45 protein-coding genes, 1 tRNA gene and 1 pseudogene (2 of these 47 only partly in view) are annotated in these 57,671 nt (G+C 70.4%); 30 read left to right on the forward strand and 17 right to left on the reverse strand.

Annotated elements, in window-relative coordinates:
* Positions 1 to 311, reverse strand: the 5' end (the start) of a protein-coding gene (locus ABZV42_RS03220) for a discoidin domain-containing protein (protein WP_356050743.1). 3,964 nt of this gene lie to the left of the window's left edge; 311 of the gene's 4,275 nt are visible here — the first part of the coding sequence; the start codon lies at positions 309 to 311; its stop codon lies off the left edge, out of view.
* A gap of 487 nt (positions 312 to 798) precedes the next feature.
* On the opposite strand from ABZV42_RS03220, the gene ABZV42_RS03225 reads away from it, so the two are divergent.
* The 6 genes from ABZV42_RS03225 to ABZV42_RS03250 all read left to right on the forward strand — a co-directional run bounded on the left by ABZV42_RS03225 (position 799) and on the right by ABZV42_RS03250 (position 6,528).
* The gene (locus tag ABZV42_RS03225) at positions 799 to 1,425 is read left to right on the forward strand and encodes an HD domain-containing protein (RefSeq protein ID WP_356050744.1); all 627 of its coding nucleotides are present in this window, start codon (positions 799 to 801) and stop codon (positions 1,423 to 1,425) included.
* A 464-nt stretch (positions 1,426 to 1,889) separates the two neighbouring features.
* Positions 1,890 to 2,438, forward strand: a complete 549-nt coding sequence (locus ABZV42_RS03230) for a hypothetical protein (RefSeq protein ID WP_356050745.1) — start codon at positions 1,890 to 1,892, stop codon at positions 2,436 to 2,438.
* A 121-nt stretch (positions 2,439 to 2,559) separates the two neighbouring features.
* Positions 2,560 to 3,177, forward strand: coding sequence for a VOC family protein (locus ABZV42_RS03235; RefSeq protein ID WP_356050746.1), 618 nt, complete (start codon positions 2,560 to 2,562; stop codon positions 3,175 to 3,177).
* Between the two features lie 69 nt (positions 3,178 to 3,246).
* Positions 3,247 to 4,911 carry an FAD-dependent oxidoreductase gene (locus ABZV42_RS03240; protein ID WP_356050747.1) on the forward strand — a complete coding sequence of 555 codons (1,665 nt, stop codon included), beginning with the start codon at positions 3,247 to 3,249 and terminating at the stop codon, positions 4,909 to 4,911.
* Between the two features lie 431 nt (positions 4,912 to 5,342).
* Entirely contained in the window at positions 5,343 to 5,765 is a 423-nt protein-coding gene (locus tag ABZV42_RS03245) for a hypothetical protein (protein WP_355982530.1), read from the forward strand.
* A 163-nt stretch (positions 5,766 to 5,928) separates the two neighbouring features.
* Complete coding sequence (locus tag ABZV42_RS03250; protein WP_356050748.1) at positions 5,929 to 6,528, forward strand: GPP34 family phosphoprotein; 600 nt, start codon at positions 5,929 to 5,931, stop codon at positions 6,526 to 6,528.
* Positions 6,529 to 6,566: 38 nt separating this feature from the next.
* Here ABZV42_RS03250 and ABZV42_RS03255 read toward each other — a convergent pair whose 3' ends face one another.
* The 8 genes from ABZV42_RS03255 to ABZV42_RS03290 form a co-directional block, all read right to left on the reverse strand.
* Positions 6,567 to 7,619, reverse strand: a complete 1,053-nt coding sequence (locus tag ABZV42_RS03255) for a GNAT family N-acetyltransferase (RefSeq protein ID WP_356050749.1) — start codon at positions 7,617 to 7,619, stop codon at positions 6,567 to 6,569.
* On the reverse strand, positions 7,616 to 9,475 hold the full coding sequence (locus tag ABZV42_RS03260; protein ID WP_356050750.1) for a DUF4910 domain-containing protein: 1,860 nt from the start codon (positions 9,473 to 9,475) through the stop codon (positions 7,616 to 7,618). The genes ABZV42_RS03255 and ABZV42_RS03260 overlap by 4 nt, the downstream gene beginning before the upstream one ends.
* A complete protein-coding gene (locus ABZV42_RS03265; RefSeq protein ID WP_356050751.1) occupies positions 9,465 to 11,348 on the reverse strand; it encodes an aminotransferase class I/II-fold pyridoxal phosphate-dependent enzyme in 1,884 nt (627 codons plus the stop codon). Before ABZV42_RS03265 ends, ABZV42_RS03260 begins: the two co-directional genes overlap by 11 nt.
* Entirely contained in the window at positions 11,345 to 12,565 is a 1,221-nt protein-coding gene (locus ABZV42_RS03270) for a hypothetical protein (RefSeq protein ID WP_356050752.1), read from the reverse strand. The genes ABZV42_RS03265 and ABZV42_RS03270 overlap by 4 nt, the downstream gene beginning before the upstream one ends.
* Positions 12,566 to 12,598: 33 nt before the next feature.
* The gene (locus ABZV42_RS03275) at positions 12,599 to 13,594 is read right to left on the reverse strand and encodes an alkaline phosphatase family protein (protein ID WP_355982518.1); all 996 of its coding nucleotides are present in this window, start codon (positions 13,592 to 13,594) and stop codon (positions 12,599 to 12,601) included.
* Positions 13,595 to 13,728: 134 nt separating this feature from the next.
* Positions 13,729 to 13,902, reverse strand: coding sequence for a hypothetical protein (locus ABZV42_RS03280; RefSeq protein ID WP_355982516.1), 174 nt, complete (start codon positions 13,900 to 13,902; stop codon positions 13,729 to 13,731).
* A gap of 227 nt (positions 13,903 to 14,129) precedes the next feature.
* A complete protein-coding gene (locus ABZV42_RS03285; RefSeq protein ID WP_355982514.1) occupies positions 14,130 to 14,942 on the reverse strand; it encodes a metallophosphoesterase family protein in 813 nt (270 codons plus the stop codon).
* A gap of 51 nt (positions 14,943 to 14,993) precedes the next feature.
* Positions 14,994 to 15,971, reverse strand: a complete 978-nt coding sequence (locus tag ABZV42_RS03290) for a nucleoside-diphosphate kinase (protein ID WP_356050753.1) — start codon at positions 15,969 to 15,971, stop codon at positions 14,994 to 14,996.
* Positions 15,972 to 16,404: 433 nt separating this feature from the next.
* On the opposite strand from ABZV42_RS03290, the gene ABZV42_RS03295 reads away from it, so the two are divergent.
* The 5 genes from ABZV42_RS03295 to ABZV42_RS03315 all read left to right on the forward strand — a co-directional run bounded on the left by ABZV42_RS03295 (position 16,405) and on the right by ABZV42_RS03315 (position 21,955).
* Entirely contained in the window at positions 16,405 to 17,598 is a 1,194-nt protein-coding gene (locus ABZV42_RS03295) for a nucleotidyltransferase family protein (protein ID WP_356050754.1), read from the forward strand.
* Between the two features lie 58 nt (positions 17,599 to 17,656).
* Positions 17,657 to 18,673, forward strand: a complete 1,017-nt coding sequence (locus ABZV42_RS03300; protein WP_356050755.1) for an ABC transporter ATP-binding protein — start codon at positions 17,657 to 17,659, stop codon at positions 18,671 to 18,673.
* Positions 18,670 to 19,437, forward strand: coding sequence for an ABC transporter permease (locus ABZV42_RS03305; protein WP_356050756.1), 768 nt, complete (start codon positions 18,670 to 18,672; stop codon positions 19,435 to 19,437). Before ABZV42_RS03300 ends, ABZV42_RS03305 begins: the two co-directional genes overlap by 4 nt.
* A complete protein-coding gene (locus ABZV42_RS03310; protein WP_356050757.1) occupies positions 19,434 to 20,252 on the forward strand; it encodes an ABC transporter permease in 819 nt (272 codons plus the stop codon). Before ABZV42_RS03305 ends, ABZV42_RS03310 begins: the two co-directional genes overlap by 4 nt.
* Positions 20,253 to 20,458: 206 nt before the next feature.
* Entirely contained in the window at positions 20,459 to 21,955 is a 1,497-nt protein-coding gene (locus ABZV42_RS03315; protein WP_356050758.1) for an MFS transporter, read from the forward strand.
* Between the two features lie 223 nt (positions 21,956 to 22,178).
* On the opposite strand, the gene ABZV42_RS03320 is transcribed toward ABZV42_RS03315, so the two are convergent.
* From ABZV42_RS03320 to ABZV42_RS03330, 3 genes are all read right to left on the reverse strand, one after another.
* Positions 22,179 to 22,254, reverse strand: a tRNA-Gln gene (locus ABZV42_RS03320).
* Positions 22,255 to 22,321: 67 nt separating this feature from the next.
* The gene (locus ABZV42_RS03325) at positions 22,322 to 23,695 is read right to left on the reverse strand and encodes a hypothetical protein (RefSeq protein WP_356050759.1); all 1,374 of its coding nucleotides are present in this window, start codon (positions 23,693 to 23,695) and stop codon (positions 22,322 to 22,324) included.
* 53 nt (positions 23,696 to 23,748) lie between these two features.
* Positions 23,749 to 26,328: an ABC transporter substrate-binding protein gene (locus ABZV42_RS03330; protein ID WP_356050760.1), complete on the reverse strand. Its 2,580-nt coding sequence runs from the start codon at positions 26,326 to 26,328 to the stop codon at positions 23,749 to 23,751.
* Positions 26,329 to 26,868: 540 nt separating this feature from the next.
* Here ABZV42_RS03330 and ABZV42_RS03335 point away from each other — a divergent pair.
* The 7 genes from ABZV42_RS03335 (at position 26,869) to ABZV42_RS03365 (ending at position 40,924) form a co-directional block, all read left to right on the forward strand.
* Positions 26,869 to 27,855, forward strand: coding sequence for a hypothetical protein (locus tag ABZV42_RS03335; protein ID WP_355982496.1), 987 nt, complete (start codon positions 26,869 to 26,871; stop codon positions 27,853 to 27,855).
* Positions 27,856 to 27,904: 49 nt separating this feature from the next.
* A complete protein-coding gene (locus tag ABZV42_RS03340; protein WP_355982494.1) occupies positions 27,905 to 29,752 on the forward strand; it encodes an HSP90 family protein in 1,848 nt (615 codons plus the stop codon).
* A 2-nt stretch (positions 29,753 to 29,754) separates the two neighbouring features.
* Positions 29,755 to 32,679 (forward strand): hypothetical protein, encoded by a 2,925-nt coding sequence (locus ABZV42_RS03345; protein WP_356050761.1) that lies wholly within the window; start codon positions 29,755 to 29,757, stop codon positions 32,677 to 32,679.
* A gap of 678 nt (positions 32,680 to 33,357) precedes the next feature.
* Positions 33,358 to 38,319, forward strand: coding sequence for an RICIN domain-containing protein (locus ABZV42_RS03350; protein WP_356050762.1), 4,962 nt, complete (start codon positions 33,358 to 33,360; stop codon positions 38,317 to 38,319).
* Between the two features lie 13 nt (positions 38,320 to 38,332).
* The gene (locus ABZV42_RS03355) at positions 38,333 to 39,028 is read left to right on the forward strand and encodes a hypothetical protein (RefSeq protein WP_356050763.1); all 696 of its coding nucleotides are present in this window, start codon (positions 38,333 to 38,335) and stop codon (positions 39,026 to 39,028) included.
* Between the two features lie 676 nt (positions 39,029 to 39,704).
* On the forward strand, positions 39,705 to 40,388 hold the full coding sequence (locus ABZV42_RS03360) for an integrase (protein ID WP_356050764.1): 684 nt from the start codon (positions 39,705 to 39,707) through the stop codon (positions 40,386 to 40,388).
* The gene (locus tag ABZV42_RS03365) at positions 40,385 to 40,924 is read left to right on the forward strand and encodes a hypothetical protein (RefSeq protein ID WP_356050765.1); all 540 of its coding nucleotides are present in this window, start codon (positions 40,385 to 40,387) and stop codon (positions 40,922 to 40,924) included. Before ABZV42_RS03360 ends, ABZV42_RS03365 begins: the two co-directional genes overlap by 4 nt.
* A 208-nt stretch (positions 40,925 to 41,132) precedes the next feature.
* Here the strand turns inward: ABZV42_RS03365 and ABZV42_RS03370 are convergent, their stop codons facing one another.
* Together ABZV42_RS03370 and ABZV42_RS03375 are read right to left on the reverse strand one after the other, a co-directional pair.
* Positions 41,133 to 42,092: a 5'-nucleotidase gene (locus tag ABZV42_RS03370; RefSeq protein WP_356050767.1), complete on the reverse strand. Its 960-nt coding sequence runs from the start codon at positions 42,090 to 42,092 to the stop codon at positions 41,133 to 41,135.
* 217 nt (positions 42,093 to 42,309) lie between these two features.
* Entirely contained in the window at positions 42,310 to 42,861 is a 552-nt protein-coding gene (locus tag ABZV42_RS03375; RefSeq protein WP_356050908.1) for an AAA family ATPase, read from the reverse strand.
* A gap of 183 nt (positions 42,862 to 43,044) precedes the next feature.
* Here ABZV42_RS03375 and ABZV42_RS03380 point away from each other — a divergent pair, with 183 nt between their 5' ends.
* Entirely contained in the window at positions 43,045 to 43,593 is a 549-nt protein-coding gene (locus ABZV42_RS03380) for an FABP family protein (protein ID WP_356050768.1), read from the forward strand.
* Positions 43,594 to 43,986: 393 nt separating this feature from the next.
* Positions 43,987 to 44,883, forward strand: coding sequence for an NAD-dependent protein deacetylase (locus ABZV42_RS03385; protein ID WP_356050769.1), 897 nt, complete (start codon positions 43,987 to 43,989; stop codon positions 44,881 to 44,883).
* 57 nt (positions 44,884 to 44,940) lie between these two features.
* Here the strand turns inward: ABZV42_RS03385 and ABZV42_RS03390 are convergent, their stop codons facing one another.
* Positions 44,941 to 45,297, reverse strand: coding sequence for a hypothetical protein (locus tag ABZV42_RS03390; RefSeq protein WP_356050770.1), 357 nt, complete (start codon positions 45,295 to 45,297; stop codon positions 44,941 to 44,943).
* Between the two features lie 208 nt (positions 45,298 to 45,505).
* Between ABZV42_RS03390 and ABZV42_RS03395 the strand changes: the two genes are divergently transcribed.
* From ABZV42_RS03395 to ABZV42_RS03425, 7 genes are all read left to right on the forward strand, one after another.
* Positions 45,506 to 45,760: a LapA family protein gene (locus ABZV42_RS03395; protein WP_355979430.1), complete on the forward strand. Its 255-nt coding sequence runs from the start codon at positions 45,506 to 45,508 to the stop codon at positions 45,758 to 45,760.
* 123 nt (positions 45,761 to 45,883) lie between these two features.
* The gene (locus tag ABZV42_RS03400; protein ID WP_356050771.1) at positions 45,884 to 47,917 is read left to right on the forward strand and encodes an ABC transporter ATP-binding protein; all 2,034 of its coding nucleotides are present in this window, start codon (positions 45,884 to 45,886) and stop codon (positions 47,915 to 47,917) included.
* A 286-nt stretch (positions 47,918 to 48,203) separates the two neighbouring features.
* On the forward strand, positions 48,204 to 49,490 hold the full coding sequence (locus ABZV42_RS03405) for an MFS transporter (protein ID WP_356050772.1): 1,287 nt from the start codon (positions 48,204 to 48,206) through the stop codon (positions 49,488 to 49,490).
* Positions 49,491 to 49,884: 394 nt separating this feature from the next.
* Positions 49,885 to 50,379 carry a sortase gene (locus tag ABZV42_RS03410; RefSeq protein ID WP_356050773.1) on the forward strand — a complete coding sequence of 165 codons (495 nt, stop codon included), beginning with the start codon at positions 49,885 to 49,887 and terminating at the stop codon, positions 50,377 to 50,379.
* Positions 50,380 to 50,510: 131 nt separating this feature from the next.
* Entirely contained in the window at positions 50,511 to 51,149 is a 639-nt protein-coding gene (locus ABZV42_RS03415) for a class F sortase (protein ID WP_356050774.1), read from the forward strand.
* A 239-nt stretch (positions 51,150 to 51,388) separates the two neighbouring features.
* Entirely contained in the window at positions 51,389 to 51,616 is a 228-nt protein-coding gene (locus tag ABZV42_RS03420) for a hypothetical protein (RefSeq protein ID WP_356050775.1), read from the forward strand.
* 236 nt (positions 51,617 to 51,852) lie between these two features.
* Positions 51,853 to 52,416, forward strand: coding sequence for a hemerythrin domain-containing protein (locus ABZV42_RS03425; RefSeq protein WP_356050776.1), 564 nt, complete (start codon positions 51,853 to 51,855; stop codon positions 52,414 to 52,416).
* Between the two features lie 84 nt (positions 52,417 to 52,500).
* On the opposite strand, the gene ABZV42_RS03430 is transcribed toward ABZV42_RS03425, so the two are convergent.
* Positions 52,501 to 54,795 (reverse strand): SpoIIE family protein phosphatase, encoded by a 2,295-nt coding sequence (locus ABZV42_RS03430; RefSeq protein WP_356050777.1) that lies wholly within the window; start codon positions 54,793 to 54,795, stop codon positions 52,501 to 52,503.
* 500 nt (positions 54,796 to 55,295) lie between these two features.
* On the opposite strand from ABZV42_RS03430, the gene ABZV42_RS03435 reads away from it, so the two are divergent.
* Genes ABZV42_RS03435 through ABZV42_RS03445 form a run of 3 tightly spaced genes read left to right on the forward strand, consistent with a single transcriptional unit; the run spans position 55,296 to position 57,185 of the window.
* A complete protein-coding gene (locus tag ABZV42_RS03435; RefSeq protein WP_356050778.1) occupies positions 55,296 to 55,973 on the forward strand; it encodes a HemK2/MTQ2 family protein methyltransferase in 678 nt (225 codons plus the stop codon).
* Entirely contained in the window at positions 55,957 to 56,169 is a 213-nt protein-coding gene (locus ABZV42_RS03440; protein ID WP_356050779.1) for a CDGSH iron-sulfur domain-containing protein, read from the forward strand. The genes ABZV42_RS03435 and ABZV42_RS03440 overlap by 17 nt, the downstream gene beginning before the upstream one ends.
* Positions 56,166 to 57,185, forward strand: coding sequence for an iron-containing redox enzyme family protein (locus tag ABZV42_RS03445; protein WP_356050909.1), 1,020 nt, complete (start codon positions 56,166 to 56,168; stop codon positions 57,183 to 57,185). Before ABZV42_RS03440 ends, ABZV42_RS03445 begins: the two co-directional genes overlap by 4 nt.
* A 69-nt stretch (positions 57,186 to 57,254) precedes the next feature.
* Here ABZV42_RS03445 and ABZV42_RS03450 read toward each other — a convergent pair.
* A pseudogene (locus tag ABZV42_RS03450) lies at positions 57,255 to 57,671 on the reverse strand (SpoIIE family protein phosphatase) (its annotated part continues 843 nt past the right edge of the window); the annotation flags it as partial.

A 57,671-nucleotide genomic window follows, 5' to 3' on the forward strand; every position in this document is an offset into this window, starting at 1 on the left:
CTGCGGGTCTGCCAGCGCTCGGGCAGCCGCAGCACGACCTGGCGGACCCGCTCGGTCCGCCCGAGGTCGGTCTGCACCCACTGGGCCGACTTCTTGCCGGCCTGCCAGTAGGTGTCGGTGTCGCCGTCGGTGACATTGGCGGCCGCGTGTGCGGCGCGGGCGCTGCCGGCCTTGGTGGCCGCGTCCGCGGCGGCGTTGGGTCCGCCTGCCGCGTGGGCACCGACGGCGGGCAGGCCCAGAACCATGACGATGGAGGCGAGCGCGGCGGTCGCTGCGCGGTGTCTCCAGGATCTCGGCTGGTATGGAGTCATGCGGGATTCACTCCCTGCGGAGGTTCGCGCGCCGGAGGGGCGGCGGGGTCGGCTCGTTCCTGGGCAGAGCGGTGGCGCGTTATGACGAACGGCAAGAGGCTGCACGCGCGTACGACGTCCCAACAGAGGACATGTGCGCAGCTTCTTGCATTGTTTCATCGCAATATTGCAGGGCAGTGCGAGCACGTCTACCGCCAGGACGCCACAAGTTTCACCATCAACACCCGCGCCTCAACGGTCGGGACCGACCGAGCACCCCCACCGGGCCGACATTTGGAGCAATCCATGAGGCTCGTCGCGTCAGGCGAAGCAGCACTGCAAGCGAACGCAAGCAACGCAAGTTCTTGCGTGATGGTGCGGAGCTACGAAAGCCGATCGCGCAATGGACCACCGCTCATTCCCTCGCGGACCTGGCCCATCGAGGAGCAGCCGTCCCGACAGCGGAATGGAAGCGGCCGGGCCAGGAGGGGAAGGCATACTCGGCCGCATGACTGATCACAGCCCCCACGGAGACCTGGCCGTACCGGTCGCCCCCGACACGGCCGCGTGCACCGCCGCCCTCGAAGTCGCCACCGCGTACTGCTCCCCCGCGCTGCTCAACCACTCGGTGCGGTCCTATGTGTGGGCCTCGGCGTATGCCGCGCAGCAAGGCATCGAGCACGACGCCGAGCTGCTGTACGTGTCCGCGCTGCTCCACGACATCGGCCTGGTCGCGGAGTTCGACAGTCACACGGTCGCCTTCGACGTGGCCGGCGGGCACGTGGCCTGGGTGTTCGCGGCGGGTGCCGGGTGGCCGGCGAAGCGTCGGCGGCGCCTGTCGGAGGTCATCGTCCGGCACATGTGGGACACGGTGGACGTGCGGGAGGATCCCGAGGGCCATCTGCTGGAGCGGGCCACCGGCGTGGACATCTCGGGGCGGCATCTGGACGATTTCGCCGCCGGGTTCCAGGCGGACGTGCTGGCCCGGTACCCGCGCGCGGGACTCTCGGACGAGTTCCTGGCCTGCTTCCACGACCAGGCCGCCCGCAAGCCGCAGAGCTCACCGGCCGTGTCGGTCCGGGGCGGCCTCGCCGAGCGCGTCCGGGCGAACCCGCTGGACCACCCGGCCGGTTGACCCGGTGGGCCCTGTCCGACTCCGGTGAGATCGCCCGCTGCCCGGCCTCCCTCCGATGGACGTATGCAAGGGCCTGATAGCAGGGCAACAGGCCCGGGGCGATCACGCGCGTCGAGCCCCGTCCTGGATGGGGCCGCCCGTGGTCCGTGCCAGGCGTCGCCGCTGAACCCATGGAAGCCGGAGCTGTCCGCCGGGGCGGAGGGCAGCACCCGGGTCGGTCCGCCTGGGCCACGACCGTGCAGTGGGCCCGCTTGCCCAACGCGTTTCGCAGTACCGCCGGGCCGCCCCGACCGATGCCCGCCCCTCGCAGTTCCCTCACCGCCCGCGCACGAGGACGTTCTCCTCGTGCGCGGGCGTCCTGGCCACCGGATACTCGATGGGGGCTCAATGCCTCCCAGCCGCAGTACAGGCGCTGAAGAACATCGACCTTCCTTCCTGGCCCCGAGCGATGAGGAGATTGCGTCATGCGCTCCCAATGGATTCCGCTGACTCCCCTCGAGGCGGTGACGGCCGGCCTGCTGGCCGGAGCGGTGGGAACGGTGTGCCTGGATGCCGTCCACTACCTGAAGTACCGTCGCGCAGGCGGGACGGACAGCCCGCTCGCCTGGGAATTCGCACCGGTCGAGAGCTGGGAGAAGACCCCTGATCCCGGGCAGGTGGCGAAGCGGGTGATCGAGGGCTTCACCCAGCGCCGGCTTCCTGATGATTCCGCCTGGCTCACGAGCACCATCGCTCACTGGGCCTACGGATCAGCGGCCGGCGCGGTCTACGGCGTCCTGGCCGGATCGCTGCCCAGACCCTCCCCCGTGTACGGCGTGCCTTTCGGTGCCGCGGTGTTCGCCGGTGACTACGTCGCCTTGCCGATCGCGGGGCTCTACAAGCCGATCTGGGAGTACGACGCCGAGACCGTGGCCTGGGACTTCGGCGCGCACGTCGCCTACGGCACCGGCACCGCGATCGCCTTCTGGCTGCTCAGCCGACTCGGCATCGGCGCCGTCGGCCAGAGACCTTGAGCCGGCTACCGGGCCCGGCGTGGGCCGGGTCATCGTCCACCGGATTCCCGGGCGCGGCCCGCGTCCGGCCGTGCGAGTCTCGTCATGTCGGCATCTTGTTACGAGCAGAGGAATGTCAGTCATGGACATGAAACTCGAAATCGTGGTGGTGCCGGTGTCCGACGTCGACCGGGCCAAGAGCTTTTACACGCGATTGGGCTGGAGGCTGGACGCGGACATCGCCCCGGACGCGAACTTCCGGGTGGTGCAGGTGACGCCGCCGGGCTCGCCGGCGTCGGTCATCTTCGGCACCTCGGTCACGTCCCAGACGCCGGGCTCGGCCGAGGGCCTGCAACTGATCGTGGACGACATCAACGCCGCATACGAGGAGCTGAAACGGCTCGGCGCCGAGCCGAGCGAGGTGTTCCACGACGCCGGCGGTGTCTTCCACCACGCCGGAACGGACGCCCGGGTGCCCGGGCCGGATCCGCAGCGCACGAGCTACGGCTCGTTCCTGTCCTTCAGCGACCCGGACGGCAACGGCTGGCTCCTCCAGGAGATCACCACCCGCCTCCCGGGACGCCTCGACCCAGCGACCACGACGTTCGCCTCCGCGGAGGACCTAGCGAGCGCACTGCGCCGCGCCGCGGCCGCACACGGCGTCCATGAGGCCCGCATCGGTGCGGAGGACCCGAACTGGCCCGACTGGTACGCGGAGTACATGGTGCGTGAGCGGGCCGGGACCGAACTGCCGACGTGACACCATTCCGCCGAAGCATCACTCTCCTGAAGGCCACGTTGTTCCCGCCCAGGCGGAAGAAGGCGCCCCATGGACAAGCCTGCGCGGGGGGAAAATGTGGAGCGGGCCCCGGTATCGCGGCTGTCCGGGGACCAGCTCGAGAAGCTGGCGGCTCTCGGATCGGAGTATCCGGCACCCGTCGGCGAGGTTCTCTTCTCGGCAGGTGACCCGTCCTACGACTTCTTTGTCGTTGTGGAGGGGACCGCGGAGATCATCGATCGGCTCGGTCAGCCGGAAGAGCGGCTCGTCGCGACATACGGCCACGCGGAGTTCCTGGGTGAGATAGGCATGCTGACGGGCGAGCGCGCACGCTTCGCCGGCGTCATGAAGAGCCCGGGCCGACTGCTGAGAGTGCCGCTGGACCAGATCCGGACGATCGTCGCGCAGGACAGTGATCTGAGCGAACTCATCCTTCGGACGTTCCTCGTACGACGGGCGAACCTTTTGAAAAGGGGCGCGGGTATCACACTCGTCGGTTCCCGCTACGACGAACGATGCCGAGTCCTGTTGCATTCGTTCTCACTCAGCAGGACGGCCGTGGAGTGGCTGGACCTGGAGGATCGGCCGGAGGCCGAGGTGCTTTTGCGTAGGCTCGGCGTACCCGTGACCGACCTTCCCGTCATCGTCATCCCCGGCCGGCCATTGATGCGCAATCCTCAACCGGCCGACATTGCCGCGGAATTCGGGGAATCGCCGCTCGCGGTCGACGATCAAGAGATGTGCGACCTGCTCGTCGTCGGTGGCGGCCCAGGCGGTCTGGCGGCGGCGGTGTACGGCGCATCCGAGGGACTGACGACCTCCCTCATCGACGCGGACGCCTTTGGCGGCCAGGCCGCCACATCATCGAGAATTGAGAACTACCTGGGATTCCCGGCTGGTCTGCCCGGTGCCGAACTGGCGGCCCGAGGGACGATCCAGGCGGCGAAGTTCGGAGTGCGGCTTCACCGGAACGCCCGCGCGGCAGCCTTCACCAGCGAGAACGGTGTCCACACCGTTGCCTGCGACGACGGCCGGGTATTCAGCGCTCGCGACGTCATCATCGCCACCGGTGCCAACCACCGGCGCCTGACCGTGCCCGGCATCGAAGCCTGGGAGAGCAACGGCGTCTACTACACCGCCACGGTTGTCGAGGCGGCATACTCGCGCGGGCGACCTGTCGCAGTGATCGGCGGCGCGAATTCGGCAGGTCAGGCGGCACTGTTCCTGGCCCGGACGTCCGATCCGGTGTACCTCGTGGTCCGCGGGGACGACCTTGATCATTCGATGTCCCGCTACTTGATCGACGCGATCGCCGCCGACCCGAAGGTCCATGTGCGGGTTCACACGGAGGTGGTCGGCATTTCCGCCGACTCCGAGGTGACAGGGCTTGATGTGGTGGACCGGGCGAACCGGCGCCGCTCCGCCCTGACGGTCAGCGCCGTCTTCGTGTTCATCGGTGTTACGCCGTGCACGGACTGGCTCGACGAGCGGCCGGCGATGGATCCGGACGGCTTCCTGCTGACCGGGCAGGACGTCGCCCTCCGGGCGGGCCATCGCATGCCGCTGCCCTTGGAAACCAGCGTGCCCGGGGTGTTCTGCGTCGGTGACGCGCGAAGTGGAAGCGTGAAACGAGTCGCCACCGCGGTCGGGGAGGGTTCCGCAGCGGTGCGGCTCATCTTCGATCGACGCAGAATCGACGGGGCCGAAGTCCTGTGACAGCCGACGTGGGGCCGGATCGGCCCCTGTCCGGCACCGATGCCCGTTTCCGCCTTCCGCCTTCCGCCTTCCGCCTTCCGCCTTCCGGCAGGATTCGCGGCCCGTCGTGGTCATCAGTTCCCTTGCGGCGACGCGCAACTGTATTCACTCCGCGACACCACGTCCGGTTCCGGACACGGTACGCGACCACGCCTCCGGTCCCGGACACGGTCACACGCGTACGGGACCAGGACTCTGCTGTGCGCGGAGCTGGGCGCAGGTGCATTCTGAAAGGTGAGCGTCCCGGTCAGTGAGCCTGCTCAGCGGGCCCATATGAGGCCTCAGCAGGGCCGGGTCCGCGAACCAGCGTCGACGGAGCGGCCGAGGCACCCGCGAGGTGCGCACCGGTGGCCGCCGGCGGACAAGGGTCGTCTCGAACCAGGGAGCAGGTCATGCCATCCCTACACTTCCATGTGAACTCCTCGATGAGCCCGGAGGAGGTGATGGGCGTGCTGACGAACTTCAGTCCCTCCCGCGTCGAGGAGTGGCCCTCCATCGATGCCGAGCACTTCCAGGTCCACGAGCGGGGCGACACCTGGGCGGAGGTGACCGAGGGGAACGACAAGTCGTGGGAGCGTGCACGCTACGAATGGGACCCCTCGGCGAACAGGGTCACGGTCACCACTCGGGACTCGGTGCCCTTCGGCTCGGGGGGCTGGCAGTTCCAGATGACTCCCACGGATGACGGCACCCGCGTCGACGTCAGACTGGAACGGCACCCCGACTCGTTCGCGACAAAGATGAAGTCCTCGATCATTCCCTTCGCCGGTCCGGTGTTCCGCAAGTCCTTCAAGGAGCCCCTGCACACCGTGTAGTCGCGAGGAGGTCACGGACGACCGTCGGCTCCCGCCGCCCCGCGAGGCGGCTTCGGCCGAGCGGCCGGGACGATACTGATCGTGACAGTCACCCCGCCACTGTCCCGCCCCGGATGCGGTCGATGGGACGCACCGTTGTCGATGTCTCCGAGGGGAGCCGTTCATGACCACGGCGAAAGATCTCTTCATCGTCGCCCTGGACCTGAAGCATCCCGTGGGGCAGGGTGACCTGTCCCTCGCGCTCGCGGGAGCCGAGCTGATCGACCTCATCGGTGCGGGGGCGGTCTCCGTGGACGGCGACAGCATCGTGCCAGGTGGACCGCCGCCGCTGGACGATCGGTTCCTGGGCGAGGCTGCGGCAGGTCTCACGCGGCAGGCACCGTACGAGCGGATCGAGGACTGGCTGTGGCGACGGGGCCGAGACCTCTCGGCCTCGTACCAGGCCGCCCTGGAGGAGAACGGTGAGCTGAGGCCGCGGCGGACCAGCCGGTTGTCCTTCGGCTCGGAAAGCCTGGAACCGGTCGATACGCCCGCGCGCCGCCGTGCGGCCGACCGCTGGGAAGAGAAGGAACCCGCACTGACCGCCCTCGTCGCGGTCCTGGGCATCGACGACGAACGATCCGACGATGAGACCGGCCTCGATGACGAGGCCGTGACGATTGTGGTGGCCGCCGTCCACGACGCGGTGATGGAACTGGAGGCGGTACGCCAGCGCCGGACCATCGAGAACGCGGCCTTCGCCAACCTATGGCGCGGACCGTGAGCCGGGTCGGCATCACCACCGACCGCCATGGCCACCGGTCAGGCCCCGGACGGGGTGACGCAGGCGTACAGACGTAGGGGCTTCATGCCGTGGCGGGTCTTCATGGGCTCGTTGCTGCGTCCGCCCTCCACCCAGCGCTTGCGCCATTCGATGGCCGTGCGGATTTCCGTGGCCCACAGCAGGTAGTTGGGGCTGAAGCCGTCCACGGTGGCGTGGCTGGTGCCGCCTGCCCACATGTGCAGGCGCTCGTCGTCCAGGAGGACGACCGCGGCGGCCAGCGTCCGTTCGTCCCGGTCCACGCGGACAACTCGGGCGCTGTCTCCCAGAGCCATGACGAAGTCGGTGAAGGCGCTCTCCGGATACATGCCGTCGCTGTCGTACTTGGCCGCCGTACGGCGGGTGAGGTCGCCGACCGTGCGCAGGAAGTCGGGGCAGGGTGCTTCGACGGCGGTCGTGACACCCGCGTCCGCCGCGCGTCGCAGGTATTGGCGGATCGTACGCCGGGTGCGGGCGCCGAGGGTCGCGAGATAGGAGTCGTACGAGTCGAAGGCGTCTCCCGTCGCGCCGTGCAGGGGGAGTTGGAAGCGGGTGACGATCGGTGCCACCCGCCACCCCTTGTCCCGGCCGACGTCGAGGACCGGGTCGCCCTCGGGGACGCTGACCAGTCCCGCAGTCCGGGCGCCGTCGGCGGCCGCCTGCTCGCGGAGGGCGTCCAGTACGGCTCCGAGGACGCGGACCCGTTGTGCGGAGCCGGTCGCCCGCACGGGTACGCGGGTGTCGTAGCAGTACCAGTTGTGCCCGAGGAGGGCCGGGCCCTGGGCCTCCTCGACACCGACGGCCCTCAGGAAGCCGTACGGGTCGCCCTCCTTCTGGAGGTAGCACGGCAGTACAGCGGCGATGCGTCCCCCTTCGGCGACCGTCATGTAGCGGACCGCGAGAAACGGGCTCAACGGGCTCGCGTGATAGGCGCGCAGGTACGCGGGGCTGTAGTGGACCGGCGCGGTGGACTCCGTGGCGACCTGCTCCCACTGGACGATGTCGACATCGTCGATGCGGTCGGTGACATCGACCGTGATGCGCGCCGTGCTCAACTCGGCTCCCCTTCCCCTTCCTTCACCCAGCCCGCTCCCGCCATGGCGGCCAGGACGCGCTCCCCGAAGCCCGCCTCCCACCGGATTCCCGCGTCGAGCTGGGCGGTTCGGACCACGCCCGCCGTATCGGACACTCCGTCGATACTCTGCGCCAGGGCCATGGCGGAGGCGTAGAACCGGCCACGGTCGTCCGTGAGCCGGCGCTGGAACCACCGCCGGTCGGACTCGTCCACGGCTCCCATCAGGGCGCGGAGATTGAACGGGCCCGGCCATGACCTGCGCAGGCTCGGCCCCCCGGGTGAGGCCGCGGGTACGTCGTCCCAGGCCTTCGCCAGGGTGCGGTACAGATCGGTGAGGAGGTCTGCCTGCCTGTCGAGGACGCCGGGGCCGGCGCCCAGCGGCCGCAGGGTGTCCAGTGCCTCGCGTCCGAACTGCCGGCGGCGGGCCAGCAAGTGCGGGGCGAACGGGTCGTCGCCGGGCGGCAGGCAGGCGGTCATCCGGCGCGCCGTCCAGCGGGTGAGGAGGTGGGCGAGCCGGTCGGCCTCGGGGGCACCGGCGGTCGCGACGACGGCCGCGGCGGAGGCGGCGATCGTGGCGGATCTGCGCAGTTCCTGCGGGTCCACCTTGTCCAGCGTGTCGGCGCCTGAATGATTGAACCGGTCGGGCCAGTGGCCCAGTTGGACGGCGGGACAGCCGATCGCCCGGTCGGCCAGGACCGCGTGATCGGACGCGCCGACGAACGGGGTCGAACGCCAGGCCCATACGTCGCAGCCGACGGCTCCGCTGTAGGAGCGGGCGGCGGCCGGCAGGGCACGCACACAGGACTCGACCAGGGCGTTGGCGAAGTGCGGGAGGTACTCCGGGCTGCGTTCGACGATCAGCGGGCCTCCGCAGCGCCGCTGGTCCTGGCCCACCATGTCGAGATCGATCGCCATCATGGGCAGCGGTCCCCCGCCCTCCTCCACCAGCCGGTGGACGTAGGCGGCCAGTCCCACGAACTCGGGCGCCCACAGGAACCGGACGGGGCGGAGCAGTTCGCGGGCCGCCAGGACCCGCCCGGCGGCGAGGGCGGCCGCGACTCCGGAGGCGTTGTCGTTGGCGCCGGGCGCGGGGTGGCAGAGATGCGCAGTGATCAGGCAGGCATCGGGCGACGACCCCGGCGACGCGATGGCGGGTCCCCCCGGCGTTCGGGCCACGACCACCGGCATCCGGGCGGGAGCGGTGTCGACATCGACGACCACACGGACCCGTTCGCCCCGGCGGTGGGCACGGTGCAGTGCGTCCATCTGACCGGAGACCACACTGAACGCGAACAGCGAGCTGTGGCTGGGGAGTTCGACACGGGCAGCCGCCCCGTCGTTCCGCTCGGAGCCGGTCGTCACGCAGAAGCCGCTCGCCCGTTCCTCCCGCATGCGGTCGAACAGCTTCCCGTCGAGTCCAGCCGCCGACGGAACCAGGACCACCGCGCCCGGCGGCCATCCGTCGTCGCGCGCCCGCACGAGGGGTGCCTCGCCGTTCGCGGCGGCCGAGTGAGCGGCGAGGGTGTACGGCTGGGCGGGATAGTCGACCAGCGCCGTGCGGCCGGGAACCGACAGGTGCGCGAAACGCGGGGTCCACGAGGCAGGTGCGGTGAAGGTCCACCACGAAGTGCGGCCGTCCGCGGGGAAGTTCAGGATCTCCACACCGGCCAGCCCGGCGCGTTCGGCCTCGCCCGCCACGAAGTCGGCCGCGGCCGCGATGCCCGCCGACCCCTGGTAGCGGTCCCACTCGGTGAGCCGGGCGACCCAGCGCATGGCCTCGTCGGCGTCGATGTCGTGCTGGATGCCGGCGACGAGGCCGGTGAGACTACCCGGCATCGGCGAACGCCTCACGGAAGGCGTTCAGACGGACTTCGGAGAGAGGTACGGCGACCTTGCACAGCGGGCCATGGCCCCGGCCGGGGCTGTCGGGCCCCACTCCCGGCCCCCCGCCGAAGGCCCCGACCACGGCCCCCGAGGCGCCGATCTCCTTGACCCGCACCCCGCGCTTCTCCCACATCGCGCTCGCGGCCCGCTCCCCCTCCACTGTCACCCACGGCAGACAGTCGGCGCCCTCGGTGACCTTGAGGCCGGTCCGCCGCAGCGTCCAGGCCACGACCGGCTTCACCTCGGCGATCCTGGCCCGCAGTGCGGCGAAGATGTCGCCCTGCTCGAGCAGGCGGAGGGCGACGGCGAGGCCCGCGCCTCCGACGCCGAGTGGCGGCGCGATCTCCCGCAGTCGGCGCGTCAACTCGGTTGCCGCGAAGGCAAATCCGGCCCGGAGGCCGCCGCAGCAGTACCCCTTCGACATGCTGCGCAGCACGATCAGGTTGGGGTGCTCGGCCACCGCGGGCACGCAGCTCGCGCCCGGCCCGGCGTAGACGGCGTAGGCCTCGTCGAGGACGACGGTCGTGCCGCATGCTCGGGCGGCTTCGGTGATCTCCTCCAGCCGCTTCCTTCCGAAGAGGTCTCCGGTGATCGTGGGCCGGTCCAGGACGAGGACCGAGGGGGTGTGCCGGTCGAGATCGGCGGCGAGGTCCTCGAACCGGGTGGTGATCGTCTCGGCGCCGAGGCGGGCGGCCCAGCGGGGCAGGTCCGGGTGGCCGCCGGTCACATGCAGCACCGGTCCGGGCACGGCCAGGGCCGCGCACGCGTGCAGCAGACCGGTGGCACCTGCCCCGGCGGTCACCATGTCGGGCGCGAGTTCCAGTCCGAAGTGCGCGGACAGCACGGGTGCGGCCAGGTCCGCGGCGTAGGGGTCGGACAGGGAGTAGGCGCGCGCGAGTTCGGCCAGGCCGCCGTCGTCGTACGCGCTCCTGAAGGCAACATCGACCGACGGCCGTACGAAGTCGATCTCGTCCGGAGACCAGCGCAGATCCAGGGCGGGGGAACGGGTCTCCCCCGCACGGTCCCACGCGGTGATCGCCGCAGTCCCGCTCCCCCGGTTCCGGGCGAGGAACTGGACGTAGCGCGTCGTCGGCGCGGGCTCGCGGCCGACGGCGAAGTCCGCGTCGACCCGCTCGACGGCGAAGCCGGCGCGTGTCAGCAGGCCGCTCACCTCGGCCGGCTGATACATCCGGACGTCGTCGTGGATGACCACGGGCTCCGCATCGCCTCGTCGCACCTCGATCTCGCCGGTGCTGCGGCCGGAGGCCATCCGGTAAGTACGGCGGAAGTCGGCGCGCAGTCCCTCGGTCTCGAACGTCGCTTCCGGTACGTAGTCGCCGGCGATGGCCAGCACATTGGAGTGGTCGAGGACCAGCAGTCCGCCCGGGACGAGCACACGGCGGGCCTCCTGGAGCAGCCGCAGTTGCTGGTCGTCGCTCCCCCAGCCGAACGACTGGACACAGACCACGGCATCGAACTCACCGACAGGCCAGAGCAGTTCGCGCAGCAGGTCGAGGTGCAGCCAGTCGACCCGGACGCCCGCCGCGACGGCTTCGACCTGGGCGCGCTCCAGTGCCCACGCGCCGGCGTCGACCCCGGTGACGCTGAACCCCCGGGCGGCCAGCGAGACGGCGTGACGGCCGGTGCCGCAGCCCAGGTCGAGGACGCGGCGGCCGGGGGCCGAGGCGTCGAGGACGGCGGCGAGGTAGCCGGCCTCCGCCGCGGTGCGTTCGGCCGTGTACTCGTGGTCGGCGACGGCCCAGAAGTCCTCCCCGAAGAAGGTGAGATACCAGGGAGGACCGTCCGGGCCGCAGGCATCGCTCACAGGGCGTCCGCCCGCAACGCCTCCTGCCGGTGCAGGAATCCGCACACGTCGCACAGGCCCGCGGGGTTGGCCACACCCTCCTGGAGCACATAGCGTCCGCCGCAGACGCGGCACAGGTCGTCGACCAGGGGCAGCAGCGTGCGCTGGACGTTCTCGAAGGCGTTGAAGAGGTAGTAGTCGATGCCCGGCCACAGGTCGTAGAGGTGGTCGGCGACGGCGTAGGCGAGGGAGCGTTCGCCGGAGCCGGTGGTGAACCGGCCAGGTGCGCCTTGCCGGTTGAGGCCGGGTGCGACGAGCTCCAGGTAGAGCGTGAGTTCCTTCTTGGTGATGCGGTAGAGCGGGAACACGTAGCGCAGGGCGCCGAGTTCGCGTACCGGGATGCCGCCCATCCGGTAGCCGGTGGTGAACCAGGTGACCATGCTGGCCACCAGGTCGTCGGCGTTGAAGCCGAAGGCGACGACCGGGGCACCCCTGCGCTCGGCCTCCTGCTCCAGCATGCGGCGCAGTACCTGGTGGCCGATGACCATGTTCATGTTCCGGTGCTCACCGGCGACGACCTTGTTCATGACGTCGACGAACGGCTCGCGCAGCTTGAACAGTTCGGCCACCTCGTCGGCGGTGACGATCACGTGGTCCACGCCGAGTCCGGCGCAGGCGTCCAGGGCGGTACGGAAGGTGGCTGGCTCGTCCCAGTCGGGCAGTCCGGTGATGGTCACGGCCGTCATGTCGACCTCGGGCCATCGGCCGCGGGTGCGTTCGAGGAGCTTGAGATAGGCGACGCTGTCACGGCCGCCGGAGAGCCCGATGACCACCCGGTCCCCGGCCCGCATGGTGGCGCCGGCGGCGATGCTCTGGACGAACGTCTCCTCCACGTACGTCACGAAGGTCTCGGCGGTGAACTGCTCGGTCCGCCGCTCCAGGGTGCCGCCGTGGTCGAAGAGAACGGACTTGGTGTACACGGGGTCCGGCGCGGCGTAGACGTGCTCCTTGGGGCGGCGCAGCACGTCGAGGTCGTAGTGGCGCACCTGGCGCACCTCGATGACGTCGTCGGTTCCGACGACGGCCGTCGCCTCGGGGATCACCTCCCCGTCACGATGGGCGAGCACGGCGTTCGCCGGGATTCCGTGGAGGCGCAGCACGTCCAGGAGAGGTTGTCCCGGTGTCGCGTGCAGGGTCTCCGAACCACCGGTCTTGTTGCGGAACACGACCGTGCTCACGGGTTCTCCTATCGTGTCGTGAGGTTCCGGGGATCAGGACAGGGCGGGGTCGGGCGTGGCGTTCCAGGCGGCCAGGGGTACGAGCGTCTCGCCGTCGGAGACGGATCCGTGCTCCCAGGCGGCGGTGGGGTCGGGCACGGGGAAGCGCGGGGAGGTGGCCAGCGCGACCACCTCCCCGATGCGTTCGCGGACGACGGGTGTCGCGGGCAGCAGGCCCCGTGCATGCAGTTCGTCCGGGGTGAGGACGAGAGCGTGGTCTCCGAGCGTGTCGCCCAGGAGGGCGGCCACGCTCTCCTCGCGGCCGGGCAGCGGGTGGAGCCAGCGGACGCGGCCGGCGCCGCCGCCGGGCATGCGGCAGTGGGCGGGCGAGTCGAGGCGCGCCCACGCTTCGGCGAGGGCCTCGTCCGGGGTCGCTTCGACCTGGCCGTGGTCGGCGTGGGCGAGGACGTTCCAGCCGGCGTCGGCCCATCGGGCAGCCGCCGTGTCGAGCAGCAGCAGCGCCTCGCGCAGCCGGGCGTCGTACCCGGAGCGGTGGATGTGATCGTCGAGGTTGACGTACGCCCACACCAGGGGCGGAGTGTCGTGGTCGCGCCCGAGTACGGCGCCGATCTCGCGCACGGTCCGCTCGGCCACGCTCACCGGATCGGTGCTGAGGGTCGCGGTGGCGGCCGGTGACGGCACGATCCGGGCGCCGTGCAGCAGCGCCTCCACCCAGGCGCCGGTCAGCCGTTCCAGTTCCGCGCCGATCACGAGGGCGGGGCGGCCCGACTCGACCGCGCGGTCGAAGAGGGTCGGTCCCGTGTGCAGCAGTGCGTTCCCTGGCGTTCGGAGCGGGCCGAAGGCGTACGTCTCCCCGGTGACGAGGTGGGTGACGTGGTCCGCTCCGGGGGCCCGGTGGACCATGCCGACGGCGCCGTGGACGCCGGCATCCGTGCCGGTGACCGCGGTGAGCCAGGCTGTCGTGGACGTGCTCGGGAAGGTGGAGCGCAGTGGCCGGATGTGCGCGTGGGAAAACGCGGACTCGGCCACTTCGAGCGACAGGCCGTCGACCGCCAGGACGCAGAGTCCCCGGGAGGCGGCGCGCAGGTTTCCCGCGACGACCTCGGTGACCTGGCGCAGGTCGGCGGACGCTGTCGACTGTCCGCCGACGCGCGACGCCGTGCTCAGAAGTTCGGCACGCAGTCGGTGCAGGTGGTGCGGAACTTGACGATGTGCGCGGCCTGCCGGTCCGTGATCATGCGCTCGACCAGGCGGGGCAGCAGCATCACGGGCGCCGGGGTCGACGTCCGCGCGACCTCGGTGGGGGTTTTCGCGGTGGGAAGTGGAGCTGTTCGCATGGATTCCTCCTGCCGGGAACGGTGCCAGAGAAACGTGCCAAACAACTTGCCAATTTGCATGCACAGGTCAGCACATGGCGAGCTCGTGTGTCAACGCCGAGCCGTAAATTTGCCGTCAACTCGGCTTTTGTTTCCTGCATTTGACGGAGTGGAGAATTCCGGGACGGCACGATCACCGCCTTCCGCCGCAATCATGTCGCGCGGAAAAGCGATCATGGCCGGGTGGATCAATTGACGAAAATCAGCTTCTCCGCCTCCGCGACGATCTTTTCCGGATCGGGGGCGTTCGACAGGGTGTCCGCGTAGCGGTCCGCGTCCGGGTCGGCGGCCCGGTGGGCACGCGCGACGGCCTCCTCGACGTCGTAGCGGGTGGTCCTGAGCCGGACGTCGGGGCCGAGCAACGCCCAGTACGCGGTGCCCGGTTCAGCTGTGTGGTACGGCAGGCCGACGCTGCCCGGGTTCACACTGCGCAGGCCTGCCACGGCGCGGTCGAACTGGAGATGCGAGTGTCCGGTGACCAGGACCCGCGCGTCGATGGCCGCGGACAGCTCGGCGAAGCGCTCCGCCGGGGTACCGGGCGTGACCAGTTCGTGATCACTGCGCGGCGAGCCGTGACAGAAGTGCACCGGTCCGAGTCCCTCGATCGCGACGACGACCCCGAAGGCCAGGCGGTCGAGGAAGGCGATGGCCTCGGGCGAGTGCCGTGCGGCGATCCATGACTGACGCGGGGTGTCGGCGACCCGTGCGGCGGTCCCGATCTGGGCGGCGTAGCGGTCGGCGTTGCCGCGTACGCACAAGGCGCGCTCGCCCAGCGCGACGATCCGTTCGTAGGTCTCCTGCGGCTGCGGTCCCCAGGTCAGATCGCCGCAGAGGACGACGAAGTCGGCCGCGGCGACGTCCGGTTCGGCGAGCACCGCGTCGAAGGCGGGGATGTTGGCGTGCACATCGGAGAGCACCGCGACCCGGGCCACGGGCCCGTACCGGCGTGGCGGTCCCTCCCAGTTCGCGGGTCCGTGCAGTTCGACGTCGACTTCGGCCATCGGTGCCATTCCTCCTGGTGGTCGGGGTCTACTCGATCGAGCGGGGCGCGTTCAGCGATCCGCCGCCGCGCCGGCCGGCGGTCCGGCGGAGCGGACCGTGCGGGGGTGGGTGAGGCGTTTGCCGGGCGGCGGGCCGATCAGCGGCCGGCCTTCGGAGGGCAGGCCCTCGACCGCCTCGGCGGCGATCACTATGCGGTCCCACAGCGGGAGCCCGTCCTTGCCCGCGGCCAGTTCCTCCACCCGCGCCAGCAGCAATTGGGGGTCGCGTGGAACCCCGGAAGGCACGGGCACGGCGGAAGTGCCCTCGGGCGCGGGCCGGATGAGGGGGTGGGCCGGATGTGAGGCGTACAACTCGCGCGCCAAGGCGTACGGTTCGGCCGTACCGCGGGGTGACACAGCGGCGGCCAGCAGGGACAGCGCCTCCTCCCTCCGTCCGGGGAGCAGTACGCCCACTTCGCGGATCAAGTCGGCTGGATCGTCGGGCGCGTGCAGGAAGTTGAGGCACATCAGCTCGCATCCGAGCGCCCTGCGCAGTGAACCACCCTCCACCGAACGGTTCTTGGAGGACCCCTTCAGCTCGGCGAGCCGCTCCGCAGCGCTCGTCCCGGTCCGCTCAGGCCCCCGGGTGTCACGAAGCGCGACGAAGAGGCAGGGCGGTCCGGACTCGAGGATCATGTCCACGGCCCGGATGACCGCCAGTGGCGCCGCGTTGATCTGGTAGCGCCACAGCTCCCGGCACACCCGGGCGTCGACCCGCAGGGTCAGGGCGCCGACGGGTTCGAAGCCGTGGGCCGCCAGAAAGGCGAGCGCGGGTTCCACACGCCGGCCGACGACGGCGTCCGGCTTGAACATCACGAAAGTCGACCGCAGGAGAGCCAGGTCGGCCCCGTCCGTCCCCCAGCCGTCCTCGGCCCCGTCCCTCCCCGAGCCGTCTTCGGCCCCGTCCCTCCCCGAGCCGTCTTCGGCGCGGTCCGTCCCCCAGCCGCCCTCGGCCCGGTCCGACCCCCAGCCATCCAGCAAAGCCGCCATTTCCCGGAAATAGACGTCGTCGGGATAAGTTCGACGCCTCACCGGATCATGCGTCAGGGGAGGCGTCAACCACTCGTGGACCGTCATGCTCCTCCGGCATTCCGCTCGTCCGCCGGAATCGATCACACACCGGCGCGGCACACCAACTCGGCTGTATGCGAAGCAAGTTGCATCATTGTCATGCACCATTCGAGGGCAATACCCTGAGGCTACTTTCCATGACCGACCACATCAAGGAGGGTCCCATGAGTGTCGCCTTCAAGCAGGTCAAGGTCCGCCCGAAGCCGGGCAAGTAGACGTCCACCGGATGCGATCGGGATCCGGACCGGGCCTCTTCGCCCTCCAGTGGTCCTGATCGCCATCCGCTCTGGCCACCGCGGAGTCCCCGGCCCGGGGACTCCGTCCACTTTCGTGCACCGGGGCGGAGCCCGCGTTGACAGACGCACCGACCGGGACGACGAAGGACGTGGCGGTGTCGGCCGCGACGGTCCTCGCCCTTCTCGACGCCGGGCCCTCGGCGTCGCACGAGGCCCTGTTGCGAACAGCCCGCGACGGCCGCCACAAACTCGCCGCGACCCTGCTGAGCCTGTGGGCCGAGGACGGCGAGCCCCTCACCGGCGCGGAGAGCGCCGAACTGCGCCTGCACCGCGAACGCGTCGAGCACTATCACCTGATCTGGTCACGATTACGGACGGTCGCACCCAGCGCGGCGCTGCTCAAGGGCATGACCATCGCCGGCCTCTACCCGCCGGGGGTGCTCCGCGCCGCCGGTGATCTCGACGTCGTCTGTCCCGAACACGAGGACCTGTGGAGCTGCGCCCGCCGGCTGACCGAGGACGGCTGGAAACCGGCCGCGTTCACCGTGAGCCCCGCGAGGCCGGGCGACGCCGTGCCCCTGCACCTGGGAGCCGAGTTCCGCAGCCCGGCACCCGAGCCGTCCCCCGACCCGTACGCCGTCGGCCTGTTCACCGCTGAGATCGTGACCGAGGTCCGCGCCCCGGCATGGCAGCTGACCCGGCCCTCCCGCTCCCCTCTGGCCGCCTGCGCGGTCGCCCTGGTGGCTGAACGCTGGGAGCGCCCGTTCCGCAGCCGCGACCTGCTCGACCTGGCGCTGCTCCTCCAGCACCTCGACGGCACGGGCGTGGGGCAGTTGCGTACCGACCTCTCCAGGACCGGTCTGTGGCCGGAGTGGCGGGAGGCCGTGCGTGCCATGGCCCGGCTGGGATGGCGGCCCGCCGTGACACTGCCGCGCACCCGGACGGCCGCGGCACGCGCCCGGCTGGTGCGGGCGGCGCGCACGACGGCACGCTGGAGCAGCCCGGTCCGGGCGACCGCGCTGATCGCCCAGTCGGGTGTCGAGGGCGAGGGCGGACGTCTCGCGGAACTCGCCTCGGACCTGGCCCACCGCGCCATCGGCGCCCGGCGGCTGCTCGGCGCCGGGCTGCCGCTGTTCGGCGTACCCCTGGACGACGAGCCGGCCGACCGGCTGCGCCTGGACGACGTGGGCCGCCACCTCGTCGCGCGGACCCCACTCGGCTCGTTCCTGCTGGTGTCGGGCGCCGCCCGGCGGGAGTGGCTCGACGAGGCGGGCGGTGGTGGCAGGGCCGCCGTGGAGTCCGGCACGTGAACCTCCCGCGCCACCCGGCGGACAAGCCCCCGAGGACCCCCACGGCGACAGGAGCGTGATGACGGACAGCGGAAACGGCAGCGGTGGCGGTGATGGTGGCGGTACCCGTCCGCGCGACGGCGAACCGGCCGTCGAGACGAGCGGGTTGCGAAGGGAGTACCGCACACGGCGCGGCCCCGCGGTCGTAGCGCTCGACGACGTCTCGGTCACCGTGGAGCGGGGCGAGGTGCACGGGCTCCTCGGCCCGAACGGCGCGGGCAAGAGCACCCTGATGAAGATCCTCTCCACGGTGCTGCTGCCGACCTCGGGCACCGGCCGGGTGCTCGGCCACGACCTGACCACCGAACACCGGCTGATCCGGCCCCTGCTGGGCATCGTCTTCGGCGGCGAGCGCGGCCTCTACCCTCGCCTGACGGCACGTCAGAATCTGCGGTACTGGGCCGCCTTGTACGGTCTGACGAGCCGCGACGGCGCCGCCCGCACCGACGTGCTGCTCGACGAACTCGGGCTCGCCGAACGCGCCGACGACCGGGTGGAGACCTTCTCCGTGGGCATGCGCCAGCGCCTCCACCTCGCCCGCGGCATCATCGGCGACCCCCGCGTCCTGCTGCTCGACGAACCGACCAGCGGCCTGGACCCGCTGGCAGCACGGCAGTTGCGCGAGCTGATACGGCGGCTCGCCGGCGAGGGGCGCACCGTGCTGCTCGCCACGCACGACCTGGCCGAGGCCGAAGTGCTCTGCGACCGCGTCACCATGATCAACCACGGGCGGGTGGTCGCCGCGGAGGCTCCGAAGACGCTCGCCCGGCTCGTCCCGCACCAGGAACGCGTCCGGATCCGCGCCGAGAAACCCCTGCTCACCCTCGTACGGGCACTCCCGGGCATCCTCGGTGTGGAACCCGCCGACGACGGCACGACGGTCGTCACGGTGGACGGCAAGGAGACCGTGGGCCGCGTACTCGCCTTCGTCGTCGAGCGGGGCGTGACCGAGGTCCGCACCGAACTCCCCGGCCTCGAAGAGGTCTACCTGCGACTCGTGCACCGCAACGAGACGCGCAGTGTGGTGAACCGGTGAGCCTGCTCGCGGCCGCCGGCCGGTTCCAGGGACGCCTGGTCCTCACCCACCGCGACTACCTCATCGACCTGGTGCGCACACCGCTGCTCGCGTCGGTCTTCCTGCTCCTGATCCGGCACAACGACCGTCCCGACCTCCTCGCCAACGGTCTCCTCGCCCCTGTGCTGATGGGGGTGTGGAGCATGGCGATGCTGATCTCCGGGGAGGTCGTGGACAACGACCGCTGGCTCGGCACGCTGGAGCTTCAGATCGCCGCGCCGGCCGACTTCGCCGGAGTGGTCCTCAGCCGGGTCTGGGTGACCACGGCGATCAGCCTCCTGACCGTGCTGGAGGTCGCCGCCGTCGCGTTCCTCGGCTTCGGCACCGTTCCCCACGTACCGCACCCCGGCGTCTTCGCCCTGGCGCTCCTGGCCACAGCCCTCGCCACCGCGGGCACGGCGACCCTGATGGCCGCGCTGTTCGTCGCGACCCGGACGGCCCGTACCTTCCAGAACTCCCTCAGCTACCCCGTCCTGCTGCTCGGCGGAGTCTTCACCCCCCTCGACCGGCTGCCCGAGTGGACCCATCCCGTCGGCCGTCTGATCTACCTCTCCTGGAGCTCCGACCTGCTGCGCGACGCGCTCGCACCGGCGCCGGTCACCTCCGTCGCGTGGCGCACCGGCGCCATCCTCGGTCTCGGCCTCGTCACCGGGGCCGGCGGACGACTCCTGCTCGGCAGGGTCGTACGGCTCGTCCGCGAGAACGGGACGGTGGGACTGCGATGAGCCGCACCGCGTACGACATCCGGACGGGCCGCCGCACCCGGGTGCTGGGCTGGGCCGCACGCGCCGGCGCCGCCGACTACGGCACCGTGTTCACCTGGAAGACCTGGCTGCTCGGCTGGTTCGTCCGCATGCTCGCCCAGGTGCTCTTCTTCGCCACCATCGGCAACCTGCTCGGGCCGGGGCAGGCCCGCTATCTCCTGGTCGGCAACGCGGTGGCGCTCGTCGCGCTGCACGGCGTGTTCGCGACCGCGTCCACCACTTGGGAACTCCAGAACGGCACCCTTGCCCTGCTGGTCGCCTCTCCCAGCAGCCCCGCCCTCGTCCTCGTCGGACGGAGCCTCTTCTGGCTGCCGGACGGGGTCGCCTGCGGGCTGGGTGCCGTCCTCATCCTCGCCCCGGTGGCCGGACTGAGTCTGACGGTGACCTCGGTGGCCCTGCTCGCCGCTCTGCTGATTCTGGTCGCGGTGACGAGCTACTGCCTCGGCCTGTTCCTCGGATCCCTGGTGCTGACCGCCGTGGACCTGCGCAACGTCGTGTCCAACGCGGCGTTCACGGTGATGCTGATCGTCTGCGGACCGGAGGTGCCCTCGCACGCCGTCGGCCCCGTCCTCGCCGGGTTCGGCCAAGTACTCCCCCTCACCCACGGACTGCTCGCGATCCGCGAGGTGCTGGCGGGCGGGGCGAGCGCGCACACGGCCGCATTGGCCGGCTGGGAGACGCTGATCGGCGTCTGCTGGCTGACGGCGGCGCTCACCGCGCTGGCTCTACGGGCCCGCAGAAGCAGGCGGGACGGGGCGGCACTGTTCCTGGGCTGATGCGGCGGGCGGCCCGGGTTGGTGGGGCAATATCCGGGCTGCTGTGCCGGGCGGCCTGAGTCGATGGGAAGCTGCGCCCGGGCTGAAACGCCGGGCGGCGGGTGGCACGTACGACACGAAAGGCGTCCTGCCGGTCCCGCCGGTTACGACGCGCGCGGAACGTCCCCTTCCATGCGTTGGGCGGGGTGGCTGCTTAGCGTGACCCCATGACCACTGTCCAAGCCCTGCCCACCCCCGACCAGCGGCGGTGGAAGGCGCTCGCCGTCTGTCTGACGGCGGGCTTCATCTCGCTGCTCGACACCTCGATCGTGAACGTGGCGCTGCCCTCGATGGAGCACGGGCTGGCAGCCTCGGAGGCCGCCCAGTCCTGGGTGGTCTCCGGGTATGCCCTGACCTTCGGGCTGGTGCTCGTACCGGCGGGCCGGCTGGGCGACATGCGCGGGCGCCGCCAGGCGTTCCTGGTGGGGCTGGCGTTGTTCACACTGGCCTCGGCGGCGTGCGGGCTCGCTCCCAGCGCCACGTGGCTGGTGGTGTTCCGGCTGATCCAGGGCACGGCGGCCGGCATGGTCGCCCCGCAGACCTCGGGGCTGATCCAGCAGATGTTCCAGGGGGCTGAGCGGGCCAAGGCGTTCGGCCTGCTGGGCAGTGTCATCGGGATCTCGACGGCGGCCGGTCCACTGGCGGGCGGCCTGCTGATCGATGCCGTGGGAACCGACGACGGCTGGCGCTGGGTGTTCTTCGTCAACCTGCCGATCGGGGTGGCCGCGTTCGTCGCGGGACTGCGGCTGCTGCCCCGCTTCCCGTCGACGGGCAGGCGCGAGGAGTTCGACCCGTTCGGCGTACTGCTCCTCGGTGCCGCCGTGCTCGCGCTCATGCTGCCGCTCGTTCAGGAACAGCAGTGGACCGGCCGACTGAAGTGGGCTCTGCTGCCGGTGGCCGCGCTGCTGCTGCTCACGTTCTGGATGTGGGAGCGGCGTCAGAAGCTGCGCGGGCGCGCCCCACTGGTCGATCTGGACCTGTTCTCCTTGCGCTCGTTCACGCTCGGTTCCCTGATCAGCCTGACCTACTTCGCGGGCTTCACCACGGTCTTCTTCGTCTACTCCTTGTTCCTCCAGAACACGGCCCGGTACAGCGCGCTGGCGGCCGGTGTATCGGTGCTGCCCTTCGCCGCGGCGTCCGCGGTCGGCGCCGCCATCGGGGGCAAGCTGGTGATGCGCCACGGACGCAAGCTGGTGGTCTTCGGCCTCCTCGCGGTGGTGGTGGGCCTGCTCGGGGTGGTCGTGGCGGTGCAGCTGGTGCCCCTCCAGAGTGTCGGGTGGGCCACGGCCCTGCCCATGGTGATCGGCGGGCTCGGCTCGGGCCTCACGGTCTCCCCCAACACGACGCTCACTCTGACCCTCGTCCCCGTGCAGCGTGCCGGTGCGGCCGGCGGTGTGCTCCAGACGGGCCAGCGCATCGGCTCGGCGGCCGGCATCGCCGTGGTCGGCTCGGTGTACTTCGCGCATCAGACCGGCCACGGCCGCTCCGTGACGGCCATTCAGCTCGGGCTGCTCACCGCCGTCGGGATGAGCGTGGTCGCCCTGCTGCTGGCCGTGGCCGACCTGCGCGTGCGCCAGGCCCACCCCGAGGCGGAACGGGTTCCGGCGACGGTCCGGCGGGGTCACGAGGACGGTGACACGGAGAAGGCGGGACGACGCGGCTGACCACTCAACCCTTCGGACACGGATTCCCCGCCCAACCCCTCGGACGAGGTTTCGCCGCCCAACCCCTCAGACGAGGTTTCGCGGCGTCAGGCCTTCGTGCTTCCGGTACGAGGGCCGGCGTCCGGCCGCCGGGCAGGACCACGCACTGGACCGGCTACGCGAAACGATCCTGAACCGGCTCGGACGCCGGCCGCGAGCACGACTGCCGACAGCGGCAATGATGTGGCGACGAGGGCAGGATTCGAACCTACGTCCACCCGGGATCAGAGCCGGGCGCTCCTCCACAGAGCTTCCTCGTCGCCACGTCGATCATGACGGGGCCTGATGTTCCGGGCAACCGAATTCCCCGAGCCGTCGGGCAGGCAGTCACAGCCACTCCCCTGCCGCCGCACGCTTGCCATTGCCGGAGAACACTCCCGCCGACCGGAGGGCACTGGCCATGAGAGGGTCCGCGACGGCGACGCCGTGTACGAGTTCGGGCGTCCGACGGAAGGCGACAGCCTCGGCCGTCGGCCTGGCGGCGGTCCAGGCGCCGGCGACGGGATCCCGCCGATGCCGGGCGCAGACCGCCTCGACCAGCGAACGCGGGCATTCCTTCTCTCCCCGGAGTACTTCCCAGGGCAAGGGCAGCTCTGCCCAGATGTACGTGTCCGGGTGCAGCCCGCCACCGCTCACGCGGTGCCAGTACGCCACGTCGGCTGCCATCAGGCGGGGAACCTTGCCCGGGCAGAACCGGTCCAGAATCTGCTCCTCGCCCAGTTCGGACAGAATCGCGAACCAATGCGCCCGCGCCGTGTTCCACGCCTGCGCGGCCTGGTTCCACGTCGACGAGTCGTCGCCGCGGCGCACGACCATGGTTCCGCGTTCCAGCGGGTGCCGGTTCCAGGCGTCCTCCAGCAGGTCCGCGACCTGCCGCAGAAAGCCGTTCCACCGGACCAGCAGCCGAGTGAGATCCTCGTCGGAGACCGCGGCCAGCACCTCCGGCGTGGGATGCACATGCGCGACCGCGGACCAGCAAGTCCGCTCGGGCCGCGCGCGCAGACGCCGGAACAGCGCCTCGGCGACCTCGTCGTAGACCTGGCGCTGGCTGACGTCCGTGAAGACGCTGCGCATGTGGCCCCGCGCCGTGATGTACGCGATGAAGGCCGCCGTGTCCGGGTCCTCGGCGAAGAGTCCGTACGGCAGTACGTGCGCGAGTGCTCCCTTGCCTGTCATCGTCACCTCGCGGCGGCGTCGCTCGTGGACCAGCCGTGCCAGTTTGGCCTCCGTCCGGCGCAGGAGACGGAAGCGCTTGTTGTACTGGCGCTTGGATACCTCACCGAGGCCGGCAGCGGTTCGCTCGGCCCGGTCGAGGCGGTCGACGCCGAAGTCGTTCTGGCCGTAGACCCGGCCTATGGACTCGCCCGCGCTCCGGATCACCGCTTCGATCCGGTCCGGATCGTCTCCGGCGCTGTCCGGAAGCTCCGGCACCTCCGCGAACAGCGTTGCCACTCGGGCGAGCTGGCGCTGTGCGCCGACCGGGCGGGCGAAGTCCTCCCGCATGGAGGTGTAGCCGTGCCAGAGGTTGCGCAGTGAGTGCTCGGCGGCTTTGGCGAGTGCCGCCTCGGTGGCCTCGTCGAGTTCGGTGCCCTGTGCCGCGTGCAGATCCTGGATGAGCCCGGCCACATCCTCCGGTCGCTTGCGCAGGGTGAGCGAGGCGTGCAGTTCCCGGAGGAGATCTTCGACGGTGGGCGACGGCATGAGCGTCACCTTGTCATTCCTCGGCCGAGCACCCAACTGGATATTCACCTCTGTCAGCGGGGCGTGGCGGAGCAGGGCTCACCCTGGTCCACGCTGGACTGGTCCTGGTCGAACGCGCCGCACGCTGCCACGGCCACCGGCTTCTGGCCCACCTGGCGCAGCAGGACGAGGGTCTTGTCGGCAGGCGGCTGATTCACCCCGGGCGCGTACTGCACATAGCCGGTGGCGCCGTTGAAGGTGGCTCCGCTGTTTCTGAAATTGATCTCCATCTGGCTGGGCGGGGCGGCCGGTTGCTGGTTGTACGTCATGTTGGCCACCAGCGAGAACGTGTGGAACGCGTCGTACGCGACCGCGGAGTGCCCGTCCTGCACCCACGGATCGTCGCCGGTGGTCGTGGTCCTGACGAAGTTCTCGTAGTCGTTGACGAAGTTGCGGGTGATCGCGCTCGCCCGCTTGTCGTCGTCGGGCAGGCGGTGCGCGGAGTAGTAGAGACGGAGCCAGTCCTTGTTGTTGAAGGCACCGGTCTGGGACACGTTGGTCAGCTCGTTGCCGCCGAGCACGGTGAGGTCGCGCTGGAGGCAGGTGCCGTCCGTGTTGAACGCGTTGATGAAAGCGGTGAAGTCCCGTGCCCGGGCGGACCAGTAGATGACGGAGTCCGGCTGTCTCTTGACTTCGGCGCAGACCCTGGCCGCGAGATCCGCCGCGGTGTCGTAGGCGGGCGTGCCGGCGGGCGGCGCGGCGGAGGCCTTGTCCTGCGTGAAGTTGAGCAGCAGCTTGCTCCCGGTGAAGTCCTTCACGAACTGGCCGGCGAGGCTCCGGCTGTACAGGTCCCCGTACGTCTCGATGACGACGGCGTGCCGAGCGGGCACGCAGCCGCCGTCCGGTCGGGCCACGATGTCGGACGTGGCGACGAAGTTCGCCTCGATCGCGCCCTCGCGGCTGTTGAGCGGAGTTATGGGCCAGTAGTTCTGCCCACCGAGCATCTCGTCGGCGGTGGCGGTGGTGTCGACAGCGAGGATCTTCGCCCGGTCGAGGACCGTGAGGGCCGCTTTGGTCTCGTCCCTGCTCTGCGCATAGCCGAGAACACCGATGACCCGCTGATACGCGGGGCTCCCCTTGCCGTCCCCGATCTCCTTGACCAGCTCCTTCGCCGCCTGCTCGGCGCCCGCGAAGGCGACGCCGGTCTCGCGGACGTCGACGCGGAGCGGCACCTGCGAACTGTCGGAGTTCGCGTCGTCGTTGAGCTTCTTCTGCCACATGGCGATGCCGCGCAGCTCCGGAATGACGCCGTCGAAGACGGTGTCCCTGGAGCTGGTGGGCCGGTTGGAAACGAACACCACGACGGTGCGTACGGTCCTGCCGGCCTTGGCGAAGTCCACCGCCCGCGCGTTCTGGGCGTCGATCTCCTTCACTGCCGCGTCGTACCACTCGGCGGGGCGGACCTCGATCGGCTGCGCGCGGGCGGACTTGTCCACCGTGTCGTCGCCACCGACGCAGGGCGACATCTGCGGGGTGGGGATCCAGATGACGATCCCGGCTACGACGACCGACGCCATGGCGGTCACCATGGCCGTCGCGAACCGCCAGTTCGTGCGGAAGGACGCCAGGGTCTTCGCCTTGGCAACGGGGTGTCCCGCCCGCAGGAGAGCCTCCGCGCCGAACCGCACCCGGACCGGTCGGTCATGCCCGCGCGCGAGGCAGCCCGCCGCCGTGGCGAAATTCCGGTCGCCGGGCTCCAGCTGGTCGAGCAGTGCCGTCGAAGCCTGCCCCACCGCGACGACGAGCGGGCCGGGCGGTTGCGCAGCGTTGGCCGCGGTGGCTGAATGGGCCGCGTGGAAGGCCTTCAGGAAGCGCTCGGCCGCCACCCCTTGCATGCTGTCGTGCGGCAGGGCCAGCAACAGCACCGGCCGTGCGGTCCGGCGCCGTCTTTTGGGCAGCAGCCCGCCCACGGACGGCGCCCCCAGGTCCTCCAGCAAAGCCCGTACGAGCAGGTTCTCGCAAACCTGCAACGCCTCTTCGCCCAGGGGTGTCCCGTTGAAGAGCCCCGACGTCCACATCCAGTGGTAGACCGCCCCGAACAGGTCCTCGCCACGTTCTGCGTCCAGTTCGGTCCCCAGGCGGCGACGTCGGCGATTCCTCGGCGACAGGCTCAGGGGCCGGGTGAGGCGATGTGTTTTCCAGCGTGCCCAGAGCCACCGCGGCAGATTCTGGAACGCGGGCGCCCAAACGGTGTTGATCAGCCAGCCGATCGCCCCCTGGGAACCGGAGGGCCGCTCTCCGCCGCCGATCCGCCACAAGAGGGCCGGGAGTCCCGCGGCTTCGGCTCTGACGGCATACAGCCTGTTCCGGATCGCCCGGGCAGCGGCATCCGTCCTTTGCCCGTCACCCAGCTTCACGGCCTCCGCCAGCACGTCCCTCAGCAGGGAGAAGGACGGAAGGCGATCCGGTGTCATGTTGCCGGGAATGCCACGCAACAGCTCTTCAGCGGCAGCGCGGGCCCACGAAGCCCCCGGGTCGTTGCCGACGCGGAGTACCGCGTACGGCACGAGCTTGCCCCGGTCTTCGATCGCCCCCCGCAGCGCCTCGACCACCCTGTTCACATGCTTGTCGTACTCCGGGTCGGCAGCGGGCACGGACAGGAGGAAGAGCGGCAACGGATTCTTGAGTTTGTCCCGAGCTCCAGGGGCCACAGCCGTCGAATACTCGTTGGTGAATGTTTCCGAACCGGCTTCGTACGGAAACCCCTGAGGTGCACCTGCCGGGACGCCCAAGGCGCGTTCTCCCCGCTGTCAAGTCGCCGTTCCGGTGAAAGGCAATGACAGGTTAGTGTCCCCAGCGAGGCCCACCAAAACGCCGGTTTGCACAGGACACTGCGCGATTTGACGAAACGGAAGAATGAAACTTCGTTCGATAGTCGAAGCTCGCCTGGCTTTGATCGCTATTGACCGGCCTCAACCGGAAGCATGATCTGACCGTTGCGCTGACTGCTTGTCAAAGCTGCCTGGGGGCCGGGTTCCCCACTCGCGGAACCCGAGCGTCGGGGGCCTCACCTGTGCACGTGTCCGGCCCCACGCCCGCCGCACCCGAAGCCCCGGAAAACTCTGTGGCCACGCTGTCAGCAGTGCCGCTTATGCTGCACCGAACGATCATGCAGGACCAGGGGAGGGCGCGGCATGTGGGGCAGGGTTTTCGGCAGGGGTGCGGAGAGACCGGCGGCGGATCCGTACGCGCTTCCGGTATCGCGCAGGGGCAGGAACGGGATGCACACGCTGCGCGCGCTCGGAGACGTACGGGTGTGCGCGCTGGTGGGGGCGGCCGAGGACGGCGACTGGGAGGCGGTCAAGGCGGCGCTGGCCCCTTTCGATCTCGGGCGCGACCATCAAGTCCTTGCCGAAATAGCCGAGTTGAACGGGGTGCAGAACTGGATCGGCCGGGCCGTCGAAGAGGACAAGGAACACCGGGCGACGGCCCTGCTGATATCCGGCGCGCGTCACGTCTTCTGGGGCTGGGAGGCACGGACCAGGGCGCTCGCCGCGCATGTCACGCAGGAACAATGGCGTGTCTTCCACGAGCGACTCCTCATCGGGGAGGAGCAGTTGCTCGAGGCCGCCGAGCTGCGCCCGGAGTGGATCACCCCCTGGCGCCGTCTGCTCACCTCCGGCCGGGGCATGTCGCTGCCCTCCGCCGTGAAGGAGGCCCGGCTCGACGCAGCTCTGCGCCGTGACCCACTGGATCTGGAGACCCACATCGAGTGGGTGTCGCAGTTGCAGCCCCGCTGGGGCGGCGATCCAGGAGAGGCCCTGGCGTTCGCGCGCGACGCGATCGGCCGCGCCCCGCAGGGGCATCGCCTCGGCTGTGTGATCGCCATGGCCCACATCGAGGACTGGGTCGAGTCGGAGCGTTCGGACTTCCTCGAAACCCCCGAGATACAGGCCGAGTTGCGGACGGTGGCCGACCACAGCATCCTCCACCCCGCCTACACGCGACGCCCTGGCTGGCAGCACGACTTCAACGTCTTCGCGATGGCCCTGTCGCTGGCCGGTGAGCGCCACACGGTCCGCCGTGTCTTCCAGGCGCTCGACGGCGCCTACACCAGTTGGCCGTGGACCTACTTCACGGAGCCCGAGAAGCAGTTCGCCCTCCATCTCCGCGGCGCCTGAGCACACGCCGATCCCGCCATCCGCCTTCTCTCCCCCTCCGGACTGCCCGATGACACTGCATGACAGCGCCGCGATCCCGGCCGGCGACGACCGCACCTTCCAAGTGGATCTGCGCGGCCTCGTCGACCTCCTCTCCCATCACCTCTACTCCAGCCCCCGCGTCTACCTGCGTGAACTCCTTCAGAACGCGGTCGACGCGCTGACGGCCCGGCACACCCTCGAACCGGGCGCCCCCGCCGACGCGTTCGGTATCCGTCTGCATGCCGACGGTTCGGTGGTGCGTGTCGAGGACGACGGTGTCGGTCTCACCGAGGCCGACGTGCACACCTTCCTCGCCACGATCGGCCGCAGCAGCAAGCGCGCGGAGCGCATTGCCGAGCAACGCGGTGATTTCATCGGCCAGTTCGGTATCGGTCTGCTGTCCTGCTTCCTGGTCGCCGACGAGATCCACGTCCTGAGCCGCTCCGCCCGTACCCCCGACGCGCCCGCCGTGGAGTGGCGAGGGCGCGGCGACGGCAGCTACAGCGTCCGCACCCTGCCCGCGTCCGCCCGCCCCCGGCCCGGCACCACCGTCACCCTGACACCGCGCGCCGACGCCGGCGAATGGACCCGGCCGGTCCAAGTCCAAGCACTGGCACGGCACTTCGGCTCCCTGCTGCGCCACCCGGTGACCTTCACCGGCGGTGCGGGCGGCACGGCCGCGCCGGTCAACCCCGAACCCGCGCCCTGGGCAGTCACGTATCCCACGCCCGGAGCCCGTTCGCGCGCCCTGGCCGCCTACGGCGAGGAGGTCTTCGGCTTCAAGCCGCTGGACACGATCGAGCTGGACCTGCCGGCCGTGGGCCTCAGGGGCATCGCCTGCGTGCTGCCCGAGACGGTGCCGGCCGGGCGCCGCCACGGGCACCGCGTGCACGTCAAGGGGATGCTGCTGTCCGAGCAGGCCGAGGAGATCCTGCCCGAGTGGGCGTTCTTCGTCCGCTGTGTCGTCGACGCCGAGAGCCTGCGCCCGACGGCCTCCCGCGAGTCACTGTACGAGGACGACACCCTCGCCGCCGTCCGCGACGCCCTCGCCGCGCGGCTGCGGGACTGGATCGCGAAGGCCGCCGCCAGCGATCCGGACCTGCTCGCCCGCTTCCTCCAGGTGCACCACCTGGCCGTCAAGTCGCTCGCGGTGCACGACGACGAGATCCTGCGGATGCTGCTGCCCTGGCTGCCGTTCGAGACCACCGACGGGCACGCCACACTCGACGAGTTCGCACGCACCCACCGGACCGTGCTCGTGACATCGAGTGTGGAGGAGTTCCGGCAGGTCGCGGCGATCGCCTCGGCCGCCGGTCTCGGCGTCGTCAACGGCGGCTACACGTACGACCGCGAACTGGTGCACCGACTGCCGGAGATCAGGCCCGAGGCCACTGTCGCGGACCTCGACCCGGCGACCCTGACAGCCCATCTCGACCCCGTCGACCGCGAGACGGAACTGGCCGCCGCGGCCTATCTCGCCCAGGCTCGTGACGCCCTCGCCGTCTTCGACTGCGACGTCGCCCTGCGCGCGTTCCAGCCCGCCTCCGCCCCCGCCCTCCTCGTCGACAGCCGTGAGGCCCGGCACGAGCGCACCCGCTCCCAGCTCGCCCGCGAGCAGGAAGGCGGCGTATGGGGGGACATTCTCGGCGCGCTCAGGCAGGAGGCTCCGCGGGCCCAGCTGATCCTCAACCAGCTGAACCCGCTGGTCCGCACGGCCGTCACCATCGCCGAGCCGGAGCTGGCCCGCACCAGTGCCGAAGCCCTCTACGGACAGGCCGCGATGCTGTCCCGGCGTCCGCTCAGGCCCGCCGAGTCGAGCCTCATCAACCGCTCCTTCCTCGACCTTCTCGCCCACGCCCTGCGCAAGGACAGCTGACGATGCCGACCGCACCCCAGACCACCGACGAGCTGCTCCAGGCGCTCCAGGAGAACGACCGGCGCCCCTACGGCCGTACGCGCACCGTCACCGCCGAGGAACTCGTCGAGGCGGCTGAGGAGTTCAAGGAGCCCGTACCCCTGATCTACGCCCTCCTCGAACTCCAGGAGGCGTACACCTACGGCTCCGAGCCGCGGAAGTCGCCCGTCGTCTTCGCCCGCCTGCTCAATCTGTTCGACGAGCAGCCCGACGTCTTCGACGAGCGCCTGCGCCACATGCTGTTCTGGCGGTTCAAGTGGGTGGCCAACGCCCTGCTGGCGCTGCCCGAGGTACCGCTGGCCGGCCTGCGCCAGTGGCAGACGGAGATGCGTGACCGGTACGAGAAGGCCGACCTCGGCCTCCAGCCCTACTACGGGCGGGCGTACCAACTCGCCGCCCACACCGGCGAGGACACCGCCCTCGCCTTCGAACTGTGGGCGGGCCGGCCCCGCACCCGGCTCAGCGACTGCGAGGCCTGCGAGATCTGCGAGCGTGCCCTTTACCACCTCGCGGCGGGCGACGACGAGCGGGCTCTGCGCGTCTGGGAGCCCGTCCTGGCCGGGAAGGATTCCTGCCAGGAGGAGCCGGCCCGTTCCATCTCGCACGCGCTGCTGCCCCTGCTGCGCACCGCGGACGTCGAGCGGGCCGTCGAGCTGCACCTCGCCGGCTATCGCGCCTGCCGCCGCAACGCCTCGATGTCGGGCGAGGTCGGCCGTCATCTGGAGTTCTGCGCACTGACCGGCAACGAGGCCCGCGGTCTGGAACTGCTGGCCGAGAACCGGGGGTTGTTCGACGAGGTGGACTCGCCGCGGGACATGCTCGACCTCCTCACCGGAGTGGAGGTTCTCCTGCGGCGGATCGAGCACCTCGGCCACGGTGAGCTGCCCGCCGCCGGATACCCGGGCCGCACCTGGACGGTCGCCGGCCTGCGTGCCGAGGTGGGCAACCGCGCCGACGACCTCACCGCCCGTTTCGACACCCGTAACGGGACCACCGCACACGCCGACCGCCGCAGGGCTCGTATCGAGCGTCTCCCGCTCCTGGACACCCTCGAGCTGACCCTGCGCACCCGCAGCCTCGACGACATCGCCACGGCCCTCCCGGCTGCCGCACCCGCCACCCGTACCATCCCCGCCGTACCCGAATCGCTGAGCGAACTGATCGTCCGGGCAAGGACGTTGGACGACGAGGGTCACCCGGACGCACCGGCCGCCTGGGCCCGGCTTCGCACCCTCACCGCAGCCGGCGACTACGTCCACCCCAACGACCCGGAGGTGGGCCCGCTCGTACGGCTGCGCGCGGACCTGCTGGACGACGAGGCGAACCGCGCGGGCGACAAGGACGAGTTCGCCGCCGCCCGGAGCCTGTACGAGGAAGCCGCGAGCCTGTACGACGATGCCGACACACCGGGTCGGGCGGCGATCGCCCGCGCCTGCGCCCTGCTCGCCGCCGCGGAGGACGTCGACGAAGGAACCGAGGCGAAGGCCGCGGCGCTGACCGCCGCCCACGCGTCCATGGTCGAACTGCACGAGGGGACGCCCGGCCTCTGGCCGGTCCACGAGGCTCGCCTGCTGCGCCTGCGGGCGACCGCGCTGGGCCTGCGTCTCCAGACGTCGGGGAGCGAGGAGCACTCCGCGCCGGTCTTCGCCGAGGTGGATCTGCTTCTCGTATTCGCCACCCGGCACGACGTCGTCGGGCAGGTCTCCGGCGGGCTGCTGCTGCGGGCCGGCACGCACGCGCTCTCCCGCGACCTGCCCACCGCCCTGACCGCGGTCGACGATCTCGTCGACCGGCTGAAGGACCACGGCCCCGCCTGGCACCTGCCCCGCGCGTTCGGGCTGCGAGGCCGGCTCCAGATCGGCCTCCGAGACGCGGAGGGCGCGCACGCGAGCCTGCGCGAGGGCCTGCGGCTGGCCGCCGACTGGCCCGCCCAGGCGGTCGACACGAGCCGCCTCCACCGTGACTTGGCCGAGGTCTGCATGCTCCTGGGGCGCCCCGACGAGGCACTGCGCCACCTGACCCGCTCGGCGGAGCTGGACCTGCGTCACGGCAGCCGCACGGACGCGTATTGCACATACGGCAACGCGGCCCAGCTCGGTCTCGACCTGGGCCGGGTCGAGGACTGCATCGCTCTGCTCGACTCCCTCATGACCGAACCGGACGTCGTGGCCGGAGAGTTGGACGACCGGCTCCTGGCCCAGCTGCGCCTGACCCGGGCCCGGGCGCTGCACGCGGGCGAGGACCTCAAGGCCGCCACGGCGGAACTCGTCGCGCTCGCGGCCGAGTCGGCCGGCTGGGAGGACGACCCGGGAAGCCACGCCATGATCGCCGCCGAGACGGCTGTACTCCTGGGCGAGGCAGGCGAGTTCGACCGCGCCCGGGAGGCCGTGGCCCAGGCACTCGCGGCCCACGCTCAGGCACCGCGGTACGACCAGCTCAGCAACTGCCTGCGCGAACTCGCCCGGCTACAGGCTCAGGAGCACGGCGCGGAGGGTCTGACCGACGCCCTCGCCTTCCTCGCCGACGCCGAGCGGATCGCCGAGGAGGCCCGTGAGGCCGAATACGAGACACGGGGACGCTCCCTTGACTCGGCACTCGCCTACGAACACGGCCGGGTCAACGCCTACGCCGGTGAGCACGAGGACGCCCTGGCCGCGCTGGAGAGGGCCCTCGCTCTGCTCGGCGAGCCGGAACCGGGCGACGACCGGGTCGGCGAATGGGCCGAGTGCACCCGCTTCGCCGGTGCCGTGGAAGGCATCTACCTGGAACGCGTCTCCCCCGCCCTCACCCGCCTCGACGCGGCGATATCCCTCCTGACCGCGTCAGGCCACACCAAGGAGGCCGAGCCCCTGACCGCCTTGACCACGCGCCTGCGCGACGAGAAGTGACCCGACGGCCGCGGTGCCGGGAAGCCTCCTTCTCGCCACCGCGGCCGAAGCGCTTCCCACCTCGGTCAGCGGTCCAGCCGCCTGAGGGGCCCGCCGCACTGCGCCGGCGAGCGGACGAACTGCTGAATGCCGCACGGCACCGTACGGGTGCGCCGGAGGCCTTGGGGATCGCCTCGGCCGTGGCGTGGTCCACCAGCGGCAGCGTCGACGAGACGACTCCGACCGGTTCGCGATCTCTCATGAGGGGTCAACACAGACGAAAATCAGCCACATTCCCCCCACTGGCCAACGATCAAGCACCCAGCCCTCGACACAGGATGCACACGAAACCACGCGTATCGAAGACTGGGCCCGAACCACCGCCCGCAACGCGGCAGGCGGTTTCAGGCCAGCGAGCAGCTCGAACTTCTGTGCGGACATGAGCGTGATCGCTGTAGGGTCGTGCCGCGCCCAACGAGGACCTGACCAGTCCGAAGTCCGCGCGCATCAATCAGCGACCGGGGGGAACGCCGTCGCTCACGGGGAGGGGCTGTAGTCGTCATGCCCTCGTACGGGCTGCCCGTACGCGTCAAGGCATGCGCTGGAGCGTGCTCCTGAGGACTACTCAGGAGCAGTAGGCCACTTTCTGCTGCCGCCGTTTCTCCGGCCCACCCCAGATGAAGCAGAAAGGGATGCTCTGTGCACCCCAAACCTTGGTTCCGCCTGCCCAGGGCCCGAAGACTGGGCAGGGCGGGAAAACTGACCTCCGCCGTCACCTCTGCCGCCGCGCTGGCCGTGGTGGCGGGCCTCGCGGTCCAACCAGGCGCGGCCAAGCCGAACGCCGCCCCGGTGGGCGACTCCTATTCCTGGTACGACGACACCGCGGCCGAGCAACTGCGCCAGGACCAGTGCCTGATGGCCGACGTACTGCGCCTGGGCGGCCCCGCGATGGCCGCGACCGCGCAGAACGGCCTCGATCAGACGCCGGACAAGCTGCACGCCTTGGCCGACCGGAAGAGCTGGGAACAGACACCGCTCGCCGTCGCGTACAAGAACGACCGCGACACGGCCGGCAAGGAGATCGACGCGCTCTCCGCTCAGCGCGAGGGGTGGAAGAAGCCTCTCAACGGCCTTCAGAATCCCGGCGGGTTCACCGACGCGGAGTTCCACTGGCCGCCCGACGGCGACAAGAGCTTCTACTCCCAGACCGGGCTGTCCGCCTGGGTCGCCGACCGGTTCTGGCAGAACGACTCCGACTTCTACGACGACGCCACCCCCAAGGTGGACGCCAGGACTCTCAAGGCCGTCGACGACCTCGGCAGCCCCCTCTACGCGAATTTTCCCGACCCCAGCCAGCCCGGGGGGAATCGCACGCTCGCCGAGCGCGATGCCTTCGAGTGGATGCACGGGGGCCCCGCGAGGAATGCGGGCGCGGACGACGCGCGTGCCTTCCTGTCCTCGGGCGGCTTCGCGCGCACCGCGCCGCAGCCGGGAACGCCGGAATACCGCATCGCCGTCGAGGACGTGAAGTCCCGCTTCGCCGCCTGTGGTTGGCGTGACCCGCTCGACCCGGACAACGTGCTGGGCGACGTCACCTCCGCCGCGGCCGACGAGTGGCAGCAGGAGGTCGCCTCCCAGGCCACCCAGCGCAACCAGATTCTCGACGCGAACGAGAACGCCGTCGACGCTCTTTCCAAGGGCGCGAAAGCCTTGAGCGAGATGCTGGGCCAGTCCTGGGTGGCCGACCACCTCACACGCTGGCAGGACTACTGGAGCCCGGGCGGTCTGGGCTGGGTGGGCGACAGCCCCACCGTCATCGAGGTGCACGCCGCGAAGGACAAGTGCCTCGACGTCCAGGGCGCCAAGAAGGACAGCGGCACGCCGGTTCAGGTGTACACGTGCAACGGCTCCGCGGCGCAGAAGTGGGTGCTGTGGGGCAGCGAGGACAAGCTGCACCTGCAGAACGTCAACTCGCTCAAGTGCCTGGACGTGGCCGGGAACGACACGGCGAACGGCACGAAGATCCAGATCTCGTCGTGCAAGGACTCCACGTCGCAGACCTGGGCGTCCGAGCTGCGCGGTGCCACCAGCCTGAAGAGCGTCGGTACGGGCAAGTGCCTTGACCTGCACACCTTCGACAACGGCAATGACGCCAAGCTCTACACCTGCAACGGCTCCTCCGCGCAGCAGTTCGACATCAAGCCGTCCGGCCACGACGGCACCGGACAGCTGGACTACCCGGACAAGGCCCAGTTCACCAAGGCGACGGCCGGGATCGCCGCGGCGCAGACTGCTGCGAAGAAGCAGCTCACTGTTTTGAAGACGCAGCTGGCCGCCGCGCAGAAGGCGGCGACGACGTCGGACACGGCGGTGCAGGCCGCTTACGGCATCGCCGACACCAAGGGCGCGCCGCGGGGGCGTGGCCTACTGGTGGGGCAGCAGAAGGACCAGGTCACTCAGGGTGCCGCGGCGGCTGTCGCGGCACTGGAGAAGGCCGGTGAGACGGCCGAGGCCGCCACCCGCGCCTCCGCCGGCGACAGTGCGACCATCGCGCAGCGGGCTCTGGCGCAGGCCGCGCAGTCCAAGGCGGAGTTTCGCAAGAAGGCTGCCGAGACGGCCGAGTTGCAGGCCAAGGCGGCCGCCGACGCGGCCAAGACACACCGGGACAACGCCAAGAAGGACAAGGAGGACGCCGAGGCGAAACTCACCGACGCCGTCAAGGCGGAGGGGGACGCGAAGGCGGCCGCCGCCGACGCACACGCCAAACGCCTCTCCGCCGAGGCCGAGGAGAAGACGGCCAAGGCAGAGAAGGCGAACGCCGCCGCCAGCCGCGCCGAAGCCGCCCAGCACCGCAAGAACGCCGAGTCCGAGGCGACGAAGGCGAAGGACGCCAAGGACAAGGCGGAATCCGCCGAAAAGACCGCCGGGGACCGGCGCGACGACGCGGTCAAGGCCAAGGACCACGCCAAGTCCCTGCGCGACGACGCCTGGGACGCCGAGCAGAAGGCCGACGCCGCCCGCGCAAAGGCCGATGCCAAACAGGCGTACGCCGACTCCCTGGACTCCGGCGACGCGGCCGACGCGGCCCGCTCCGCCGCCAACGAGGCCGACGAGCACGCCACCGACGCCGAAACCGCAGCGACCAAGGCCCGCTCAGAGGCGGATGCCGCCACCCAGGCGGCAGCCGACGCGGACGCCGCGGCCACCCGCGCCGAGGCTGCCGCCAAGCGCGCCCGCTCCGACGCGGACGCCGCCCAGGCCGACAAGCTGAAGGCCGACGCCGCCGTCAAGACCGCCACCAGCGCGGTCGCCGACGCCATCAAGGCCTCCAAGGACGCCTCCGCCGAGGCCAGGGCCGCGGTCAAGCTCGCCGACGAAGCCGAACAGCACGCCAAGGACGCCAAGACCCAGGCGAACACCGCCAACGCCGAGGCGGCAAAGGCCCTCGCGGCCGCCGCGAAAGCCGCCGGCTACGCCCACGTCACCGCTCAGGCCGCCGCGGACGCTGGCAAGTCGGCCGAGCAGGTCGCAGACCCGTCCAACGATGCCATCCAGCTCGGCTCCGCCTACGTCGACACAGACTCTGCCGCCGGGCTCGTCGTCCTGACCGGACAGGGCTCCAAGTCGATCGCCGACCAGCAGCAGGCCGTCGCCGAGGCGCACGCCACGAACGCCGCCGCCGAGGCCCGGTCCGCCAAGAACCTCGCCGACCAGGCCAAGGGCGACACCAAGGAGGCCTACCAGCACGCAGCCAACGCCGCCGGATACGCAGCCGACGCCCGCACGTACGCCAAGGACGCACTCGGATATGCCGCCGACGCCGCCAAGGCCGCGTCCGCCGCTGCGTCCTCACTGGCCCGCACCGTCGAATACGACAATCAGGCAACCGAGGACGCCGCGGCCGCCGACAAGGCCGCAGGCAACGCCGAGGGTTACGCCAAGGACGCCCGCGACAGCGCCGACGCCGCCGAACTCGACGCCTCCGCCGCCCGCTCAGCGGCAGCCCAGGCCGAACAGGACGCCAAGGACGCCCGAGCCGCCGCCACCCGCGCCGACACGGCCGCCACCGAAGCCGAACAGGCCGCCAAGGACGCCGACAAATACGCCAAGGAAGCCCAGGAAGCGGCCGACAGGGCCGAAAAGGCCGAGAAGGCGAAGCAGATCAACGACGGGACCGTTCCCGACGAGAACGGCCACTCGATCGGCAACGTCTTCCACGTCATCGACCACATCGAGAAGGTCGGCGATCCGGAGGTCATCAAGAAGACCGGCGGCTGCGACCACTGGTGGGACCACCTCGCCTACCGGGGCAACTGCACGATCACCTCGAAGATCAAGTACAAGGCCGTTGTCGACCTGTACCTGTGCAGTGCCGAGGGCATCGACCCGCAGAAGCTCATGTGCCCGACCGAGGCCACGACGTATCTCGGCCAGATCACGACCGGCGAACTGTCCCAGGAAGTCACCCACACCATCACGATCGCCGAGTGGCAGGACGGCGTCGATCCCATCGACATCCTCTTCGGCAACTGGATCAAATGCGCCCAGAAGTTCACCTCCGGTTTTGAGAGCGGCAGCTGGAGCGGATGCGCCTGGGCATCGCTGGACGTCGCCAGCCTGTTCGCCGGCAAGCTCATCCAACCCATCGCGGAAGCAGTACGCGCCGTGGACGCCGCGTTCGTCACCGGCATCGGCGTCCGGGACGCGCTCCAGGCCCTCAAAACCCTCAAGGGCGTCGACGCCGCGGCGGTCGCCGCGATCGAGAGGGAGGTCCAGACTTACGAAGAGGCCGTGACCGCGTGTGAGAGGAACAGTTTCCCGGGTGGCACCCGGGTACTGATGGCCGACGGCACGCGCAGGCCGATCCTGGACGTTCGAGTTGGTGACCTGGTGCTGGCCACCGACCTGGCCTCCGGTCGCGCTCGGCCCGAGCCCGTCACCGACACCTTCCGGCATCGCACGGACCACCTGGTCGAGGTCTCTCTGGCCGGCGGCGGCACACTGACGAGCACGAGCGGACACCGGGTGTACGTGGCCGGGCACGACTGGGTGCACGTGTCGGACCTGCGGGTGGGCGACCGGCTCCGGACCTCGGACGGGGCCCTGCAGTCCGTCACCGCCTTGCATGACCGGCCCGGGCTGGCTCCGCGTCCGGTCTACGACCTGACCGTCGACGGCCTGCACACCTTCTACGTCCGCCCGCAGGGCGGACACTCCCGGGACGTACTCGTCCACAATTGCCTGAACCTGGTGCAGGACGAGGGCATCGAGGGGGCCCATACCCTCGAACACCACGTGCGGCCCGGCGACACTGACATGGCGAACGCGGCCAAGGCGAAGGGCAGGGCCAGCCGGTGGAACGACGAGGCGACGGCCGTCAGGAGCGTTCAGGCCGCGTTCGATGCCTGGATCAAGAAGCCGAAAAATGTGCAGCGGTTGGACTCGTGGCTCACGGAGCAGTCCCGGAACCCGGCGTTCGATCCTCGGCACGACCTGCTCGACTTCGAATGGCAGCTGAGGAACGAGGGGTCCCTTGGCCGCGTCTGGGTCAAGGACGGAGTACAGGGTGAGCGCACCGGAAACCGGGTCGTCGTCCAGCTCAAGTACGCGGGCAAGCACAAGCCCAGCAGGTACGTCGTCTACACGTCCTATCCGAAATGAGAAGATGACCGTGATGACAGGACAAGGCGAACCAGCTGAACACGCCCGAGACGACGCGTTCATCCTGGACATCGGGCTCAGTTGGCTCGCGTCGAAGTCGGCGTACCCGATGTGGCTGTCCGCAGAGGACTCCGCCCGGTTCGTACCCCCGAATCCCGTGGCCGCCCAGCTGGGTCTGGTCGAGGGAGCCGTCGGCACGGTGCACCGCGCTATCGCCATACAGATCGGCGAGGACGCGCGGAGGCTTCTGTCCTCCGCGCTGCCGGACGACGTGCTGCGCACCGTGTGGCTGGGAGCCACGGAAGGGTACTTCGACCCCGCGGCTCACGGCCTGAGCGGAAGGGAGTGGATGGCGCGGATCGAACAGACGTGGACCGCAAGCGTCCGCGAGGCCGACGCCATGTTCGTCCCGCCCGCGCCGCAGCCGGTGACAGACGCCGATCTGCGCAAGCGTGTTCTCGATCAGATCGGCACCGTCGCCGACGGCCTGGAACGGGCTGCCGACGAACGATCGCTGCCCGGTCTGGTCCCCGCGCTGGAGCAGGTCGTCACAGGGGCCTGCGCGGATCTCGGGTTCCGGCTGTTCCTGCGGGCCATGAAGGAGTATTTCGTGACCATCGACGAGAACCGTTGCGAAGCCTTCACCGCCCTCGGTGAGCGCTTCGGCTACCCGGAGTTCCTCGTGGACGACAACCTCAACGTCGGATAGGGCCGTCCTGGCCTGACAGCACACGGGCCCTGCCGAGCCAAAAGGCCACGGCTCGGCAGGGCCCGTCTCGTGAACCAGGGGGAACGGCCGGACCACGTAACGCCCCCACCCCGCAGCCCCGTTCAAGCTCCGTTAATAAAAGACACTAATCTCACCCATCTCCTCGATGCACCGGAGCGCCCACCGGCCCGAGCACGGCGGTGAAGACCCTGTCGGATCCGACTTCGAACGCGAAGACCGCAACGTCATCTGGACCAGTCGCCCACAGTCGTAGGCGGACGGCGAGACAGCCTCAACGATTGGAGCGCCACCTCCGCAGTGAGGAGACGGAACGCGATGCCACGCTTCGCGCCATTCGATTTCGGTGTGCCGACGGCTATGGGCCTCTTCCATCAAGACTGGATCCACGACGGGGACACGGCCACCGACGTCGTCGCCAAGCAGCTCTCGGCGTCGGTCGACGACGAGGCGGTCCTGGCGATACGCCGCGACGCGCGGACTCTCGGCAACCTGCCTTCGCCGACGCTGGAGGTGTTGTGGGAGGCCGGATCGCAGTACTTCCCGGCCTCGAGCGGGTGGCGGGAGGGTGGACGCGGACGGTTGTCGCCCTGCGCGACGCGCGACTGTCGGCGAACACGGATGTGCGGCCGCTCGCGGGGCGGACATCGAGGACGGCTTGACCTGCCTCGACGCGGTCGTCGCCGAGATCGAGTGCGCACGGTTCCTGCCGGCTGAGGTGCGTGCGGCGCTCACCGACTGCGCGAACCGCTGCACCCCCGAAGTGGCGTTCCGGGTGCTGCTGAGGGCGATCAGGTGTGCCCCTCCCGCCCGAGCTCGGCGGAGAAGCATCACTGGCGGTCTGCCCATCCACATCGGCGCCGCCCTGCTCGGACACCTCAACCTGAAGACCCTCCAGGGCTACGTCGCGGTCTTCGCCGAGGACGTCGTCACCAACTACCAAAGGTTCCTGAACCACCGGCGGTCCCTCCGGCCGGAGATCGAATGCGCCGAGGTCACGCCCGAGGAATGGGCCGACTTCGAGGAGCACTTCGACAAGCGCAAGGTGTCCATCGGCACCTGCGCACGTGCCTTCGGAACCCCGTGCCTCCATGAGCATGCTTGTGTCAGATGCTCACTCCTCCGACCAGATCCAGCCCAATGGGTACGGCTCGTCGACATTCGCGACAACCTCATCGCCCGCATCGCGGAGGCCGAGCGGGAAGGCTGGTCAAGTGAAGTCAAAGGACTCCGGGTCAGCCTTGCCGGCGCGGAGGAGAAACTTGCCCAGCTGGAACGACGTTGCCACAAAGAAGCCGATGTCGACCTTGATATGCCCATCATCAGGAGCGAGGACTCGTGAACGCCGACGCCGATCATCAAGACCCGAGCCGGGACCTCAGCACATGGACGATCGAGCGCCTTCAGTCCTTCGCCTCGAGCGCTCGGAGCCGGCAGCTTGAGGCCGTACGCGTCGTTGCACAAGACCATGCCTATCGCACCGGCCAACCCCGCGAAGTCCGCCGGCAGTGGGCCACGCTGTCGTTGCAGGCCAACCAGCGTCTGCCCGGCGATGGTCTGTGGGATCGAGCACGGACGGCTCATCAGAACTTCATGCTGCGGATGTGGGTGATCGACCACCTTGGCCCTGACAGCGAGGACCAGAGCTGGAGCCCAGATACGCTGGCGACCGACACCATCGCCGCGCTTTCCCTCACTTCTACTGAGGCCCGTGCTCTCGCCAATCACTGGCGCGACCTCGCCGTCGAGCAGATCGGCGAGCTGCGGCGACACAAGAACCTGACGGCGCATCTGGATCGGCTCATCCAGCATCTGCAACCCGGCTCAGTACGCGATCGACTTCTCGCTTGGGCTGAGACGCACCAGTACCTGCCCTGAACGAAGTCGCGAGTTCACACCACCCCCGCGACGCCGATCTGAAAGCTCAGAGAAGCATGCATCCGTTGCCCGATGCTCCAGGTCACTCCAAGATGCTGTCCCGCCTCGGGGAACCGAGAAGGACCTTCTCCTCCGCCGCCAACGAGCCCAGGAAGAGCGGTGGCCCGGCGAAGTCGAAGGCATCGACTCGACCATGACCGAGCAAGGCTCACCGCTGTGCACGTTCAGGCTCCGGGCCGTCCGGTTCGTTTAGCTTCCCGAAGGGGACATGCACACTCGGCGTGCTGCGGGCGGTGCCCGTGAGGTGGCCGACCTGGTCGTCGAAAAAGATGTGGGGTCTGAGGACCTCCATGATCGTGCTCTTGTCGATGCCGCCGAGGAAGAAGGCGTCGTTGACGGTCACGCCCCAGTTCTTCAGGCTGCGCACCGGGCGTTCGTGAGCGGGCGCGGCGCGGGCAGTGACGAGGGAGACGTGGACGCGAATCTTGTAGTCGGCGTCTTCTGCCCGTCGTTCTGCTTCGCGCTGCTGGAGCCGGTTGACGCCTGCGAGGAAGTCCCGCAGAGGGCCCGGGTCGTGCGGGGTGGCGGCGTTCGTCGTCTCGTGGGAGCGAAAGCCTTCGAGGCCATCGACCTGATAGACCTGTTCCGAGGCGTCGTCGGCCAGGACTCCGTCGAAGTCGAAGGCGATCCGCAGGTCTTGGTCGTCGCCCTCGTCAGTCCCGGCTGGGCCGAGCACGCGGCCGGCCGGTAGGCCAAGCGCGACGGCCTCGCGGACATCGTCCTCGTTCGCGGACAAAAACAGGGACATGTTCAGGGCCGGCATAAAGCGGTAGGGCGAGCGGCCTTGCATGAAGATGGCCCGGCTGATCGGCAGAGCGTGTGACTGGATGGACCGCATGACCCGCAGCCCGGTGTCGGGATCGTTGCGGGACAGGATGATGACCTCGACCAGAGGATCGTCGGGTGAGAGTTCGTTCAGGGACAGCAGCCTGCGAACGAAGGGGAAGGCGACCCCTCTGCCCAGCGTGTCGTCCAAGTGCTCTTCCTGGTAGGCGCGGTAGGCCTGCACTCCCTGTTCGCGGAAGACGGCATCCGCCTCTGCCAGATCGAACAGTGCGCTGGAGGCGATACCGACGACCAGGCGGTTCTTGAGTTCGTAGACGGCCACGGCGTCCTCCCCGAGCACGCAATCATGCACACGTCCACATGGTGCTCCGCTTCGCCTCCTCCGAACCCCTGACGGTACGGACAGAGCAGGACGGAATGGCATTCGACGAGGAGACCTGAGCCGGCCTGGTCCAGCACCAGCACCAGCACCAGCACCAGCACCAGCACCAGCACCAGCACCAGCACCAGCAAGCCTGCCGCGTCCTACCTTCCGCTCATCAGCCGTGTCGCCGCCATGCGGGCAGATGGGCGAGCCCCGTGTCGAGCATGATGGCGTCGACGGTCTCAGGCAGGGTGCTGTCAGCGCCGATGACGGTCTCGATGCCGTCGGGCAGCAGATCGAGCGGCTGGTACCACTCGCGCAGTCGTGTCTCGTCTACGTCATCGGCGATCGGCTTGGTGGCGTGCCGGGCGAGGGTCTCGGCCAACGGCACGTCCAGGTAGTAACCGTGGGTCCGACCGCGGTGCTCGGCGCGCAGCCTGACGAGCATGTCACCGTAGTGGCCGGCGTGGAGGATGCCTTCGACCATGACGTGATAGCCGGCATCCAAGGCGTAGCGGGCGGTCAGGTCGATCAGACCGATGTTCGCCGCTCCGGGCCGGTCCCGCTCGCTCAGCACGACGCGACGGAGGTTGTCCTGGCCGACCAGCGCCAGGCCACGGCCGAATCTGTCTCGGAGAGCGGAGGCGACGGACGACTTCCCCGAAGCACTGTTGCCGCGCAGGACAATCAGCCGGGTTTCAGCGGTTCCCACTATCACGGCGGTCAGCCTACCGACAGCCGGTGACTGCGCCGGGTGCCTTCCGAGGCATCGTCGGAGCCGACCTCCCGGAGGCACTTCTGGGCCCGCCTCAGTACCGACGGCGACGCTCCGGCGGAAGGATCACCGTCCGCGGGGCGAGGGCCACTAGGCTGCCGAGCCGTAGTGGCCTCGCCTCAGGAGTGGATTTTCATGGTCGATCCCGTCGGGAAGCACCCGTACCCCGATGCCCTCCGGCCGGACGGGACGCCCGCCCCGCACGCGCTCCTCGCACCGGTGATCGGACTTCTCGGCACCTGGGCCGGGCGGGGCAGCGGAAGCTACCCGACGCTCGACGAGGAATTCCTCTACGCGCAGGAGGTCACGTTCAGCCACGACGGCCGGCCCTTCCTCCAGTACGAGGCACGCGCCTGGCTGATCGACACGGACGGGGCTCCGCTACGTCCGTCGGCCCGGGAGAGCGGCTGGTGGCGAATGCAGGCCGATGGGCGGGTGGAGGCGTTGATCACCCAGCCGACCGGTATCGCGGAGATCATGGCCGGCCGGGCGGCCGACGGCGCGGTGGACCTGGACAGTCAGCAGGTGGCGCTCGCCCCCACGGCCAAGGAGGTCGTCGCCACCCGCCGTCGATACACCTTGGCGGACGCCGACACACTCGACTTCCTCCATGACCTCGCGGCGGTCGGTCAGCCCTTGCAGCACCATCTTTCCGCGCGGCTCCGACGTACGGGTGGCAGCTGAGGCCAACGGTCGCCCGCGACCGAGCAGGCACGACCGGGGGCAGGCGCGCACGCGGGCCGGGAGTGCGCGGGTCGGGAGTACGCAGTGGGGTCGCGCCCAGGAGCAGGTTGCGGCCGCGTGCAGGCGGTACGGACCCCGTTCACCGGCCGGCGGTGAAGTCGCCGCCGCGCTTCTCGTGGGTTCCTTGCCGGGTGCCGCCGTGTACGGGGGCACCCGGAGATCGGCACGGTGCCGGCCCGTACGCCGCGTCGTCGTGCCGGAGGCTGCGCGCTCGTCCCGTACGTCGCGCTGTCGTGTCCGTACGCCGCGCCGTCGTCCCGTATCCAGCGCAGTCATACCATGCGTCGCGCCATCGTCCCGTACGTCGCGCCGTCGTGTCCGTACCCTGGTCGCATGCGCATGCGTCCCACTCTGAGCTGGATCCCTTCCGGGGATCTGCAGCCCGGCACCACGGATCTGGAGCCGGTCGCCGCCGCGCTGAGCACCCGAGGTGTGCTGGTGCTGAGCGGGGCCGGCATCTCGACGGAGTCGGGCATCCCCGACTACCGGGGCGAGGGCGGGAGCCTGCGTCGGCACACCCCGATGACCTACCAGGACTTTACCGCGACCGTTCAGGCCCGGCGGCGCTACTGGGCGCGCAGCCACCTCGGCTGGCGGACCTTCGGCCGCGCCCGTCCCAACGACGGACACCGGGCCGTGGCCGCGTTCGGGCGGCACGGTCTGCTCTCGGGTGTGATCACACAGAACGTCGACGGTCTGCACCAGGCCGTCGGCAGTCACGACGTCGTCGAGCTCCACGGCAGCCTGGAACGGGTCGTCTGCCTGTCCTGCGGCGCCCGCACCCCGCGCCGCGAACTGGCCCGGCAACTGGAGGAGGCCAATCCCGGCTTCGCGCCGGTGGCCGCCGCCGTCAACCCGGACGGTGACGCGGACCTCACCGATGAGCAGGTCGGGGACTTCCATGTCGTCCCGTGCACGGTCTGCGGCGGCATCCTCAAGCCGGACGTGGTCTTCTTCGGCGAGTCGGTTCCGCGGTCACGGGTCGAGCACTGCCGTCAGCTGGTCCGGGAGGCGTCTTCGCTGCTGGTCCTTGGCTCGTCCCTGACGGTGATGTCCGGGTTGCGGTTCGTCCGTCAGGCAGCCGACGCGGGGAAGCCGGTGCTGATCGTCAACCGCGACGCGACCCGGGGCGACCAGCACGCCCTGACCCGGGTCGAGCTTCCCCTGGGCGCGGCGCTCACCACCGTGGCCGGACGGCTCGGCATCCCCTTGGACGAGGCCGCGGCCTGACCCTGGAGGCGGAAGAAGCCAGGCTCCACCGAGCGATACCCCGTGTCTCGGCACGGCTCAGTCGGCGCGCCGGAAGCGACCGGCCCAACGACGAAGGGTCCTGCCCGGGCGGCGGAAGCGGGAGGGGGCCGGTGATCGGCGGCCCTGGGTGCCCACGGGGCTTCTCCCGCCTGGACCGCGCTCCCAGTGCCCGTCCGGCGAAAGGAGCGGTGCCTTGCGTTCCTTCTGGACCTGGATCTCGACGTGGGCCGCGTGCGAGGTCGCGCGGAACGCCTCCTCGTAGGAAGCGAGAGCCTCGTTCACGGCTCCGCCGGCCAGACCCCGCGAACGGACGCGGGCGGCGAGCCGGACGAGGAAGCCCAGGACCGCGGCGAGGCCGCCGGCCATGACGACGAAGGGCACGAGCGCATCCATGGAGTGAGGCTACCGGCCGCCCCCGACCCATGGTCAGCCGCTCCGCCATACCGGAGGACAGTCGCAGCGGTCGTACATCCAGGGGCCGCATCTCAAGCCGTCCTCTCCACCCGCCGGGCCTCGGACGTCCGAGCCGTACGAAGGCGGGCCGCGGCCCGGCACGGCCGATCGAGTCGCCCGCTCGGGTGAACAGCCGGATACTGGCTACATGGCCCAGAAGACCGCGAACTCACACGGGCCGTCCACCGTGACGGTCAAGGGGCGGGACTACCGGCTACGCAGCATCGGCTTCTTCGTGCTGGCAGCCCTGACGATCTGGTTCATCGCAGCCAACACCGGCTCCGTGACCATCCGGCTATGGATTCCCAAGGTCACCCTCCCCCTGTGGATCGTCCTGACCGTCACCCTCCTCGTCGGCATCCTGATGGGGCTGCTGATCGCCTACCGCAGGGCCCGCCGATAGCCCACGCCTCGAACAGCTCGGAGGCCCGACCCCGACCCGGCCGTCCCCGGCCACTTCGGCTACCCGGGAGCCGAAAACCGACGTTCGGGAGATAGCCGCGTGCCGGTTGGGCAGGCTCCTCAGATGTCGACGTCCGACCGAAGGCGATTACCCACCCGCAGACGACCCTTGCGGCCCTTCTTCGGGAAGGTCCGGCTCACCGATCCCGAAGTGTCCGACGCGGAACGCGAGTTGTTCGGCGGCCCATTGCGCTACGACATGGGCTGGTCCCGACACGAGCACGCACGGCTCGACTTGACGATGCTGTCCGCGCTGCGGTCGATGCCGGCCCTGGTCGGGGTCACCCTGCGCATGGCGTGGAACACGGATCGCGGAGCGCTCATCGCCGTCGGGGTGAGCGAGATCGGGCAAGGCGCCGCCGGCGCCGTCGGGCTGCTCGCCGTCAACGTGGTGATGCACGCCCTGCTGGGTGCGGGTACCGCCGTGGAGCGGTTGCACGCTCTGATGCCGGGCCTGCTGGCCGCCGCCGCGATCGCGGTCGTCAACTCCGCGCTGGCGGGCTGGTCCACGTCGCGGGCGGGCCGGCTGGAACCGCTGGTCGAGCGGATCGCCACCACCCAGTACCTGGCCGCCGCGGTCTCCGTGGAACTGGAGGCCATCGACGACCCGGACTTCCGGCGGCTCATCGACATCGCCCAGTACGGTCCCGCTTCCGCCCGCCGCATGATCGGCGCCTGTGTCGCGGCGCTGAACGGCACCATCTCCCTGGTGGCCACGGCGGGCGTGCTCACCGTGCTGCACCCGGCGCTGCTCCCGATGCTCATCCTCATCGCCGCGCCGCGCGGCTGGGGCGCGATGCGGGTGGCACAGGAACGCTATGTCTCGGTGATGAGCTGGATCGAGCATCTGCGGGCCAGCCGGCTGATCGGCAATCTCCTGACCGAACGCACCGCCGCCCAAGAGGTACGCATCCACGGCGTCGGTCCGTTCCTGCTGAGCCGCTACCAGCGCATGGCGCTCAGTGCGGAGGCCGAGCAGGAACGGCTGGCCTCCAGCAAGGCGGTGACCGAGTGGGTGGCCGCCGCACTGTCCGGACTGGCGATGGCCGCCACGTACGGAACCATGATCTGGCTGATCATGAGCGGGCACATGAGTCTCGCGGTGGCCGGCACCGCGGTGATCGCCGTCCGGTCGGGATCGGCGAGTCTGGGCGCCCTGGTGATGAACGTCAACACCCTGCACGAGGAGTCTTTGTACGTCCGCGACCATGGGCGTTTCCTGACCGAGGCGGCCGCACGGGCCATCCCCGAGACGGGCGATCCGGTTCCTGAGCGGGTCAAGCAGGTCACGCTCGACGAGGTCACGTATCGATACCCCGACCGCGAGGCTCCTGCGCTTGACCGGGTGACGCTCACCATCCCCATGGGCTCGGTCACGGCCGTCGTCGGTGAGAACGGCTCCGGCAAGAGCACCCTGATGAAGATCCTCTCGGGCCTGCTGCTCCCCCAGGAAGGCACCGTGCGATGGGGCGACCTGGACGTCGCCGGGCTGGAGCGCTCCCAGGTGTTCGAGCGCGTCGCACTGCTCACGCAGGATTTCCAGCGATGGCCCGTGACGGCCGCGATGAACATCCGGATCGGGCGCCCGGAGCACGAGGCCGCGCCCGAAGAACTGTGGGCATCCGTCGACTACGCGGGAGCCGGCCCGGTCGTCGACAAACTCCCCGACGGGCTGCGCAGTCTGCTGGCCCGCGTCTTCCGCGGTGCCATCGAGCTGTCCGGTGGCGAGTGGCAGAAGATGGGGCTGGCCCGCACGCACTGGCGCAGCTCCACCTCGCGGGCGGACAGTGTCCTCATCGTGGACGAACCGACCTCCGCCCTCGATCCGGAGGCCGAGATCGCGGCCTTCGACCGCATCAGGGGGCTCGCCGACCCGCACCGCGCGGTCGTCCTCGTCACCCATCGCATGTCCGGCGTCCGCCACTCCGACCGCATCTACGTGCTGCACCAGGGACGGCTGGTCGAGGAGGGCGGGCACGACGAGCTCATGGCGGCCCGGGGGCGCTACGCGGCGATGTTCGCTGCCCAGGCAGCCCAGTACGCGCCCACGGACACCGTCCCGCACCCCGACCCACCCGGCCTGGTGGACCCCGTGTGACTCCTGTGCCGGAGCACGGGACTGTCGTCGGGACCACCGGGTGGAACACCTGGACCTTACCGAGCACGAGCACGATCACCGGGCACGAGCACGATCACCGGGGTCGGGGTCGGGCTCGGGGTCGGGGTCGGGGTCGGGGTGGGGGTCGGGGTGGGGCTCGGGGTCGGGGTCGGGGTGGGGCTCGGGCTCCGGCCCCAGCTCAGGGAATGCAGGTGACCTGCGAGGACGCCACTGCTTACCATCGGGCGCTTGCAGTTCATGTCCTCCGCCCCTGATCGGTCGTTTCGTGAAGTCTCTGGTTCCTGGTGTGCTGCGCGACGAGCCGCAGTTCACCCGCCTGTTCATCGGGCAGTCCCTGTCGGTGGTGGGCGACCGTATGTCGTTCGTGGCCGTGCCCTTCGCCGTGCTCTCCGTGGGCGGGTCCGCCTCGGACGTGGGGCTGCTGGCCGCCGCGGGGCTCGTGCCCATGCTGCTCTTCGCCCTGGTGGGTGGGGTGTGGGCGGACCGTTTCCAGCGGCACCGCATCATGCTGACCTCGGACCTGGTGCGGTTCGCCGTGCAGGGGCTCGCCGCGGTACTGCTGTTGGCCGGTGTCGCCGAGGTCCGGCATCTCGTCGTGCTGATGATCGTGTTCGGCACGGCCGACGCCTTCTTCATGCCGGCGGCGACCGGGCTGATGCCCCTGCTCGTCGGGGCCGACCGGCTCCGGGAGGCGAACGCCCTGCGCGGGTTCGTCCAGTCCGCCGCTCTGGTGGTCGGCCCTGTCCTGGCCGGCGGCCTGGTCGCGCTGGCGGGCCCCGGCGGCGCACTGGCCGTGGACGCGCTGACCTTCGCGGTCAGTGCCGCGTTCCTGGCCCGGCTGACACCTCGTGAGAAGGCCGCCGAGCCGACGCCTGCCGGCTCGGGAGGAAGTTTCCTCCGAGAGTTGCGCGACGGCTGGACACAGGTTCGCAGCCGGACGTGGGTGTGGTCCGGTATGGCGGCGATATCGGTCTACCACGTCGTCGTGCTGCCGTCCGTGTTCGTGCTCGGGCCCGTCCTGGCCGAGAGGGAGTGGGGCGGCGCGGCCGGCTGGGCCGTCGTCACCGCGGGCTTCGGTATCGGCTCCATCGTCGGAGACGTCTGCGCCTACCGGCTCAAGGTCAGGCATCCGATGGCGCTCGCCGCCGCCGCGCTCGCCGTTGGCTCCTGCCAGGCGGTCATCATCGGGTCCGGCGCGACGGTCGCCGTGATCGCCGTCCTCGAAGCGGTCACCGGCGTCGCCGTCTCGCTCTTCTTCGTCATCTGGGAAACCGCGCTTCAGACACACATCCCGGAGGCGGCCCTGTCCCGCGTGAGCTCCTACGACTATCTGCTGTCGACGGGGCTCATGCCGCTGGGCCTCGCGCTCGCCGGCCCGATGTCCGATTCCCTGGGCGTGCGGCCCACGCTGTACGCGATGACGCTCATCGCGGTCCCGGCCGCACTCGCGCTCCTCTGCGTGCCCGCCGTACGACGCCTTCCGGCGCACGCCCCGGCCGCGACCAGCGGCAGCGTCAGCGTCCATACCGCTCCAGAGGTGAGCATCCCCTGAAGCACGCCGCCGACCGGAGCGCCTGAGCCCGGCCGGACCCGGCCGGTGATCCACGCGGCCGGACGGCGACAGCTGCCGTCCGACCACGGCGTCCGGAGCCCGGATCCCGTACGCCGGACACGATGCTCCCGCACTGAACGGCCGTATCCCCCTTGCCCCGTTCGGGGATGAAGATCGTTAGCCCATCCGCCGCCCGCGGCGACACCTCCACCGTGCCGCATCCGCTTCGACGACCTGCGCGGATGCCCCCGCACGAGCGGTCACCGCGGCCGCCCGGGTGACATCGGTGCCGTCGCCTCCTGTTGCGGAGCTGACGGAGCGTCGGTTTTCTCGTCGTGGAGATCACAGGAGCGCCGAGCGGACCGGTCGGCCACTGCTTTGTCGGAGGATTCCCTTGCGAAACACACACGTTGGCGTCGGTGTCGGACTGGCCCTCGCGGTCATGGCGCTCCAGGGCCCGGCCGCTGTGGCCGCCGGTGACACGGAGCTCCACATCAACCCGGGCAACGCCACGCCGGGCTCCACGGTCAGGGTCACCACCACCGCCTGCGGCCCGGACGTGACGTACGGCAAGGGCGAGTCGGTGCTCGCCGGCCAGTTCCATCTCTTCGAGGGTGACCGCAAGGGCGTGCTCGCGGGTGAGTTCCAGATCCCGGCGAACGGAGCGTCAGGAACCGACACCGTCACGGTCAAGTGCCCGCCGCGGATCAAGCTCACGGACACCTACAAGATCGCCGAGCGGTCGCCGAACGGCGCCATCCAGGCCGGCTTCGGAAACGCCACGGACACCAACACCCAGGTCGCCGTGGGCGGTGCCCTGATCAGCGCGGCCGCGGCCGGTGCCCTGTTCCGGATGCGCCGCCGCTCGCACGGCGGCGCCCGGTCCTGACCTTTCGCCGCGTCACCCGGCCCGGTACGGCGCCCGTTTCCAGGACCGCGGGAACCCATCCCGTCGGCTCCCTCAAGGCAAGAGGCTCGACTTTGAAGGAATCCAGGGACAAGGCCGGTACGACCCCGCGCATGTTCGTCCCACCGGTCACATATCTGGTCCTGGCACTGGTGGCGGGCGTCCTGCTGGTGCTCGGCACGATGGTCGACCGGCGGCCCCCGCAGCCGTCGGCCGACCAGGCCTTCTCCGCCTCGCGGGGCCGGGCCGGCTCGACGGCACACACCGCAGTCGCGCCGCTGCCCCGCGCCGAGCCCGTACGGCTCCGTATCCCTGCGATCGGTGTGAACGCTTCCCTGGCACGGCTGGGCCTCGACAGGACGGGGGCTCTGCGGCCCCCGCCCGAAGGCGAAGCCAGTGTCGCCGGCTGGTACGGCGACGGCACGGCGCCCGGTTCACGGGGCACAGCCGTCACCACCGGGCATGTGGACACACGAGCCGGAAGTCCCGGCGTCTTCTACCGGCTCGGCGCCGTCACCAAGGGCGAGACGATCGAGGTCGATCGGGCGGACGGCCGCACCGCCGTCTTCACGGTCGACGCGGTGGAGGTCTACGACAAGGACAGGTTCCCCGAGAAAAAGGTCTACGGCAGCTCCGGCCGGCCCGAGCTGCGCGTGATCACCTGCGGCGGGTCGGCCGGGGACGACGGATACCGCGGCAATGTCGTGGTGTACGCGACCCTCACCGCCGTACGGCAGACAGGAGCGGGGTAGCCCGCCGCCTGGAGCCGAAGTCGGTGAGCGCCGGACAGCGGTCCGAGCAGGGGCCGGAAGTGACGCCTGTCCCCTCACGGCACTCGCCCGGTGATTCGCCTGCATGGGCCGGGGAACCCGGCGTGGGTTCTTCGAACAGTGCCTGCCGGCTCCGGAGCCTGGGAGCGTCAACGGGGAACGGCGGGGCGGGGAGCAGCCGTACGGGCGCGACAGGCAGGATCAGGAAGTGAGGACGGCTCGTGGAGTACGAGTTGCGTGCGGAGTACGCGGAGGACGCCCCGCCGGAGTCGGTCGGCGCCCGCGTCGCGCTGTGGCACATGACAGAGGCGGGCGAGACTCTGACGCTGTGCAAACGGCGGCTCGATCCGGCCGCCTGGACGCAGCCGTCCAAGGCCTGGGGCACCGACGCGTCCGATCCCTTCTGCCCCGATTGTGGGGTGAAGTATCTGCGGATGAACGTGGGCTGAGAACGTCGGCGCCGGCTGAGAACGCGACGAGCGGACGCCTCGGGGTGGGAGGCAGGGGCACCGCGAGTGTCCCTGCGCGGCGACGCACTCAAACGTCCCGGCGTCCTGTCGTCAGCCGCCGTAACCGCCAATGCCCCCGCAGGGGTGAACCTCGTGTCAACCGGCGACCGATGGGCACCCGGAGGCACCGGACGGACGGACCGCCCAGGAGCCGTCACCGCGGGAAGGTGGAGAAGATGGGGCATGGTGGCAACGTCATCGACGAGCTGACGACCGATCATCGGGAGGTCGAGGAGATCTTCGGGCGCATCGACCGGTGCGCGCCCGGCGACAAGGACCGGAAGGTCTACGCGGACCAGGTCACGATGGAGCTGGTACGACACTCGGTGGCCGAGGAGGCCTACCTGTACCCGGCCGTACGCCGGCACGTGCCGAACGGTGACGCGCTGGCCGACCGGGAGATCGAGGACCACTCCAAGGCTGAGCAGATCATGAAGGATCTGGAGGGTCACGAGGCGGACGACCCCGAGTTCGACCGGCTCATCGGAGACCTGATGCGGGAAATCCGCGCTCACCTGGCCGACGAGGAACAGACCCTGTTCCCGATGCTGCGTGCCGCCTGCACGCCGGAGGCCCTGAACGATCTCGGCGACAAGGTCCGCCGGGCCAAGAAGGTGGCACCCACCCGTCCGCACCCGTCGGCCCCCGACACCCCGCCCGCGAACAAGCTCCTCGCACCCGGTGTGGGCATGGTCGACCGGCTGCGCGACGCGCTGAGCGGACGAGGGAAACTCGACTGACGGGCCCCCGCTACGACTGTCTGTCGCCCCGACCGCTCGCACGGTGTGTCGGGGCCGCTGGTGGTCCGGCGTCCGGCGCGCGCCTCAGGACTCCTCGGCCTTCAGCAGCAGTACGGCGATGTCGTCGGTCGGAATGCCTTGGGGCCAGGAGTGGTGGATGAGCTTGTCGACGAGCCGCTCCGGACGGGACCCGTCGGCGAGAAGCTGTGCGAGCCCGCTCGTCATCCGGTCGAGATCGGTGCCGGGCACCTCGACCAGGCCGTCGGTGTACAGGGCGAGGGTCGTCCCCGGGGTCATCTCGACGGTGGTGATCGGGTACGGGAGCTCGACACCGATGCCGAGCAACGGGCCGGGCTCGATCTCCAGCACCTCGGGCCGTTGCCCGGGACGGTGCAGAAGCGGTGGTACGTGACCGGCGCTGGCCAGGCTCACCTGCCGGCGGGCGAGGTCGATGTGCGCGTACAGGCAGGAGACGAGGAGGTCGGGTTCCAGATCGGCGAGGACGCGGTTCGTTCGGGCGAGGACCTCGTCGGGCCGCGCGCCGGCGGTGGCGTGGACTGCCGTACGGACCTGCCCCATGAGCGCGGCGGCCGCGATGTTGTGGCCCTGGACGTCGCCGATGACAGCCGCCGCGGTCGCGTGGTCGAGCCGGATGAGGTCGTAGAAGTCACCACCCACGTCCATGCCGTGGCCGGCGGGGAGGTAGCGCGCCGCCACCTCCAGTCCGCGGACAGTGGGCAGCCCCCGCGGGAGGAGTGCCCGCTGGAGGGTGTGGGCCAGGGCGTGCTTGGCGTCGTAGAGGCGGGCCCGGTCCAGGGCCTGGGCGACGAGCCCGCCCAGCGAGGTGAGGACGGCCCGGTCGTCCGCGGTGAACGCGTGGGGGCGGGCGTAGGTGAGGATGCAGCAGCCGACGGGGCGTGCGTCGCTGATGAGGGGGAGGAAGGCCCAGGCCTGCTTGTCGCTGATCCGTGGTGCGGCGGGGTAGCCGCGGGCGAGCTCGTCGGGGTCGGCGAAGAACAGGGGGTTCCCGCTGATCAGCGCTTCGCCCGCAGGCGTCAGGCGGGTGTTCACGGGAAGGCCGTCGAGGCGTTCGATGGTCTGAGGGTCGTAGCCGTGGTGGCCGACGATCTTCAGGCGCCCGGCGTCGGCCGCGGAGAGCACCATGCCGTCGGCGCCGAAGGCGGGAAGGATCTGGACGGCGATCAGGTCGACGACGTCCTGCACGCCGACCACGTCCGTCAGGGCTGCCGCCAGATGCACCAGCTGGTACAGACGGCCTACGGACGCGGCGGGCGACGCGGCCGCGGCGGGGACGACCGCGCCGGGCGCCTCGCCGGGCCGTGACCCGCGAGGCTTGATACGGACGCTGATGCCGCTGGAATCGGGGTGGAGATCGATGTCGAGCCAGGTGTCCGGCGGCCGCAGAACGGTGAAGCCGACGGGCTCACGGCTCATGACGGCCGTGCGGTAGTGGTCCTCGACGAGGACCTGGTCCATCCAGGGCAGGGACTGCCACGGCCGCGTTCCCAGGAGATGGCTGACACGGCGGCCGAGGAGGGAGGCGGCCCGGCTGGTGAGGAAGGTGATCCTGCCCTCCAGGTCGAGGGCCACGAAGCCTTCCGGCAGCCGTTCCATGAGATCGGCGGGCGCGTGGGCGGACAGGGAGAAGGCCTCGGAGGCGCCGTCCAGGGAAATCATGTGGGGCTCGTCCGGCGGGACGAACGTCCTGCCGGCCTCGTCCAGCACCCTGGCGACACGCCGGCCGAGCGCCGCGAAGTTGCCCTTTTCCCTCGGCGAGGCCCGGCCGGAGTGACCGGCCGGCCAGATCAGGAACAGCGCGCCCCAGCAGCGGCTCCGGCCGGCGAGTGGTGCCGCGGCGAGAGTGAACCTGTAGGGCAGCGCCGCCGCCGTCTGTGGATAGGAAAGGGCCATCTCCTCCTGCGAGCCGACCCACACCACGCGGTCCTCGCGAAAGGCGTCGCAGACGGGCACGGACGCGGTGACGGGCACCTGTCGCCAGGAGACCGCGATGTCCCCCGGCAGACCGCACGCCACCTTCAGTCCCAGCAGCTGCCTGGTCTCGTCCACCACGTAGATGCCGCCGCCCGACGCGCCGGTGCGGCGCACGGCCACCGTGAGCGCCTCCTCCAGCGGCTCGACCCCGCTCGGCTTCCCGGCAGGGCTCGTCCTCCGCGCAGGGGGGCGGCTCGGTTCCTCGACGGGGCCCGGCTCCTCGGGGCCGCCCGGTTCCCCGACACGGGTTGCTTCCACGGCGCCGCTCGGCTCCACGGCACGGGTTGCTTCCACGGCACCGGCCGGTTCCCCGGCGCCGCTCGGTTCCACGGCACGGGCCGGTTTCCCGGCACTTGCCGATTCCACGGGATCGCTCGGCTCCTCAGCGCGGACGGGCGTCGGCCTTCGCGGATCGGTCGGCACAACGGCGAGCCTCCTCCCGCGGCCGTTCTCGGCGGTCCGGTTCACGTACGCCGACCTGCTCGCCGGGCAGCGTCGGACATCCGAAGACCTACCCGTCCGGCCACCACGTTCGCGCGACGTCCTTTCGGACCTCGGGACGCGGACGCCTGTCCGACTCCTCCGGCGTGCGACGACTGGCCTCGGACTTCCGGTCGGCCTTCTTCTGCACCATCTCTCGACGCATCTTCCTGCCTCCTCATCCCACCTAAGTTTCGCGATATTCACTCTTTAGGCATATTTCACCCTTATTAGCTAAATGTCAGCCCCTCGCATTCCCCTCAGTCATGCCTCCGCCGAAGCGGCACCACTGTTACGTCTGGTGCTCAGGGGTACCCGTGTGGCGTCGCCGGCTCCCGACCGACCCGGCCCGGCACCCCCGACGCACGTTCGGAAAGGAACCCGCGATGACCATCGGTATCGCCCCCGGCGCCGACCGGTTCCACTGCTGGATCCCACCGGGTGTGTACCGCCCGCAGACGGACACCGGACTGCTGAGAGGGGCGTTGCACCGAGAGAGGATCACCGCTCGCACCGAGGTCCTGGACCTCGGCACCGGCAGCGGCGCGCTAGCGGTGGAAGCGTCCCGGCTGGGCGCGCGGGTGACGGCCGTGGACATCTCCTGGCGGGCGCTGGCCACGGCGTGGTGCAACGGGCTGCTGAACGGGCAGGTGGTGAAGGTACGCCACGGCGATCTGGCGGCCGCCGTACCGGGGCGTCGGTTCGACCTCGTGGTCACCAATCCGCCGTACGTGCCCGCCCCTGGCGACGGCCCGCCCCGGGGCCTCGCCCGCGCCTGGGACGCCGGTTGGGACGGACGGCTGCTGATCGACCGGATCTGTGCCGCGGCCCCGACGGTACTGCGCCCCGCCGGAACGCTGCTGATGGTGCATTCGCACCTGAGCGGTGTCGAGGAGTCTCTCGCCCGGCTGCGTTCGGGCGGGCTGAGCGCGGAGGTCGTCGAGCGGACCCGGCTGCCCTTCGGCCCCGTACTGCGCTCGCGCGTCGGCTGGCTGCGTGAGCGTGGTCTCGTGGCCGGCCGCACGAACGAGGAGCTGGTGGTGATCCGTGCCGAACACACCTGAACGCCCCCGCCGTGTCCGCGTCCAGCGCGACGGGCCCATCCTGGTGGAGGGACCGGTCGAAATCGTGGGCGAGGACGGCGAGTTGACGGTGTCACGGCGTTTCGTCGTGGCCGTCTGCACCTGTCGTCGTACCCGCACGCCGCCCTGGTGCGACACCAGCCACCGCCGTCGTACGAAACCGGACACGACGTCATGACCAACGCACACCTGCCGGAACCGCGCGGCCCGCTCTCGGACGCGCTCCTCGCCGAGCTACGAGGCTCGGACGCCGGCTTTCCGCCCCCTCCGGCCGACGCGTACGGCGACGATCTCCAGCTCGCCCTCTACGTCCTCTACGAACTCCATTACCTCGGCTTCGACGGCGTACCGGACGATCGCGAGTGGGATCCCCGGCTCCTCGCCCTGCGGGCCGGATTGGAGGACCGCTTTCTCCAAGCCCTGCATGCGGACACGCCGGTCCGCCCGTCCGACACCGCGGAGCGCGCGCTCGACGAGCTCCAGCTCGAACCCGTCGGGGCGGCGGACGGCAGTCTTTCCCACTTCCTCCGCGACCACGGCACCCTCGAACACGTCCGGGAGTACGCGGCGTCGCGCTCGCTCTACCACCTCAAGGAGGCCGATCCGCACGCCTGGGTGATCCCCCGGCTGCGCGGGCGGGCCAAGGCGGGCATGGTCGCGGTGGAGTTCGACGAGTTCGGCGCGGGCCGCGCGGAGGAGATCCACGCCCGGCTCTTCGCCGACCTCATGACCGACCTGAACCTGGACAACGCGTACGGCCGCTACCTGGACGCCGCCCCGGCCGAAGCACTGGCCACCGTCAACCTGATGTCCCTCTTCGGCCTGCACCGCGCCCTGCGCGGAGCCCTTGTCGGCCACTTCGCGACCGTGGAGGTGACCTCCTCCCCCGCCTCCCGCCGCCTGGCCCAGGCAATGCGCCGGACGAACGCCGGTCCGGCGGCGGTCCGGTTCTACACCGAGCACGTCGAGGCGGACGCGGTGCACGAACAGGTCGTACGGCACGAGGTCGTCGCCGGACTGCTCGCGGACGAGCCGTGGCTGGAAGCCGACGTGGTGTTCGGGATCCGTGCCACAGGACGGCTGGAGGACCGGCTGGCCACCCGCCTGCTGGCGGCCTGGCGTGACGGCAGGCCCGCGCTGCGCACGAACCGCGTCACGCGCCCGTCGCGGGTGCGGCAGCCGCACGGAGCCTGAAAACGGCGTGGGCACGACCGCACGGAGGCCGCGAACCGGTGGTCGCGCCGTCAGGACCGGGGGGGTGCGGGCCGGGACGCCGAGGGCCAGCAAGGCGGTGTCGTCGTCGAGGCCGTCACCGAAGCTGTGCAGGAGGCCGGTCAGGGCCTGGATGACAGCCGGCGCGGGCTTGCCGGACTGCTCGGCGGCGAAGGCGAGGAGTGCCTCGCCCCCGAACAGGCTGGTGCGGTCCTGGCTCGTACGGGCTTCGGTGATGCCGTCGGTGTAGAGCAGGAGGGTGTCGCCGGGGGCGAGGACGGTCGTCGCCGTGACGAAGTGCGCGGAGGGCACGATGCCGACGAGGAGACCACCGGGAGTGTGCAGGAAGCCGGTGGCGCCCTCGGCGCGCACGACGATGGCCGGAGGGTGGCCGCCCGAGGCCAGGTGGACGGCGACCTGCCCGGTGTCGTGGTCGGGCTCGATCGTGCCGAAGACCGCGGTGCAGTA

Source organism: Streptomyces sp. NPDC005281 (assembly GCF_040607495.1).
Taxonomy (GTDB): Bacteria; Actinomycetota; Actinomycetes; order Streptomycetales; family Streptomycetaceae; genus Streptomyces.

Bases quoted from the DNA above. Each gene is read 5' to 3' on its own strand.
- ABZV42_RS03400 (WP_356050771.1), top strand. From the start codon at position 45,884: ATGTCGACGTCCGACCGAAGGCGATTACCCACCCGCAGACGACCCTTG.
- ABZV42_RS03390 (WP_356050770.1), bottom strand. From the start codon at position 45,297: ATGGATGCGCTCGTGCCCTTCGTCGTCATGGCCGGCGGCCTCGCCGCG.
- ABZV42_RS03240 (WP_356050747.1), top strand. From the start codon at position 3,247: ATGGACAAGCCTGCGCGGGGGGAAAATGTGGAGCGGGCCCCGGTATCG.
- ABZV42_RS03355 (WP_356050763.1), top strand. From the start codon at position 38,333: ATGACAGGACAAGGCGAACCAGCTGAACACGCCCGAGACGACGCGTTC.
- ABZV42_RS03250 (WP_356050748.1), top strand. From the start codon at position 5,929: ATGACCACGGCGAAAGATCTCTTCATCGTCGCCCTGGACCTGAAGCAT.
- ABZV42_RS03325 (WP_356050759.1), bottom strand. From the start codon at position 23,695: ATGCCGTCGCCCACCGTCGAAGATCTCCTCCGGGAACTGCACGCCTCG.
- ABZV42_RS03285 (WP_355982514.1), bottom strand. From the start codon at position 14,942: ATGGCCGAAGTCGACGTCGAACTGCACGGACCCGCGAACTGGGAGGGA.
- ABZV42_RS03335 (WP_355982496.1), top strand. From the start codon at position 26,869: ATGTGGGGCAGGGTTTTCGGCAGGGGTGCGGAGAGACCGGCGGCGGAT.
- ABZV42_RS03415 (WP_356050774.1), top strand. From the start codon at position 50,511: ATGTTCGTCCCACCGGTCACATATCTGGTCCTGGCACTGGTGGCGGGC.
- ABZV42_RS03245 (WP_355982530.1), top strand. From the start codon at position 5,343: ATGCCATCCCTACACTTCCATGTGAACTCCTCGATGAGCCCGGAGGAG.
- ABZV42_RS03435 (WP_356050778.1), top strand. From the start codon at position 55,296: ATGACCATCGGTATCGCCCCCGGCGCCGACCGGTTCCACTGCTGGATC.
- ABZV42_RS03260 (WP_356050750.1), bottom strand. From the start codon at position 9,475: ATGCCGGGTAGTCTCACCGGCCTCGTCGCCGGCATCCAGCACGACATC.
- ABZV42_RS03280 (WP_355982516.1), bottom strand. From the start codon at position 13,902: ATGCGAACAGCTCCACTTCCCACCGCGAAAACCCCCACCGAGGTCGCG.
- ABZV42_RS03300 (WP_356050755.1), top strand. From the start codon at position 17,657: ATGACGGACAGCGGAAACGGCAGCGGTGGCGGTGATGGTGGCGGTACC.
- ABZV42_RS03310 (WP_356050757.1), top strand. From the start codon at position 19,434: ATGAGCCGCACCGCGTACGACATCCGGACGGGCCGCCGCACCCGGGTG.
- ABZV42_RS03345 (WP_356050761.1), top strand. From the start codon at position 29,755: ATGCCGACCGCACCCCAGACCACCGACGAGCTGCTCCAGGCGCTCCAG.
- ABZV42_RS03385 (WP_356050769.1), top strand. From the start codon at position 43,987: ATGCGCATGCGTCCCACTCTGAGCTGGATCCCTTCCGGGGATCTGCAG.
- ABZV42_RS03425 (WP_356050776.1), top strand. From the start codon at position 51,853: ATGGGGCATGGTGGCAACGTCATCGACGAGCTGACGACCGATCATCGG.
- ABZV42_RS03235 (WP_356050746.1), top strand. From the start codon at position 2,560: ATGGACATGAAACTCGAAATCGTGGTGGTGCCGGTGTCCGACGTCGAC.
- ABZV42_RS03340 (WP_355982494.1), top strand. From the start codon at position 27,905: ATGACACTGCATGACAGCGCCGCGATCCCGGCCGGCGACGACCGCACC.
- ABZV42_RS03315 (WP_356050758.1), top strand. From the start codon at position 20,459: ATGACCACTGTCCAAGCCCTGCCCACCCCCGACCAGCGGCGGTGGAAG.
- ABZV42_RS03395 (WP_355979430.1), top strand. From the start codon at position 45,506: ATGGCCCAGAAGACCGCGAACTCACACGGGCCGTCCACCGTGACGGTC.
- ABZV42_RS03230 (WP_356050745.1), top strand. From the start codon at position 1,890: ATGCGCTCCCAATGGATTCCGCTGACTCCCCTCGAGGCGGTGACGGCC.
- ABZV42_RS03380 (WP_356050768.1), top strand. From the start codon at position 43,045: ATGGTCGATCCCGTCGGGAAGCACCCGTACCCCGATGCCCTCCGGCCG.
- ABZV42_RS03445 (WP_356050909.1), top strand. From the start codon at position 56,166: ATGACCAACGCACACCTGCCGGAACCGCGCGGCCCGCTCTCGGACGCG.
- ABZV42_RS03290 (WP_356050753.1), bottom strand. From the start codon at position 15,971: ATGGCGGCTTTGCTGGATGGCTGGGGGTCGGACCGGGCCGAGGGCGGC.
- ABZV42_RS03225 (WP_356050744.1), top strand. From the start codon at position 799: ATGACTGATCACAGCCCCCACGGAGACCTGGCCGTACCGGTCGCCCCC.